General features: G+C 41.7%; 72 protein-coding genes and 1 tRNA gene (1 of these 73 only partly in view). 14 read left to right on the top strand and 59 right to left on the bottom strand.

All coding sequences use genetic code 11. From position 1 onward, the window contains the following. Positions 1-130: the 3' portion of a hypothetical protein gene (locus SB660_RS17935; protein ID WP_012011010.1), read on the top strand. Its footprint begins 59 nt before the window's first position; 130 of the gene's 189 nt are visible here — the last part of the coding sequence; its start codon lies beyond the left edge, outside the window; the stop codon is at positions 128-130. On the opposite strand, the gene SB660_RS17930 is transcribed toward SB660_RS17935, so the two are convergent. Beyond that, positions 90-644: a GNAT family N-acetyltransferase gene (locus SB660_RS17930; RefSeq protein WP_061409263.1), complete on the bottom strand. Its 555-nt coding sequence runs from the start codon at positions 642-644 to the stop codon at positions 90-92. The two genes, SB660_RS17935 and SB660_RS17930, sit on opposite strands and share 41 nt — an antisense overlap. A gap of 169 nt (positions 645-813) precedes the next feature. On the opposite strand from SB660_RS17930, the gene SB660_RS17925 reads away from it, so the two are divergent. From SB660_RS17925 to ftsW, 3 genes are read left to right on the top strand one after another with little or no spacing between them, the layout of a single operon-like run. Next, on the top strand, positions 814-1,449 hold the full coding sequence (locus SB660_RS17925) for a DUF1232 domain-containing protein (RefSeq protein ID WP_180310302.1): 636 nt from the start codon (positions 814-816) through the stop codon (positions 1,447-1,449). 14 nt (positions 1,450-1,463) lie between these two features. After that, positions 1,464-2,618 (top strand): rod shape-determining protein RodA, encoded by a 1,155-nt coding sequence (gene rodA, locus SB660_RS17920; protein ID WP_180310301.1) that lies wholly within the window; start codon positions 1,464-1,466, stop codon positions 2,616-2,618. 2 nt (positions 2,619-2,620) lie between these two features. Further along, on the top strand, positions 2,621-3,757 hold the full coding sequence (gene ftsW / locus SB660_RS17915) for a putative lipid II flippase FtsW (protein WP_410583611.1): 1,137 nt from the start codon (positions 2,621-2,623) through the stop codon (positions 3,755-3,757). 30 nt (positions 3,758-3,787) lie between these two features. Here the strand turns inward: ftsW and floT are convergent, their stop codons facing one another. Both floT and SB660_RS17905 read right to left on the bottom strand, forming a co-directional pair. Continuing rightward, a complete protein-coding gene (gene floT, locus SB660_RS17910) occupies positions 3,788-5,335 on the bottom strand; it encodes a flotillin lipid rafts scaffold protein FloT (RefSeq protein ID WP_003213366.1) in 1,548 nt (515 codons plus the stop codon). 11 nt (positions 5,336-5,346) lie between these two features. After that, positions 5,347-5,877, bottom strand: coding sequence for an NfeD family membrane protein (locus tag SB660_RS17905; RefSeq protein ID WP_034620073.1), 531 nt, complete (start codon positions 5,875-5,877; stop codon positions 5,347-5,349). A gap of 204 nt (positions 5,878-6,081) precedes the next feature. Between SB660_RS17905 and SB660_RS17900 the strand changes: the two genes are divergently transcribed. Further along, on the top strand, positions 6,082-6,561 hold the full coding sequence (locus SB660_RS17900; RefSeq protein WP_180310298.1) for a DinB family protein: 480 nt from the start codon (positions 6,082-6,084) through the stop codon (positions 6,559-6,561). Positions 6,562-6,600: 39 nt separating this feature from the next. Here SB660_RS17900 and gbsB read toward each other — a convergent pair whose 3' ends face one another. After that, the gene (gene gbsB, locus SB660_RS17895; RefSeq protein ID WP_058013861.1) at positions 6,601-7,809 is read right to left on the bottom strand and encodes a choline dehydrogenase; all 1,209 of its coding nucleotides are present in this window, start codon (positions 7,807-7,809) and stop codon (positions 6,601-6,603) included. 27 nt (positions 7,810-7,836) lie between these two features. Then, positions 7,837-9,306, bottom strand: a complete 1,470-nt coding sequence (gene betB / locus SB660_RS17890; protein ID WP_339163629.1) for a betaine-aldehyde dehydrogenase — start codon at positions 9,304-9,306, stop codon at positions 7,837-7,839. Positions 9,307-9,513: 207 nt separating this feature from the next. On the opposite strand from betB, the gene gbsR reads away from it, so the two are divergent. From gbsR to SB660_RS17875, 3 genes are all read left to right on the top strand, one after another. Continuing rightward, on the top strand, positions 9,514-10,071 hold the full coding sequence (gbsR, locus tag SB660_RS17885; protein ID WP_180310296.1) for a transcriptional regulator GbsR: 558 nt from the start codon (positions 9,514-9,516) through the stop codon (positions 10,069-10,071). Between the two features lie 72 nt (positions 10,072-10,143). Beyond that, a tRNA-Ala gene (locus tag SB660_RS17880) sits at positions 10,144-10,216 on the top strand. Positions 10,217-10,360: 144 nt separating this feature from the next. Beyond that, positions 10,361-11,422 (top strand): tyrosine-type recombinase/integrase, encoded by a 1,062-nt coding sequence (locus tag SB660_RS17875; RefSeq protein ID WP_410583605.1) that lies wholly within the window; start codon positions 10,361-10,363, stop codon positions 11,420-11,422. A 139-nt stretch (positions 11,423-11,561) separates the two neighbouring features. On the opposite strand, the gene SB660_RS17870 is transcribed toward SB660_RS17875, so the two are convergent. The 12 genes from SB660_RS17870 to SB660_RS17815 form a co-directional block, all read right to left on the bottom strand. Next, the gene (locus SB660_RS17870) at positions 11,562-12,098 is read right to left on the bottom strand and encodes a hypothetical protein (protein WP_243824443.1); all 537 of its coding nucleotides are present in this window, start codon (positions 12,096-12,098) and stop codon (positions 11,562-11,564) included. A gap of 94 nt (positions 12,099-12,192) precedes the next feature. Then, entirely contained in the window at positions 12,193-14,979 is a 2,787-nt protein-coding gene (locus SB660_RS17865) for a phage tail tape measure protein (protein WP_410583603.1), read from the bottom strand. Next, on the bottom strand, positions 14,976-15,203 hold the full coding sequence (locus SB660_RS17860; RefSeq protein ID WP_410583601.1) for a hypothetical protein: 228 nt from the start codon (positions 15,201-15,203) through the stop codon (positions 14,976-14,978). The genes SB660_RS17865 and SB660_RS17860 overlap by 4 nt, the downstream gene beginning before the upstream one ends. 18 nt (positions 15,204-15,221) lie before the next feature. Then, positions 15,222-15,395 (bottom strand): hypothetical protein, encoded by a 174-nt coding sequence (locus SB660_RS17855; protein WP_410583599.1) that lies wholly within the window; start codon positions 15,393-15,395, stop codon positions 15,222-15,224. Positions 15,396-15,798: 403 nt separating this feature from the next. Then, on the bottom strand, positions 15,799-15,927 hold the full coding sequence (locus tag SB660_RS17850) for a helix-turn-helix domain-containing protein (RefSeq protein WP_410583597.1): 129 nt from the start codon (positions 15,925-15,927) through the stop codon (positions 15,799-15,801). A 99-nt stretch (positions 15,928-16,026) separates the two neighbouring features. Continuing rightward, positions 16,027-16,959, bottom strand: coding sequence for a hypothetical protein (locus SB660_RS17845; RefSeq protein WP_410583595.1), 933 nt, complete (start codon positions 16,957-16,959; stop codon positions 16,027-16,029). Further along, the gene (locus tag SB660_RS17840) at positions 16,949-17,173 is read right to left on the bottom strand and encodes a helix-turn-helix domain-containing protein (RefSeq protein WP_410583593.1); all 225 of its coding nucleotides are present in this window, start codon (positions 17,171-17,173) and stop codon (positions 16,949-16,951) included. The genes SB660_RS17845 and SB660_RS17840 overlap by 11 nt, the downstream gene beginning before the upstream one ends. A 959-nt stretch (positions 17,174-18,132) precedes the next feature. Beyond that, positions 18,133-18,885 (bottom strand): hypothetical protein, encoded by a 753-nt coding sequence (locus SB660_RS17835; RefSeq protein ID WP_410583591.1) that lies wholly within the window; start codon positions 18,883-18,885, stop codon positions 18,133-18,135. Positions 18,886-18,914: 29 nt separating this feature from the next. Beyond that, on the bottom strand, positions 18,915-19,289 hold the full coding sequence (locus SB660_RS17830; RefSeq protein WP_410583589.1) for a sigma-70 family RNA polymerase sigma factor: 375 nt from the start codon (positions 19,287-19,289) through the stop codon (positions 18,915-18,917). Positions 19,290-19,298: 9 nt separating this feature from the next. Further along, on the bottom strand, positions 19,299-19,529 hold the full coding sequence (locus tag SB660_RS17825) for a helix-turn-helix domain-containing protein (protein ID WP_410583587.1): 231 nt from the start codon (positions 19,527-19,529) through the stop codon (positions 19,299-19,301). 218 nt (positions 19,530-19,747) lie between these two features. After that, the gene (locus SB660_RS17820) at positions 19,748-20,284 is read right to left on the bottom strand and encodes a hypothetical protein (protein ID WP_410583585.1); all 537 of its coding nucleotides are present in this window, start codon (positions 20,282-20,284) and stop codon (positions 19,748-19,750) included. After that, complete coding sequence (locus SB660_RS17815) at positions 20,281-20,628, bottom strand: hypothetical protein (protein ID WP_410583583.1); 348 nt, start codon at positions 20,626-20,628, stop codon at positions 20,281-20,283. The genes SB660_RS17820 and SB660_RS17815 overlap by 4 nt, the downstream gene beginning before the upstream one ends. Positions 20,629-20,739: 111 nt before the next feature. Between SB660_RS17815 and SB660_RS17810 the strand changes: the two genes are divergently transcribed. Further along, a complete protein-coding gene (locus tag SB660_RS17810) occupies positions 20,740-20,952 on the top strand; it encodes a helix-turn-helix domain-containing protein (RefSeq protein ID WP_410583581.1) in 213 nt (70 codons plus the stop codon). Positions 20,953-21,454: 502 nt separating this feature from the next. Here SB660_RS17810 and SB660_RS17805 read toward each other — a convergent pair. The 4 genes from SB660_RS17805 to SB660_RS17790 form a co-directional block, all read right to left on the bottom strand. After that, positions 21,455-21,682: a helix-turn-helix domain-containing protein gene (locus SB660_RS17805; protein WP_410583579.1), complete on the bottom strand. Its 228-nt coding sequence runs from the start codon at positions 21,680-21,682 to the stop codon at positions 21,455-21,457. 80 nt (positions 21,683-21,762) lie between these two features. Further along, on the bottom strand, positions 21,763-22,644 hold the full coding sequence (locus SB660_RS17800; RefSeq protein WP_410583577.1) for a hypothetical protein: 882 nt from the start codon (positions 22,642-22,644) through the stop codon (positions 21,763-21,765). A gap of 69 nt (positions 22,645-22,713) precedes the next feature. After that, entirely contained in the window at positions 22,714-22,932 is a 219-nt protein-coding gene (locus tag SB660_RS17795) for a hypothetical protein (protein WP_410583575.1), read from the bottom strand. Between the two features lie 1,389 nt (positions 22,933-24,321). Beyond that, positions 24,322-24,606, bottom strand: coding sequence for a hypothetical protein (locus SB660_RS17790; protein WP_410583573.1), 285 nt, complete (start codon positions 24,604-24,606; stop codon positions 24,322-24,324). Between the two features lie 92 nt (positions 24,607-24,698). On the opposite strand from SB660_RS17790, the gene SB660_RS17785 reads away from it, so the two are divergent. Continuing rightward, positions 24,699-25,058 carry a DUF2513 domain-containing protein gene (locus SB660_RS17785; RefSeq protein WP_410583571.1) on the top strand — a complete coding sequence of 120 codons (360 nt, stop codon included), beginning with the start codon at positions 24,699-24,701 and terminating at the stop codon, positions 25,056-25,058. 358 nt (positions 25,059-25,416) lie between these two features. On the opposite strand, the gene SB660_RS17780 is transcribed toward SB660_RS17785, so the two are convergent. The 19 genes from SB660_RS17780 to SB660_RS17690 form a co-directional block, all read right to left on the bottom strand. Then, complete coding sequence (locus tag SB660_RS17780) at positions 25,417-25,605, bottom strand: hypothetical protein (protein WP_410583570.1); 189 nt, start codon at positions 25,603-25,605, stop codon at positions 25,417-25,419. A 115-nt stretch (positions 25,606-25,720) separates the two neighbouring features. Beyond that, on the bottom strand, positions 25,721-26,524 hold the full coding sequence (locus SB660_RS17775; protein ID WP_180310208.1) for a peptidoglycan recognition protein family protein: 804 nt from the start codon (positions 26,522-26,524) through the stop codon (positions 25,721-25,723). Between the two features lie 19 nt (positions 26,525-26,543). Next, positions 26,544-26,807, bottom strand: a complete 264-nt coding sequence (locus tag SB660_RS17770; protein ID WP_003212734.1) for a phage holin — start codon at positions 26,805-26,807, stop codon at positions 26,544-26,546. Between the two features lie 11 nt (positions 26,808-26,818). Further along, complete coding sequence (locus SB660_RS17765) at positions 26,819-27,031, bottom strand: BhlA/UviB family holin-like peptide (RefSeq protein ID WP_017367922.1); 213 nt, start codon at positions 27,029-27,031, stop codon at positions 26,819-26,821. 36 nt (positions 27,032-27,067) lie between these two features. Next, the gene (locus tag SB660_RS17760; protein ID WP_180310207.1) at positions 27,068-27,211 is read right to left on the bottom strand and encodes an XkdX family protein; all 144 of its coding nucleotides are present in this window, start codon (positions 27,209-27,211) and stop codon (positions 27,068-27,070) included. Further along, positions 27,208-27,528, bottom strand: a complete 321-nt coding sequence (locus tag SB660_RS17755; RefSeq protein WP_180310206.1) for a hypothetical protein — start codon at positions 27,526-27,528, stop codon at positions 27,208-27,210. Before SB660_RS17755 ends, SB660_RS17760 begins: the two co-directional genes overlap by 4 nt. A gap of 13 nt (positions 27,529-27,541) precedes the next feature. Further along, positions 27,542-28,936 carry a hypothetical protein gene (locus SB660_RS17750; RefSeq protein WP_410583566.1) on the bottom strand — a complete coding sequence of 465 codons (1,395 nt, stop codon included), beginning with the start codon at positions 28,934-28,936 and terminating at the stop codon, positions 27,542-27,544. A gap of 51 nt (positions 28,937-28,987) precedes the next feature. Continuing rightward, entirely contained in the window at positions 28,988-29,287 is a 300-nt protein-coding gene (locus SB660_RS17745) for a hypothetical protein (protein ID WP_410583564.1), read from the bottom strand. An 11-nt stretch (positions 29,288-29,298) separates the two neighbouring features. After that, a complete protein-coding gene (locus tag SB660_RS17740; protein WP_410583562.1) occupies positions 29,299-30,441 on the bottom strand; it encodes a hypothetical protein in 1,143 nt (380 codons plus the stop codon). A gap of 14 nt (positions 30,442-30,455) precedes the next feature. Next, positions 30,456-30,839, bottom strand: coding sequence for a phage tail-collar fiber domain-containing protein (locus tag SB660_RS17735; protein ID WP_058013853.1), 384 nt, complete (start codon positions 30,837-30,839; stop codon positions 30,456-30,458). Positions 30,840-30,850: 11 nt separating this feature from the next. Further along, positions 30,851-31,774 (bottom strand): YmfQ family protein, encoded by a 924-nt coding sequence (locus SB660_RS17730; protein WP_410583560.1) that lies wholly within the window; start codon positions 31,772-31,774, stop codon positions 30,851-30,853. Beyond that, positions 31,758-32,807 carry a baseplate J/gp47 family protein gene (locus tag SB660_RS17725; RefSeq protein WP_058013851.1) on the bottom strand — a complete coding sequence of 350 codons (1,050 nt, stop codon included), beginning with the start codon at positions 32,805-32,807 and terminating at the stop codon, positions 31,758-31,760. Before SB660_RS17725 ends, SB660_RS17730 begins: the two co-directional genes overlap by 17 nt. After that, positions 32,800-33,222, bottom strand: coding sequence for a DUF2634 domain-containing protein (locus SB660_RS17720; protein ID WP_012011034.1), 423 nt, complete (start codon positions 33,220-33,222; stop codon positions 32,800-32,802). Before SB660_RS17720 ends, SB660_RS17725 begins: the two co-directional genes overlap by 8 nt. Positions 33,223-33,236: 14 nt before the next feature. Then, the gene (locus SB660_RS17715; RefSeq protein WP_012011035.1) at positions 33,237-33,503 is read right to left on the bottom strand and encodes a DUF2577 family protein; all 267 of its coding nucleotides are present in this window, start codon (positions 33,501-33,503) and stop codon (positions 33,237-33,239) included. Then, on the bottom strand, positions 33,500-34,510 hold the full coding sequence (locus SB660_RS17710; RefSeq protein WP_410583558.1) for an XkdQ/YqbQ family protein: 1,011 nt from the start codon (positions 34,508-34,510) through the stop codon (positions 33,500-33,502). Before SB660_RS17710 ends, SB660_RS17715 begins: the two co-directional genes overlap by 4 nt. Positions 34,511-34,521: 11 nt before the next feature. Beyond that, the gene (locus tag SB660_RS17705; RefSeq protein ID WP_003213616.1) at positions 34,522-35,190 is read right to left on the bottom strand and encodes a LysM peptidoglycan-binding domain-containing protein; all 669 of its coding nucleotides are present in this window, start codon (positions 35,188-35,190) and stop codon (positions 34,522-34,524) included. After that, on the bottom strand, positions 35,183-39,316 hold the full coding sequence (locus tag SB660_RS17700; RefSeq protein WP_410583555.1) for a transglycosylase SLT domain-containing protein: 4,134 nt from the start codon (positions 39,314-39,316) through the stop codon (positions 35,183-35,185). The genes SB660_RS17705 and SB660_RS17700 overlap by 8 nt, the downstream gene beginning before the upstream one ends. Next, complete coding sequence (locus tag SB660_RS17695) at positions 39,317-39,454, bottom strand: hypothetical protein (protein ID WP_088002055.1); 138 nt, start codon at positions 39,452-39,454, stop codon at positions 39,317-39,319. A gap of 41 nt (positions 39,455-39,495) precedes the next feature. Further along, positions 39,496-39,936: a phage tail assembly chaperone gene (locus SB660_RS17690; protein ID WP_012011040.1), complete on the bottom strand. Its 441-nt coding sequence runs from the start codon at positions 39,934-39,936 to the stop codon at positions 39,496-39,498. A gap of 152 nt (positions 39,937-40,088) precedes the next feature. On the opposite strand from SB660_RS17690, the gene SB660_RS17685 reads away from it, so the two are divergent. Beyond that, a complete protein-coding gene (locus tag SB660_RS17685) occupies positions 40,089-40,178 on the top strand; it encodes a putative holin-like toxin (RefSeq protein ID WP_080772987.1) in 90 nt (29 codons plus the stop codon). 285 nt (positions 40,179-40,463) lie between these two features. Here SB660_RS17685 and SB660_RS17680 read toward each other — a convergent pair whose 3' ends face one another. The 18 genes from SB660_RS17680 to SB660_RS17595 form a co-directional block, all read right to left on the bottom strand. Next, a complete protein-coding gene (locus SB660_RS17680; protein WP_058013848.1) occupies positions 40,464-40,907 on the bottom strand; it encodes a phage tail tube protein in 444 nt (147 codons plus the stop codon). A gap of 1 nt (position 40,908) precedes the next feature. Continuing rightward, positions 40,909-42,255 carry a phage tail sheath family protein gene (locus tag SB660_RS17675; protein ID WP_058013847.1) on the bottom strand — a complete coding sequence of 449 codons (1,347 nt, stop codon included), beginning with the start codon at positions 42,253-42,255 and terminating at the stop codon, positions 40,909-40,911. A gap of 3 nt (positions 42,256-42,258) precedes the next feature. Beyond that, positions 42,259-42,471 carry a YqzN/YkzM domain-containing protein gene (locus SB660_RS17670; RefSeq protein ID WP_003212736.1) on the bottom strand — a complete coding sequence of 71 codons (213 nt, stop codon included), beginning with the start codon at positions 42,469-42,471 and terminating at the stop codon, positions 42,259-42,261. After that, positions 42,458-42,913: a hypothetical protein gene (locus SB660_RS17665; protein ID WP_058013845.1), complete on the bottom strand. Its 456-nt coding sequence runs from the start codon at positions 42,911-42,913 to the stop codon at positions 42,458-42,460. Before SB660_RS17665 ends, SB660_RS17670 begins: the two co-directional genes overlap by 14 nt. Positions 42,914-42,917: 4 nt before the next feature. After that, the gene (locus SB660_RS17660) at positions 42,918-43,415 is read right to left on the bottom strand and encodes an HK97 gp10 family phage protein (protein WP_061409434.1); all 498 of its coding nucleotides are present in this window, start codon (positions 43,413-43,415) and stop codon (positions 42,918-42,920) included. Then, a complete protein-coding gene (locus tag SB660_RS17655; protein ID WP_180310199.1) occupies positions 43,412-43,768 on the bottom strand; it encodes a YqbH/XkdH family protein in 357 nt (118 codons plus the stop codon). The genes SB660_RS17660 and SB660_RS17655 overlap by 4 nt, the downstream gene beginning before the upstream one ends. Further along, complete coding sequence (gene yqbG, locus SB660_RS17650; protein WP_061409436.1) at positions 43,765-44,148, bottom strand: protein YqbG; 384 nt, start codon at positions 44,146-44,148, stop codon at positions 43,765-43,767. Before yqbG ends, SB660_RS17655 begins: the two co-directional genes overlap by 4 nt. 13 nt (positions 44,149-44,161) lie before the next feature. Next, the gene (locus tag SB660_RS17645) at positions 44,162-45,085 is read right to left on the bottom strand and encodes a phage major capsid protein (protein WP_061409438.1); all 924 of its coding nucleotides are present in this window, start codon (positions 45,083-45,085) and stop codon (positions 44,162-44,164) included. Between the two features lie 22 nt (positions 45,086-45,107). Next, positions 45,108-46,196: an XkdF-like putative serine protease domain-containing protein gene (locus SB660_RS17640; protein WP_410583550.1), complete on the bottom strand. Its 1,089-nt coding sequence runs from the start codon at positions 46,194-46,196 to the stop codon at positions 45,108-45,110. Positions 46,197-46,234: 38 nt separating this feature from the next. After that, a complete protein-coding gene (locus SB660_RS17635) occupies positions 46,235-47,692 on the bottom strand; it encodes a phage portal protein (protein ID WP_061409440.1) in 1,458 nt (485 codons plus the stop codon). Next, positions 47,689-49,002 carry a PBSX family phage terminase large subunit gene (locus SB660_RS17630; RefSeq protein WP_199800811.1) on the bottom strand — a complete coding sequence of 438 codons (1,314 nt, stop codon included), beginning with the start codon at positions 49,000-49,002 and terminating at the stop codon, positions 47,689-47,691. The genes SB660_RS17635 and SB660_RS17630 overlap by 4 nt, the downstream gene beginning before the upstream one ends. Then, positions 48,999-49,643, bottom strand: a complete 645-nt coding sequence (gene terS / locus SB660_RS17625; protein WP_169055585.1) for a phage terminase small subunit — start codon at positions 49,641-49,643, stop codon at positions 48,999-49,001. Before terS ends, SB660_RS17630 begins: the two co-directional genes overlap by 4 nt. Positions 49,644-49,795: 152 nt before the next feature. Next, positions 49,796-50,314, bottom strand: a complete 519-nt coding sequence (locus tag SB660_RS17620) for a sigma-70 family RNA polymerase sigma factor (protein ID WP_180310196.1) — start codon at positions 50,312-50,314, stop codon at positions 49,796-49,798. 126 nt (positions 50,315-50,440) lie between these two features. Next, positions 50,441-50,647 carry an XtrA/YqaO family protein gene (locus SB660_RS17615; protein ID WP_012011053.1) on the bottom strand — a complete coding sequence of 69 codons (207 nt, stop codon included), beginning with the start codon at positions 50,645-50,647 and terminating at the stop codon, positions 50,441-50,443. Further along, positions 50,644-51,045, bottom strand: coding sequence for a RusA family crossover junction endodeoxyribonuclease (locus SB660_RS17610; RefSeq protein ID WP_410583547.1), 402 nt, complete (start codon positions 51,043-51,045; stop codon positions 50,644-50,646). The genes SB660_RS17615 and SB660_RS17610 overlap by 4 nt, the downstream gene beginning before the upstream one ends. 50 nt (positions 51,046-51,095) lie before the next feature. Then, positions 51,096-51,338, bottom strand: a complete 243-nt coding sequence (locus SB660_RS17605) for a hypothetical protein (RefSeq protein WP_410583545.1) — start codon at positions 51,336-51,338, stop codon at positions 51,096-51,098. Next, a complete protein-coding gene (locus SB660_RS17600; protein ID WP_180310195.1) occupies positions 51,316-51,468 on the bottom strand; it encodes a hypothetical protein in 153 nt (50 codons plus the stop codon). Before SB660_RS17600 ends, SB660_RS17605 begins: the two co-directional genes overlap by 23 nt. Next, positions 51,465-51,728: a helix-turn-helix transcriptional regulator gene (locus tag SB660_RS17595; protein WP_410583542.1), complete on the bottom strand. Its 264-nt coding sequence runs from the start codon at positions 51,726-51,728 to the stop codon at positions 51,465-51,467. The genes SB660_RS17600 and SB660_RS17595 overlap by 4 nt, the downstream gene beginning before the upstream one ends. 159 nt (positions 51,729-51,887) lie before the next feature. On the opposite strand from SB660_RS17595, the gene SB660_RS17590 reads away from it, so the two are divergent. From SB660_RS17590 to bioB, 3 genes are all read left to right on the top strand, one after another. Then, a complete protein-coding gene (locus tag SB660_RS17590; RefSeq protein ID WP_180310194.1) occupies positions 51,888-52,265 on the top strand; it encodes a helix-turn-helix domain-containing protein in 378 nt (125 codons plus the stop codon). A gap of 199 nt (positions 52,266-52,464) precedes the next feature. Next, a complete protein-coding gene (locus SB660_RS17585; RefSeq protein WP_003213146.1) occupies positions 52,465-52,815 on the top strand; it encodes a hypothetical protein in 351 nt (116 codons plus the stop codon). A gap of 162 nt (positions 52,816-52,977) precedes the next feature. Then, on the top strand, positions 52,978-53,973 hold the full coding sequence (gene bioB, locus SB660_RS17580) for a biotin synthase BioB (protein ID WP_058013833.1): 996 nt from the start codon (positions 52,978-52,980) through the stop codon (positions 53,971-53,973). 41 nt (positions 53,974-54,014) lie between these two features. Here bioB and SB660_RS17575 read toward each other — a convergent pair whose 3' ends face one another. Continuing rightward, positions 54,015-54,488 (bottom strand): stress protein, encoded by a 474-nt coding sequence (locus tag SB660_RS17575; RefSeq protein ID WP_339163680.1) that lies wholly within the window; start codon positions 54,486-54,488, stop codon positions 54,015-54,017. Positions 54,489-54,726 lie beyond the last annotated feature (238 nt).

The following is a 54,726-nucleotide window of genomic DNA, read 5'->3' as shown; positions in this document are numbered from 1 at the left end:
CGGTTTCTATGAAGCTTTAAAGATAGCAGGAATAAAAGGAAAAGTAGAAGCTTCTCCTCTTATCTCTTATATGCTGCTAGCTGTGCTATTCACTTTTTTCTCTCATTATTATTGGAAGCTGACGATTTAATTCGGTGTACATGGTCATTTAGTACAGGCAGCTCCCACCCATACCCTATTTCATTATGCTTCTCGCCAGCCAGCTCGAACTGGCTGGTAACGACAAAATGAGGTTGAAGCTTTTGATAAAAATGTTTTGCCGAATTTTGTTCAAACACCCACAGCATTATATTCTGATACCCTTTCTCTATTAAATAACGCACTCCTTCTGAAATTAAAGCAATACCTGCTCCTGATTTCTGTTTCTCTTGCAATAGATAGATCGCATAAAGTTCTCCATCATATGTTGGATAGCGCTCATCACGTTGTTTTCCAAAAGAAGCAAAACCAAATACCCCCTCGTCATCTTCTGCGACAAACGTCCCTTCAAGTGACCTTCTTCTCCAGCTCTCTTCCTTATCTTCTATCTGTAAACCATCCAAATAATCCTGATTAATAATGCCTTGATAAGTCGTCTGCCAGCTCTTCACATGTATTTCAGCGATTTTAGGAATATCTTGTTGTACAGCATGTCTCACCTTCATCCGCGCCACTCCTTCTCACTGTTTTCATTCTATCTTTATTATGATAAATTCCTATTTCCTAAAATTCAATCAATAATTGATATTTGTTGACATTTTGTCAACACGCCTTTATATTGGGTACGACTTCTTCTATAGAAGAGTTGATACATCATACAAAGGATGGCGTAAAATGGATACTAAAACAACTGAGCTTGGGCGTCTCTTAAAGGAAAGATTGCAACAACGATCTCTATCTTTAAGAGAGCTCAGCACATACACAGAAATTGATAAAGCGACACTGTCTCGAATCATGAATGGAAAAAGAAAACCAACTTTGAATCATCTGCAGCGACTTTCAGATTCTCTGAACCTATCATTAGATCAACTATTAGCTGCTGCTGGGTTTCCAATCAAAAACGAAAAGGTACATAGTGATACGTTCATACAAACGGTCGTAGAGATCGAAACAACACTGAAAGATCAGGAGGTCTACGACGGTACATTTAGTCAGACCAAATTGAAACAAAAGCTAAACGAATATGAGACCTATAGCCAAACAAACGAGGGAAAAGAAACGATATCGGCAAAGTTTGAGAAAAAGATGGAGGCGCTAAACGGCGTCGGGCCATTCCTTCAGCATTTGAATGACATGTACAGCTTATTTATGACCAGACGAGGTACTTCTCGAGAATTAATGCTGATGGGGGGCGCACTCCTTTATTTCATTATGCCTGTTGACTTAATACCAGATTATATTTTTCCGATCGGCTACATTGATGATGCTGCGGCTGTGAAAATCGTCATAGAGCAGCTAACAAATAGGTAACAGGAAAAGAAGCTATGAAAAAACAGTACAGCATTGACTTCATCCTTTTACTCACTGTGATTTGTTTATTTGTCATCAGCCTGATAGCTGTATATAGCGGATCGGGCCAGTATGAAACGCAGGACTTGTTTTATTTCGTCAAAAGACAAATCTTCTGGTATATCGTCGGCTTTGGTCTCATGGCAATAGCTGCATACTTTGATTATGAATTGCTTGAGCGGTTATCTTTTCGGTTATTTGCAGGTGGTATTTTCCTCATTATTCTTGTGCACTTTTTTGGAACGAGTCAAAACGGATCGCAAAGGTGGATCAGCTTCGGTTCAATCAAAGTTCAGCCATCAGAGTTCATGAAAATTTTTATGATATTGCTTCTAGCGGCTGTGCTGAACCAATACAAGCACCGGCGCTTTTCGTTTAAAGAAAGCATCATTCCTACAAGTAAAGTCGTTTGCTGGACCGTTGTCCCTTTTTTCCTCATCTTAATTCAGCCTGATTTAGGGACAGCGCTCGTGATATTATCTATCGCCTTTACACTGATGCTTGTGTCAGGGATTTCTAGCAAGATGATGGCCGCATTAACCGCTTCTTTTCTGGCACTTCTTTCATTTTTGGTCTACTTACACAACGAGCACTTTGAGCATTTCACAAAAATCATTAAGCCTCACCAGCTTGATCGCATTTATGGCTGGCTCTCTCCCGATGAATTTGATTCGACATACGGGTATCAGCTGAAACAATCGATGCTCGGCATTGGATCAGGTCAATTATCAGGAAGCGGTTTTACAAAGGGGCATCAAGTACAAGGCGGTAATATCCCCGAAGCGCATACGGATTTTATATTTGCCGTCATTGGTGAGGAGTTTGGTTTTATCGGCGCTTCCCTTTTGATGTGTTTGTACTTAACGATGATTTATCGAATCATTCATGTCGCTATGCACGCGAATACGCTTTATGGCTTGTACATATGTGCAGGAGTCGTTGGGCTGATCGTGTTTCAAGTTTTCCAAAACGTAGGGATGACAGTCGGTTTAATGCCTGTGACGGGACTCGCGCTTCCTTTTATCAGCTATGGAGGCAGTGCGCTATTGACTAACATGATCGCCATTGGCCTCGTGTTTAGTGTCAATATCAGGTCATCATCCTATATGTTTGGAGACAATTGGAATTGAAGATGGTGGCATTTCTTCTATCTCATCTCAAAAGAGTCGACCTCGTTCTTGTTGGAACAATTGTATTCCTCAGTTTATTTGGCTTACTGATGGTGTACAGTGCAAGTTATCCTTTAGGAGAAGTGAAGTATGAGAAGGGCAGCTATTTCTTTATCAAACAATGGCAATGGCTCCTGATTGGGGGATTCTTTTTCTTCATTGCTGCTCTTTTCCCTTATCAGATTTATCGTAAATGGATGAAATGGCTTGTCATGCTGTCATTGCTATGTCTCATCCTAGTCCTGATTCCTGGAATCGGTGTTGTCAAAAACAATTCACAGCGGTGGATTCAGCTGGGTTCTCTTATGCTCCAACCATCTGAAGCTGTGAAACTAGTGATGGTGATTTATTTTGCCTATGTGTACGCGAAAAAACAGGCGTACATTACATCTTTTAAAAAAGGCGTACTGCCGCCACTCATCCTTTTAAGTCTTGTATTTTTATTAATCTTGAAACAGCCTGATTTAGGCACAGCTGTGTCTATTTTGTTGAGCTGCGGCATTATTTTATTGTGCGCTGGGCTGAAAAAGCGCCATCTCATTTTGCTAGGATCGACTGCCGCAGCGGGCATCACTTTTTTTGCAGTGACAGCTCCTTACCGTTTGAAGCGGCTGACTTCTTTTCGTGATCCTTTTCAGTATGAAGATGGGGATGGCTATCAGCTGATTCATTCTTATCTCGCAATGAATTCAGGCGGGCTGACAGGGAATGGCTTAGGCGGGAGCATTCAAAAGCTAGGCTTTCTTCCTGAAGCGCATACGGATTTTATTATGGCCATTATCAGTGAAGAGCTGGGCATTATGGGGATTTTGATTGTGATGGGCGCATATCTTCTCATCATGTATCGCGCATTGCGAATTGTGCAGGCTTTACATGATCCTTTTGGAAAACTGTTAACGATTGGGCTTACGTTTCAAATCATGCTCCAAGCAGTCTTTAATTTAGGCGCTGTCTTTGGTCTTCTTCCGATCACAGGCATTCCGCTTCCCTTCATTAGTTATGGCGGCTCCTCCCTAGTGTTCATGATGATATCTGCTGGTATTCTCGTAAATCTTTCTTCATATGTAAAAAGGCATCCATATCGAGCGTATGCCAAATAGACACCTTCTGATGGAAGGTGTCTATTGATTTTATTCTTCTATTTGAGTATCAGCGATCTCTTTTTTTCTTGGCTGTTTGATTTCATTCGTTAGTTCCTGAATGCTTTGCTTCACATTACCTTTGCCGGAAAAGTTCTCAATAATTTCTTTGACATCAATTCCAGAGGATGCTTTCAGACTTTCTTGCAGACTGGACATGAGGTTTGTAGCATAGCCAGTGACTTTATTGGCACCGCTGCCTTCTCCGTTACCTCCCGTATCCACAACTGTAATTTTATCAATGTTAGAAAGTGGTGCAGATACTTGCTTCGCATATTCAGGAAGCATTTTCACAATCATATCAAGGATTGCTGCCTGACCATATTGTTCGAATGCTTCAGCGATTTTCTCTTTCGCTTCGGCTTCCGCAAGTCCTTTCAGTCTAATGACTTCGGCTTCCGTTTCCCCTTTTGCACGATCAGCTTCCGCTTTAGCAAGCCCGTCAATTCGGACTTTCTCAGCTTCTGCTTTTGCCATTGCTTCAATGCTGTATTTCTTGGCATCTGCTTCTGCGAGGCGTTTCGCTTTTTCCGCCGCAGCTGACTGCTCAACCGCATAACGGTCCGCATCTGCTTTCTTTTTCACTTCAGAATCGTATTGACGCTCACGACGCTGAATCTCTTTTTCTTCTAATTCAATTTGCTTCTGACGTTCAATGATTTTTACTTGCATTTCTTGTTCAGTTACGTGCTGACGATTACGAGCTGTTTCAAGATCGTACGCTTGGTCGGCACTTGCTTTTGCTGTATCTTGTTCACGTCTGAATTCTGCTCTTTTCAGTTCATTGATCTTTTCTGCTTCAGCGATTTCAGTGGCACGCTCAAGCTCAGATTTCTTCGCATCTTTATCTGCTTCTGCACGTTTGATACGTGTTTCTTTATCTGCTTCTGCCGTTGCGATATCTGCATCGCGTTTCACTTGGGCAATTCTAGGTTTACCTAATGATTCTAAATAGCCATTTTTATCACGGACATCTTTGATGGTAAACGATACAATGACAAGACCCATTTTCGCTAGATCTTGAGAAGCGACACGCTGTACTTCTTGAGAAAATTTCTCTCTGTTTTTATAAATCTCTTCAACTGTCATTGACCCTAAAATGGAGCGAAGGTGTCCTTCTAGTACTTCTCTCGCTTCGTTTTCGCGGTCTTCTTTTGTTTTACCTAAAAATTGCTCTGCAGCAGTAGCAATTTCTTCAATCGATCCGCCAATTTTAATGATGGCCGTTCCGTCCGCCATGACTGGTACACCTTGTTCAGTATAGACTTCAGGTGTTGAAACATCTAGCTTGCTAGATAGTAAGCTGAGCGGCTCTGCTTGTTGAAAAACAGGGAGTACAAAGGTACCTCCGCCTCTTACAATCTTAATCTTGTTTCCACCTTCATCCACGTGGACATTTTTACTTCCGAGATAACTTCCTGTGACGATTAATGCTTCATCTGGACCAGCTGTCCGGTATTTCGAAACAAATACACCAATAAGTGCAATTAGAATCACAAGCACAATTCCAATGATAATTAAAATGGTTGTTCCTGGCATAGCATTCCCTCCTAGATTTCTTCATTTGGTATAACTGATAAGACGCCTTTGTTCACTTCGACGACCAGCACCCGGGTTCCATATGGAATCTCCTCTTCGTCGAAACTGACGGCAGGCTTTGAGATTTTCCCGCTATTACTAATTAACAGCACTTCTCCAAACCCGTCTTTTGGAACAGATACAATGATCTCCCCAGTTCTTCCTTTTAAGTCGGCCTCCGTATATGAGAGAGATTCTTCAGCAGAGGAAAGCGGGACTAAGACAAATACATTCAAACAGGTCACAAGAACCACTGCGAGGATGGCAGATAAGACTGCACCAAGTCCACTCCCTACAATTGCTGTCTTTTCAGAGATAAACCCTCCCGCCGAGAAAAAGGTAAGAAATGCGAGGATTAATGTTGGTTGAAGGAATGGAACAGGAATCGCTTCAAACAATCCATCAAATACATCGCCGAAAAAGACGAAAACAAGTGTCAGGATTCCTGATATCATCAATATGTATAAATATAGCGTCTGAAGTGGCAGCCCGAACACATCCATCTTCCTCACCCTTTCTTCATGAAATGAACAGCCTTTGTTTCATTTAGACCATGCTCACCTCCAATGTATTCCTTCTAACAGGTAATACGAACCACTCTTGTAAAGGTTTCAAATTTCCTCACAATTCTTCACAGGAATTCAACGATAGCTAAAGAATGATTGTCATGTACCCGTATGTTAAAATTTGATCTTGAGGTGATGAAAATGAGTTTATTACATGATGCAAGACAAGAATTGTGGCAAGAGCTGCAAGGTTTGAACGAAGAACAATTGAATCAAAAATTATCTGATGATACTTGGAGTATTCAAGAGGTGGCAGATCATTTAAAGAAGATGGACCTAGTGGCAGCAAAACATCTAGCTGCTGAGGGAAAAAAAGCACCGATTAAAGAATACGAGCCAAAGCCGGTGGAAATGGCAGAGGATCGTTCGAAAAAAGCCACTGCGCCTAGTATTGTTGAGCCTGAGCACAAGCATGTGACACCTACACATTTAAAGGATGAGCTCGATACAGCACGTGAGAAGCTCAATCAAATTTTATCAACATTTTCTGAGGATGATTTCAAGCGCGTCATTGCACATCCTGTGTTTGAAGAATTATCCCTTAAGCAATATCTTGATTTTATCGGCGCACATGAAAAACGCCATATTCATCAAATCAAAGAAATTAAAGAACAGCTATAAGACATAAAAAGACTCCCTTTTGGGAGCCTTTTTTCATTGTTACACTGTTTTAGGCGTTAGATCAAAACAGCGCGCATAAATCCAGTTGTACGCTTTTTCGTTTAGATCTCTTGGGTTTCCAATTGTTTGCGGATCTTTCATTGCTTCTTTAGATAAGCGGTCAATCATATCTTTTGATACACCTTGTTCTTCTAATGAAGGAACTTCTAGGTCTTCCACTAAATCATACATCCAGTTCACTGCTGCTTTGGCGGCTTCCTCTGTTGACATTCGGCTAATATCAATTCCAAATGCTTGCGCAATACGAGCAAATTTTTCGGGATACCCCTTCCAGTTATACTCCATCACCGGTCCCATCATTGCTGCAACACACTGGCCGTGCGCTACAGGAATAATGCCTCCTAGTGTTTGACTCATCGCATGTGCAGCACCTGCTGATTCGCTTCCATAAGAAAGCCCGGCAAGCATTGCAGCTTGTGCCATTCCATATCTGGCTTCTAAGTCTTCGCCATCAGCAAAGGCACGGCGAATGTAATGAGCTGCATATTCAATGGCCATGAGCGCGACCGCATCTGTAATGGGCTGAGCAAATTTCATTGTATAGCATTCAATGGCGTGTGCAAGTGCATCAATTCCAGTCATTGCTGTCACATGAGGCGGCATGGATACATGAAGCTCTGGATCAATGACGGTGAGGTGAGCTGCAATGAGCGGGCCACCTGTGTTGAATTTGAATTCTCTTTCTTCATCTGTAATTACTGCCCACTGCGTCACTTCTGAACCTGTACCAGCCGTTGTTGGAATAGTCGTTAAAGGCGGGATTCTCTTTTCAAGCGGTTTTTTCCCCTCTGCCGCTTCGTAATCAAGGACTGAGCCTTCATGCGTCGCTTCTACACCGATCGCCTTCGCTGTATCCATTGAGCTTCCGCCACCTACTGCGACTAATCCATTACAGCCTTCTTTTTCATATAACGAAGAGCCTTCATTCACTAAACGGACTGGCGGGTTTGGCTCTACTTTATCAAATAGCACCACATCGATTTGTGCTTCTTTTAATGAAGCAATCACTGGCTCTACCACACCCGCTTGGTAAATACCTGGGTCTGTTACAAGCAATACCTTTGAAACACCGTATGCTTTTACTTCTTCCCCAACATGTTTCACTGCACCGATGCCATGTTTAATGACAGTCGGAATTTCAAACGTATGGAATTTTTGCATGCTTTCAATTTTCATATTTAATGTCATAAAGAATCTCCTCCAAATGTGTGATTTTTATTGAAACCAGCGAATTGCTTCAGGTTTTGTATTACGATATACATGCTTCAGCTCCGTATATTCCTCGAGCCCGGTGCGTCCTAATTCACGTCCTAGACCTGATTGCTTATATCCACCCCAAGGAGCTTGAGCGAAATAAGGATGGAAATCATTGATCCAAACTGTGCCTAATCTTAATTGACGCGCGACTCTTTCGGCCTTGCTGATATCAGTAGACCACACGGCTCCTGCTAAACCATAAATCGTATCGTTTGCCAGTTCAATCACTTCTTCCTCTGTACGGAAGGATTCAACTGTCAATACTGGGCCAAAGACTTCTTCCTGAACAATCCGCATCTCTGACGTGCAGCCTGAGAAAATCGTTGGCAAGTAGAAGAACCCATTTGAAAGCTCTTCTGCGTCAGGTCTTTTTCCGCCTGTTTCTAATTTGGCGCCTTCATCTAACCCAATGCTGACGTATTTTTCTACTTTTTCTCGATGCTCAGCTGAGATGAGCGGTCCGCTCTGGGTTTCTTCATCAAAGCCGTTGCCTAGCTTGATTTTTTTCGTACGCTTCACCAGTTCTTCTAAAAATTCATCATGAATGGATTCTTCCACTAGCAAACGTGAACCCGCTGAACACACTTGCCCCGCATGGAAAAACACAGCATTCATTGCCTGGTCAACCGCTACGTCTAAATCAGCATCTTGAAACACAATATTCGGATTTTTCCCGCCGAGCTCAAGGGCGATTTTCTTCACATTCCCACTGGCTCCCTGCATGATTTTCTTACCTGTTTCAATACCGCCTGTAAATGAAATCAAATCGACATGATCATTTACAGCAAGCTCATCACCAACCGTTGCACCTGGTCCAAGGACTAGGTTCGCAACCCCTGCTGGAATGCCTGCTTCTTCCATGAGTTTGAATACTTTGATCGTAGTAAGTGGTGTGATTTCACTTGGTTTTAATACGATTGTGTTCCCCGCTGCAAGAGCAGGTGCGATTTTCCAGCTTGCTTGAAGCAATGGATAGTTCCATGGAGTAATTTGCCCGCATACACCGACAGGCTCTCTGACCAATTCGCTTTTAGAGTTCTGAATTGGCGATGCAATGATTTCCCCGCCATCTTTGTCGGCAAGCCCTGCATAATATTGGAACACGTTCGCAATATCGTCCATATCAGCTTTGCTTTCCTCTACTGTTTTACCAGTATCAAGCGATTCTAATTTGGCTAGTTCATCAAGATCACGCCTAATCAATTCAGCAATCTTAAACACCATATTTCCTCTTTCAAGTCCAGGCAAGTTTGCCCAATCACCTTGATCGAAGGCTTTTCTCGCTGCTTTAATGGCTAGCTGCGCGTCATTTCTTGATCCTTCACTAACTGTCGCGATCACTTCTTGATTAAATGGATTAATGATATCCCGCGTGTCGCCACTTTTGGCGCCAACCCATTGTCCATCTATAAATAGTGTTTGACTCATAGAAGGAACCTCCTCTGATTCTCTTTGGTAAGTTTGTTAAATAAAAATTTAACGTTTTGAACATAATTAACGTATCATGTTCAAATTTTTCTGTCAAAGGGAGATATGCTTCATTTTCTTTTGACATTTTGCATTCTTTCGTTAACATATAGTCCATAAAGATTTTTTTGAACGTATTGAATTCTCTTAATAGAAAGCAGGGACAAGATGAAAAAGCAGGAACAGCCGCAAGCAGAAGAGCGTATTTTAGCTGCTAAAGATCTAGTCATTGATTCCATAGCTGAAACGATGGATCTCTATGGAATTACACGAAGTGCTGGTATTCTTTATGGGACCATGTACTTAAATGAAGAAATGACGCTGGATGAGATGCGTGAAGAGCTGCAAATGAGCAAACCAAGTATGAGTACGGGTGTGAAAAAACTGCAAGACATGAATATTGTCAAAAAGACCTTTCACCGAGGACGAAGAAAACATAGCTTTGTTGCTGAAAAGGACTTTTTTAAGTTTTTCATGAACTTCTTTCCGCAAAAATGGGAACGAGAGGTCGAGGTCAATTTAGCGGCAATTGAAGAAGCACAAGCGCGGCTTCAAGAGGTGGCTCGTGATGATCAGCTGGAGGAACATATAAGAGAGGAAGCGCAGCAGCTCATTGAACAGCTTGAAAGTTCAAAAGCCTACTATGACTGGCTGAGACGCTTAGCAGACTCTGTTCATTCAGGGGAAATCTTTGACTATATCCCGATTGATCAGAAAGATAAATAGACGATGTGTGTGCGTTTTAAAGCTTGAATTTTACAGGAGGATTGATTATAATAAATTATGTCGTAACACATCGGGGCATTAGCTCAGCTGGGAGAGCGCTACGCTGGCAGCGTAGAGGTCAGCGGTTCGATCCCGCTATGCTCCATACTCCGGTAAAATGGCGGTATATCAACGTTTGCTTAACGGTGACTTAAGCGATGACTTATCGTAGCGTACCGCTCCTATAACGCGCAGTGAAGCGCACCGGTAAATCGATCGTCTTCTATACGAAATAGGAGGCGATTTTTTAATGCATTCAGAACGACGGAAAGGTAAACGCGTTAAGGCGGAAAGGACGATTACTAAAACATCACGCAGCAAAACGTATTCAATCTCGGTTATTTGCGAAAAAATATGCGAGGCTAAGCGAGCAGAAAATAGAGCACCGGAAACTATCGACCGCTACCGGAGGGCGTGCCGTTACCTATTAGAATACGCACGTATGATCGGACTAGACGATGACATACGTGATATAGACGTTGACTTTGCACGCGGCTTTGTTGCGTATTTGCTGCACGAACGGGTTAAATTCGACGGCCACAAGTTTAAAAAAGACGAACACAAAACGCCCGGCATGTCGCCGAAATCCGTAAACGATTATATAAAAACGCTGCGGACGCTCTTTCGGTTTGCTCAACGCGAAGGATCGGTACTATTAAATCCGTTTGATGATACGAAGCTAGTTAACGATCCGGAAGAAATGGTAAACATACTATCTCCGGATGAACTACGAATGCTTCTAAGCGCGCCGGATCAACGAACATTCGTCGGCTTCCGCGACTATGTAATCATGACGTTTCTAATCGATTCAATGGCGCGAATCGGTGAAATCTTATCATTAACGAAAGAAAACGTAGATTATGCGTCAGGTACTGTTTACTTCAGCGCATGGGACGTTAAAACGCGTCAAGGTAGATTCGTTCCTCTCGAAAGAAAAACGATGAACTTAATAAAAGAACTTCTTATAGAAAACGAAGACTTCGAAAGTCCATTCGTATTTTTAAGTAACTACGGCGAGCAATTACAGTCGAACCAATTTCGGAAACAGTTAAATAGATACGCAGACCGAGTCGGTATTACTAAGCACGTACACCCGCATTTATTCAGACATACTGGCGCGACAATGTATTTAGAAAACGGCGGTGATATACGTCACTTGCAAGCGACGCTTGGGCATCGTGATATGCGGATGGTTCAACGCTACACTCACTTATCAAAAAATTCTCTAAAGGAACAGCATCGTATACATTCTCCACTTCTCCAAATTACGGAGAAATTAAATAAGGAACGGAAGACTTTTCGGAAACGATAGGACGGCTTAGTTGCCGTCTTTTTTTTGCGATTACTTATTCCGCTTCAATAAACGCATCGAACGCTGCTAATTTACCACGCATTTTACGTCTTTACGGCATAAAAAGAACCCCGCCCTTTATTGGGCAAGGCTTTTTCGTTTACTGATTCAGTGTATATTTTCTAGTGAACGTAGTAGCATCTGAAACATTATTTCCAGCGTTTTTAAAAATACGCCATGAAAATTCAATGCCGTTTACCTCGTTTGGCATTGAATACGACAAAGGCCAAACATAAAAGAAATCTAGCCGATCTCCTTTTTGATTTAGTTCATTCTTTCCTTCTTCTTTTACTGGGATGACTTCTTCTGCGCCTAATTCTTCGCCAGTATTAAGCTTTATAGTCTCCACAGCCGGATATGCTTCAAATGAAGATTGGCCCGTATTTAGCATAGATCCTTTTATTGCAATGTGGGAACTTGACGGAGAGATTAACACACGTTCTACTTCTATAGAAAGCCCCTCATAGTTTCCGTTATCATTCATTTCGTATACATCTGTCCATACAGCGCTATCTTCTTTTAATTGTTCATATGTATCTTTTGGAATAGTTGTAGTTATAGATGGTTTATCTGCGCTCTTTGAACAACCTAAAAGCACAATCAATATTATCATAAAACTAATAAACAACGTGGACATTCGCAATAAAATCATCCCTTTTCTTACAATAATACTAATTTTAACCTAATGGGTGAATGACCGCTACAACTTTGTGTGTAGCGGTCGTATTTCCCTAATAACTGCTTCGATCTATTTCATCCATCTGCCGTCTGCTTACGTGCGGCTCGACGATTCGCCCGACGACTTCGCCTTCCATGACCACCGATAGTCCTTTAAGAGACTCGATAGCAGTTGCGAGGCTGGATAGGTGCGCCTGTATCTGCGGACTATTGCCGCCTGCTGTCGCAACCCGAGCCGTATGACCCGCGTCTAGCATCCGGAATAAGTTTGCCTGCTGTGCTTCCGTCAAGACCATCTCGTTTCTTAGCGCGCGAATATCAACCTCGTGACTCATCGGACGGTCAATAAACTTCGATGCCATTCCGCCTGAGTGTAGCTTGCCGGCTGGTTTGCCGACGATTCCTCCGACGTGGTAAGTACCTTCGTTTCCGCGCCCACGGCTGACGGCTCGTTCCGTTTTACGTGTGACGTCCGTTGTGAATACCGTGATGTATTTACTCAGGTCTTTGCCTAATGCGTTATTCATTTTCTCCGCTTGGCTAGTGATATCGATAACTTTATTCTTCGTCTGCTCTAACTGCGATAGTTCTTTTTCGATGGCTGCGAGTGATTCTCGGTATTCAGTCGTCTTTTTATCCGCTTCAGTGGTGTTATTTACGAGATTAGCGCGCGCATCTTTCAATTTCATAATTTCACGATCGATTACCGCAACGCCTTGACCCTTCTTCGCGTTGAGACCAACTTGCCTAAGCTCCATTTCAATCAGTTTTTGTTTTACCTGATCTAATTTCCCAAGTTCCTTTTGAGTTTCTCCTAGGCTTTTGTTCTTCGCCTGTATCTGCTTCAATATCTCGGCGTATTGGTCTTGTTTCTTTTTAAGATTGAACTTTTCAAGATCCACTTCATGCTGAGCCATCGAGATTTTTCCGGCGTTACCCTCTTTCTCTGCGCTCTGAAGTTCCAGTTCTTTTTGAAGAATGAGGCTTTTTTGTTTAGATAAGCCGTCTTCTAAGTCGTTTCTCTCTCGTTTGAGCTTATTAATGTCTGAGGTTAACTGCTTCACCTTCGCTAAGTTTTGATCCTCGTTTCGTTCAGCAGTCGTTAGTTGCCCATCTAACTCCAAGCGTAGATCTTCGTATTTCTCCTTACTCAACCGTTTCATCGCCTCGGTATTCTTAGCGATCGCATTACCTTGCGCCGAGAAAGCCGCTTCAGTTTCCGGAGACTTCTTGATGATCTGATCGTTCAACTGTAGGAACCGGTCGAACTCCTCATTCGTAAGCCCCGAACTTTTACGAAGGCCGTCTTGTTCTGCGTTTAGCTTTTTAATCGCCGCCGAATCTTTTTCGTTAGCCAGCGCGTCCTTGTTATCTAAATAACGCAGAAGCTCATCGTTCGTAAGCTTCATTTTCGCCTGCAAGCCGTCGTATTCTTTAATCGTCTTGTTGATTCCGTCGACTTCTTTCTGCTTTGCGTTTGCCGCGTCAAGACTGACCGTATTCATCGCTTTATATCCCGCACTAACCCCGACTAACAAGCCGCCAAGTACCGAAAGGCCCGTAATGATCCAGCCCGCCGGACCCATTGCCGCAAATAAGCCGCGCAATGCAAACCCTAGTTTTATCGCAGAAGAAGCCGTTAGAGCGATCGCCGCCGACGTTCCCGCCATCGCAAATCCCGTAGCTATTACGCCCGGATTAATTTGACTAATTACGCCGACTAGCTTCGTACCGTGATCGACAACTGACCGTATGTGCGGCAAGAATTCGTTACCGAGCTTAACGCCTACGTCTTCGAGCGCCGACGTAAATTTATCGAATGATCCGTACAGGTTATCCATCTGCTCGTCGGCAACTTTTTGCGCCGTGCCGCCGGATTCTTCGAGTGCCTTCGTATATTTGCGAATCTCATCCGATCCGACCGCAAGCAACGAAACGAATCCCGATGCCGCCTCCGTACCAACAAGACTCGCGATAGCCGCCGTCTTTTCCGCCTGACCTAGATCTCCAAACTTCGAATTTAAGTGATCGATAATGTCCGGCAACGACTTCATCTTACCGTCAGCCGTTTCGACTTCGATTCCGTATCTCTGCATTACTTTGGCTGCGCGTCCTACCGGATTGGCAAGTCGCAACATTCCCGCTCGTAGTGCCGTACCGGCCATCGATCCTTGAATACCAGCGTCGGACATTTTCGCAACGGCTGCCGCTGTTTCCTCGAAGCTAAAGCCTAACGCAGTAGATACCGGTGCTACGTATTTCATCGCGTCGCCTAATTGCAAAAGATCCGTGTTGGCCGTGTTCATCGTTTTAACTAATACGTCAACCGCGTATGTTGAATCAGACGACGCGATCCCGAAGCCCGTCATGATATTCGATACAATGTCGGCGGATACGCCCATGTCGACGTTGGCCGCTGCCGCCATGTTAAGTACAGCCGGTAGTGATCCGATCTGATCCTTTACGCTGAAGCCCGCCATCGCTAAGTATCGCAGGCCGTCCGCCGCTTCAGTTGCCGTAAATTTTGTCGTTTCGCCGAGTTTTAGCGCGACGTTCTGAAGGTCTTGGAAGTCCTGTCCGGTGGCTCCTGAAATCGACTTAACCTTCGCCATCGCTTGCTCGAAGTCGCCTGCGGTTTTGACCGATACGCCAATACCCGCGACGACTGCGCCTCCTACCGCTAAGGCTGCCGTTTGTACGAGGCCCATTTGTTTACTAAGCGACTGCGCCGAATTGCCCATCTGCTGCATTTGGTTCTCCGCCTGTGAGACACTCGAAGAAAACTGAGAGGAATCGAGTTCAAGGCGTGCGACGATTTCGCCTACTGATACCGCACTCATGATTCATCGCCTCTAGCTTTAATTGCCCCTTCGAATAGTATTTCTAGGCCCTTTTGATCGAACTTATTTAATTCGTCTAAAGCGTCATTTATTGCGATAGCCTGCTCCTCACTGAGATCGAAGTTTCCTTTGATTGCTTCATTATAAACCCATAAAAAAACACCGACCGCTCTGCCGGTTGCTTCGGCTTCTTGGTCGGTGACGATTAGTTTTGATTCACTCATTTAATTCGCACCCTCTCTTTATAGAAATAAAAAAGGACGCCCGAAGGCGCCGCGGTCAGCGTCTAGGTTAATATGCGCAGCACCGTCTTTAAAAAGATCGGTTAGTCTGCCGTTTGCAGTTTCGCGAACATAATAAGACTCTGCGGCGCCATAATCGCCGTAAAATTCGGTTACTTTTGAAACGCAGTACATCCGATCACCCCTTCGCATATATCAATTCTCCGCTTACATCTGCACAACGACATGTCATGACGGCGCGGGAAATCCGCATGTCTTTTGATCCTTCTGTTTCTCGAAGCATAATTTCGCCTGTCTCGGAATCTACGAATAACACCTCGTCACTTTTAACGAAAACTATTACGATGATCGCCCCCTTAAAAATCAAACGAAATTAGCGATTTGAGCACCCTTGAACCTATTGATTGTCGACATTATTTAGATGGCTAATTTTGCGTAGTTTTTAGGGCTAAATCGTCGGTTTTGATTTCTGCAACATCTTCTTTTCTTTCAGTTCTGTCATAAAACTCTAGTAAAGACTTTATAGTCGTTTCTGTCAGTTTTAAATCGTTTAAAATACATTCCGAAAAACCTTCGCTTAACTCTTTTGTTCACCCGACTCGATTCTCGAAACTGTGGCCAGTGATGTGCGGGTAATTTTCGCGACGTCCTCCTGTGTTAAACGATAGAGCTTGCGGATTTTAAAGAGTGATTTTCTATCAAGCATATGTGTCTCCTCCGTTATCGAAAATTTTTTTACATTAATAATAAGCACGACAAATAGACATCTTTGCACTTTGACGATGCTTGGATGCCTGCCTTATATTTAATTGAATAAGGCTTTAATCGCGGCCAGTGAATCCCCTTTTCCCGCATATATAACACACGGATTAACAACGGTTCTTCGTTTCCTTCTGTCTCCACTAATTTCAAAGAACCCAAAGACCGGTTTACCTTCATATTTAATTTTGTTCAAAGTAGCTTTAAATTGGCCTTGATCCTTGTATCCAAGAAGCGCAGCTAACTTATCTAATGGAATAGGTTTTACTAAGTCTTCATTTGATTCGCTTGGATTGAATGAAACGATATTGAATTTGAAGTTTACAAACGGTAAAACGGCATAAATGATCGCAAGTTGCTTTACTGAGCGACCGTTGTACGCCTTGCAAAGATTCCTAACTGTAGCACGGAACATTCTTGTATGTTGCATTTCTTTCGTAAGTTGCCTGACATCGGAATGCGCCCCGCGATAGAAAACGCAAGGATTCATATAAATAACGTCATTTTCTTCACGAATAATGCGCTCTTCCTCTAACTTTTTATAGAAGTCTCTGAATTTACCGGCGCTCATTCCTACTAGATTATTTAATCCGCTTTTATTAATTGGCTTACCATTATCATATTTTAGCTGGCCGTCGCCCCATCCGGTGTATGTACCGATTAGCATTAAGCGTGCTAGGTCGGATTGGTTGAGTTTGGGGAAACTTTCTTCCATAGTAAATGTGTCTTTGTAAAAAGCGGTAACAAAACCACCGTTTTCAGATTCATGCGCAGTCAGATCGTCTTTGATTTTTAGGTTACGAATCTGATTACCGGATGTTTTCGTAACTACTTCTACCAGGTGGGAGACGTCCTTGCCGTGTTTATTGAAGATTTGGCCGTCTTTTATCGTGGCTTCTTCTTTAATGCCGAAAATATCCTTTTTGACGCCTGCCGGTAGGCTCATCCATTGGCGCTGCTCTACAACTCTATTCGTCAAATACGATCGCCTCCCTTAATTTTCGTAGTTCTTGAAGTTTCTTTTCGTCTAAATTAAACGCAATCATGAATCGATTCGCCATTCGTTCGGTGAACCTTCTTTCTTGGCGCTCAATTAAGGCGATCATCTGAGTAGAACACCCTAGTTTGTCGGCTAGTTCAGCCTGAGTCATCTTTCTTGTGACTCTGAATGTACGTAACAATTCCGGTGACATTGCATAGCCCTCCCCTTTTTCTTTTTGTTATTATGTATAAACTTCTATGCAAATAAAAAAAGAACCCATTTTCGGGTTAGCCTTCCTATAACGTAGTACAGCATATTCAATCGTCATGCAAGCATCTTCATTATATAGGACACATATTTGTAGTAAACGTAGGGAAAAACTGCGCAATTCTTAACGATTAATAATCGTCGCGGTGTCCGACCTTCTACTACGTAGAGCCAACTACGCGTACGAAAGTCACCATACGAAGCACTTGGTTTTTCGGGTCATTTTTCCGGCTAATACTTGGTTTTTCGGGTCGCCTCCAAAAGTGGAGGAACACTTAGAGCTGCGCGGTTTTACGGCATTTTATAAAGTGCTGGTATATCTTAGTCAGAAGTCTAAATTTACATTACCGACGCAACAAGTAACACTAACATAAATCAAAGCAATTCGTTCGCTTACGCTTACTCTTGCAAATATCCTTTATCGCGATAGATATATCTTTTAAATTAGGTATTTGCGCGAAGGGTTTTAACTGAGCGCTAGTCTTTTATCGCATAAGTAATTTCGCCTTCTCGTACTTATCGAGGAATGCGATTAATACGTCTTCTCCTACGTCACCCTACCGTTAGTATGTTACGTTCATTTACGTCCTCATAAGACATAGATAACTACGCGTATGTATTATGGGTATACGTTCACTTACGTCCTCATTATATAGGACACATATTCGTAGTAAACGTAGGGTATATCTACGGAAGAAGTCCGCTATATCTCGTATATATACGTCCTTCTACTACGTATAGCCAACTGCGGACGTATAATGTGTATAGTTACTACTACTTTCTATAAAGTAAGACAGCATATACAGTAATTTCGTGTATACCGCCCCTACATAATATAGGATACATTTCGGGTATTTTTGTGTATATTGATTTAAGAAGGCGGCAGTTAAGCCGCCAAGTTGATCAAAGCCAGTGGGTATTTCTTGGGTGTTCTGAGAGCGCATCCGCCGTGTGAGGGTTCAGATCATTAATAGCATTGATGAGCCGCGCCAAATCGACTCCACAGGCGGCTAGTGTAATCGACGCGAGCTCGGTTAATCTTTGATCGGTTTCCGGGTCATATCCAAATGGCGTGGTCACATGCACCCACTCCCCGTATGTCTCTAAAAAGTGTACGAAATTACCCCTATGAGTCGAAAAAGCGTGTTCATCATTAGCTACTTGGTGCTTAATTTTCGGAAAAACACCTAAGCCAATCGCTCCAATCGGTCTTAAAACGTCATCCAAGATTTCGCTTAATTCCGAGACAATATAGGCGTCAGAAAGTTCCAGCGCGAGCTGAACGAGCGTATCGTACAATTCTCCCAACGCGACCGACCGATCACTCTCGAACTCATTTATATATTGCGTCAACTTCTTCATCTCTTCTACATCCGGCAGGCTGAAGCTATTATCGTCAAGAATAACCTCTATCATGTCGACGACTGCGCCCAAATTAATATCGTGTTCGAATGCGTTAAAAATAAAGTCTCCAATGTAGTCGCTATATCGTCCGTTTAGAAGGATCGCTTCAAGTTCGAATCGTCTGCCGTGAGAGAGATCGATAGACGCCCCGCCCCCAAAAGCATTTTCTAACGCCTTTCCCGTTTTATATTCGTTTTTCATAAAATCTAAATTCGCCTCGATAAGTTTGCGTTCAATATTAGTAAATGTCATAAGTAATTCCTCCAGTAATTTATATTTTTTTAGATTGAGTATCCGCCAATTCGATCTAATTTCGACCAACGAGCGTACACCTTCGTTATCTTCTTTTCAGCCGCAAGCAAGTGTCGAGAGACTACGGACCTCTCGATCCCCAACTGCGCCCCAATCTCCCGTTGTTTGTACCCATATACGTAATGAAGTTGAAGCACATCCCGCTGTTTGTCGGTAAGCTTTGCAAGTCTTATCGCCTCCTTTAAGTCGATGATCAGATCGGACGCGGCTTCATCACCGGTATACCTACGAGTCTCCAAGCGTAAGAAGTCGTCCAAGATGCTCCGAACGCCTTCTAAATCGTCTAATTTATACGCAAACTCATACTTCAAATGCTGATCAGGTTTATTTGACGCCGCTCCCACTGCATCGCCTCATTTCGCTAATAATTTCGCCTTCTCGTACTTATCAAGAAACGCGATTAATGTTTCGTCAAAGTTTACGTTAGATATGACTGCGTGCTGCGTTTTCTTAGTAATACGCCTGTCTCCGCATTCAATAGCCGCGACGGACGACTTACTGATACCGAGAAACGCCCCGTATTCTGCTTGCGTCATGCCCTTCGCCATTCTTATAAGTCCGAATATTTCTGATGAGATAACCACCGAAATGACCTCCTTTTTTCTTTTAGTTGCCGAAAGTCCACAACAAGTCCGTACGGAATCTCGGCAACTTTTTTCCCTTTCATAAGTACAGTCGCATGTGACCGACTGAAATCGGGACATTGTCTTTTAAAAAACACGCAATTAAGTCGGTTAGAACTTTCGAGGGTACTAAGACCTGACCGCTCCCAAAACGTCTAATTTCGTGCAATTTCACAGCTTTAAAGATACGGAACGAAGGCGCGTTCCAAATCGATAAGTTCGCGATGTAACTCACTTCTTTCTTTATGACGCTTGCTATTCTCGAAGCAAAGGTCGGACAACTTCTTCGCGTATTCAACCAAAACCGCGGAATCCTTTTCTCCGATCTGCGCACGTTTAGTCATAGCGATTTCGAGACTCGTTTGCGCAAAAGTCACTTCGACGTCCGTCCACTGACTGTAAAGACGCTCGTATTCCACTTTGAGGCCGCGAAGAATAGTCGATCTCACTAATTCGCACGCGCTGTGGTTGCTCCCAGGTAGTTTTCCGATCTCGTAAACGCCGATGATTGCGCCATTTGTTGCGATGATAAGACGCGTATTAGTCGGGTAGTGGTCGTAAACTGCTTCAGATCGGTTCGTCGAATCAAACGTGTGTACTTTGACGGCTTGGTGCGCGCGCCCGATAATTTCGTTAGCTGCGTTCTCTTTCGATAATCCAAAAATTCTTACTGCCTCTGCGATTGTTTTTTTAGTTACATGAAAAAATTTTTTCATTTTTCCAACCTTTTGTTTTCCTTATCCATATTTACTTTCAATATTTCCTGTAACAATTCAATAACAGTCATTTTCATGATTTTTTCGATATCAATAGGCAAATCCTCCGGAACATTAATCCCAGCTATTTCATTACTCTTGGAACCAATTTCAATAGCTCCATTTTTACGAACATAGGGTTTAATTAATTCAATAAAGCCACCACCAGCACTGAAAACAATACCGTTTGCTAAATCTACAACCTCAACTTCTTCAACAAATATTTCCGGATCATACTGATCTGGATGAATAACAAAATCAATTATTTTCTTTTCATATTTATTTTCTTCAAATTTTAACTGCATTGATAACTCCCCTTTTCACAATTGTTACGCTAATGCGTACCACTAATACCTGAATTATATGGTACGCTTATACGTACAGTCAAGAGATTATTTTATTTAAGGAGATTAATTATGAAAATCGTTAAAGTTAAAATTGAGGAGATTTTAGAAAAGGAAAAGTTATCTCTTAGAGCATTTGCAGATAAATGTGGAATTAGACACGCAGCGTTAAGCGAACTAATGAATGGAAAGAGGCAAAATATTAATTTTGGCCATATTGAAAAAATCGCGAATACGTTTGGTATAGAAGATATAAACAAAATTATTACTTTAGAAGACAAATAGAAAAAATACTCTTAAGAATGAGCGTTGATGATAGAAAGCAAAATAGATCTATGAACTGTTTGAAATAGAAGTATTTAAAATATTGTAACCGTGACTATCCTTTCCGTATGTATTTAAGTCCAGCGCCCTCGGCTTCGCCTCGCCCGCAAATATACATTCATTATACATATTGCGTATATGTGAGACGAAGCGTAGCGGAGGATCACTAGGATTTAGATTTAGAAGATAAGAAGTAATTTCCGTACTTAAAACGCTGTATCCCACGTGGCTCTAAGCGCCAACCCCGTTTTCGCTTGTACGAATAAAGTCGTACTTTTGGCGATTTTGTACGAATGAAGTCGTATTGATTATCAGTTAAAACGACTTAATTGAGAATGAACGTAAGTCGGGACGTAGTAACAACGAATCATCTCCGTATATCCATTCATATATACGCATAACTATACGTTCAGTGTGGCGAAAACAGAACACGAAAAAGAGACGCTCGCCATGAACGTCCCTACTATTCGTCGCTACCGTCCTCTATTTCGAATAAATCCTCGTACTTCCATCCGCCCGCTTTCATTAGCGCAACGACTTGCCAATCTTCGTGCCGCCCATTCGAATCTAACCGCGAGATAGACCCCTGCGGAACGCCCGACGCTTCCGACAGTCTTGTTTGCGTCCAGCCGTCCGCCTTCATTAGTTCCTTCAGACGCGGCCGTACGTTTATGCTCTCTAAACTGCACATTTAAGCCGATGCTTGGTGTAAAGAATTATCGGAAGCAGTTTACAGGAAACAAAAAAAGCACCCCTCGGATGCTAACTTTATTAGTTTAAATCTTCCATTACTCTGAACCTTCTTACTTCGTCCCTTCTCGCATAAATTTCTCTATAAATAGCATGTACAGCAGCTATTGGATCAGAATCTTTATTTATTCCCCTAACCCTAAACCTTTTTAAATCAGTTCTCGCCATAGTATCTGAAGAACCTTCTTCATCCCAATAGTTTAACTCTAATATTTCTTTTCTAGCTAGGTTTAATAAGCTTCTGGCAATAGGAGAATCTCTTAAGTCACCTTCTCCTGTTTTTCCTGGTGCTTTTAGGATCACCTCATAAGTATCACTGGCGTCTGATTCGAAACCTTGAATCCAGTAATTATTTAAATCATTATCATCAAAAATTTGGGTTCCATTAATTATTCTACGTCCATTTTGAAACAACTTCACTCTTAAAAGAGTTACTCTATTATTCTCAAAAACCCTCACAAAATCTTCATCATCTACAGTCCTTTGAATATTTTGAATATTATATACCGATCCATAAATATTTTGAAATGCTTCTTCTAAAATCATTCCAACTCTCGACATCGTTTGATCTTTATTGAGGTTTGTCGGAGGATAGTTTCTGTGTTGGACAAGCATTCTTTTTTCTTGTAAATCGAGAGCAAAGAAAGTGTTAAGGTAAGGAGCGACATCAGGCGCAAAGCTGTTTTTATCTTCATCAACAGAATTGACATTAGGCGCATGTTCCTCACTGAAGCAGAATGTAATGATATTCTCAGTAACATCAATCTCATTAGTTATACAGTATTCAAAACCATACTCACCGGGAAGTTTCGCTACACCCCTTAAGTATTCAAACAATTCATTTGTTCTTAATGTTAGATCATTTGCACTAATTAGTTGGTATACCCTGAAATCCATATGCATAAGAAGACCTACCTTTTCGTTTAATAAAAGATAGGTTTATAATATCACATTTTTTGAATAATTTTCAAATTATATGTTGTAAATTTCCACATCGTCAATATCTATCCATGTTTCAAAACCCATATCGTCTGATAGCCTTATTTCAGTACCGTGTTTACCTTCTTTAATTTCTTTAACAAAACCAATTAATCCAAATATTTCTTCATCGCTATTAGATACAACCTCAACTTTATCATTTAAAGTCAAAATATATCCTCCTTTTAAAGCTGTTTTTTTTATCATACTCATCTTACAACCACATCCTTATCTATTCAACAGTTTATTTTGTATTATTATGTAATATGAATAAAATTATTCTAAATTTATCTGTAGAAATTTCCCGAATAATTTTCAAGGGGCTAAGATATATTATTTACCTAATCCCTAGATCGCTAGAGCAAGAGAAATATATTAATTTGTGGTGAATAAGGAAAATTAATCCCCCCCTTCCATTTTACACTGCGGTTTTAAGTGATTTTCAAATACGTTTCTCGTTTTAAACTACGAATAATTAGTTTCCATCTTCGTCAGGAAATAACGAAATCTCTCCCGGTTAGACATCCTGGAAGCGCGCAACAAGACGCCAAGGTCCGTAATCGATGAACCGTCTTAGTGGAATTTCGGGTATATCGAGTTTCAAATCGAACATTCCGAACTAGTGCGGCAATGCATCGCCTAGATATTCTCGTAGCTTTGCACTCGTACCTTTCGTAAGATAAGCGTTGGTTGCAATTTGAATGCATCCATCAATATTTATCGCCATATGAGTGCCTCCTCTCCGTTTAATTAGCGTATTAACCCTCTAACCCTTCCGATCATTATCGGATGATTAACGTACGTCTACGTAGGGCCAGACGATCAACACCCCGAGTTTAAAAAATTGTGCGCAAGGTTAAAGCGTCAGATCGGGCGGTTTTGTTTGGGGCGCTTGGGGGCGGCGCCACTTTCAATCGTTTGATCGCATAAATGAATAAAATATACATAAAAACGCATAACGAACGTAACAGAATCACCTTTTGTTACATTCGCTAACGTACGAAAGTAATGATATTACAACGTTTTTCACGTTCTTATCTTCACAATGAACACTACTGTTTTTATGCAACGTATAAACCGCGCCACGCCGGTATGCTCCCTGATGCCCTATGCCGGCCCGACTGTATAAGATCATGCATAAACGAATTGCGTTTCGTATGTTACAAGTCGATACGTAACACGTATCATTAAGGCGTCTTACCTCAGTAACCTATCGACAAATAAACGCTGATAGGACGCGGCTTGACGCCTCTTTGTGCCGTAGCATACCGACCATTACACGTAGGCCCTAAAATCCGTAATACAGTAACATGGCGCAACCCCCTGAGTTTTAGGCGGCATTGCCCACGGGAGGCACTTGCTTGGTGTTTTATATCTCGATAGCCTCGTCTCGTAAGCTGTGTCGATTTCATCCGCAGTTATGCCGACATACTTTAACGTCTGAGCCTCTGAACTAAAGTCGTATACTCTCCACTTATTCTTGTACATTTCGAATATAGCTGTACCCCGAATGTTTTACGTAGTGTGTAAGTACTTACTGCGATATTTATAACTTTATTTACGTCTCGCCAGGCGTTTCTATGCCAATATATCCCAGAATAGTCAGTCGGTGTCGGTGTCCGTGCCCTCGCCGCCATCTGATGTGCTGTTGCCGAAATACTTTGCGCCTTCTTCGGCTACGATTTCGGACTGCTTGTTTACGCTATAGCGCGTTCTGACTGCGGATAGTGCGACCGATTGGGCGTCGGTTGCTTCGTAGTCATCTAAATGGTTACCGTCACAACGACCAAGAAAAACATCGTAGATTCCGTGATCGAGAGATCGATAGAATTTATCGCTTAATTGCGTATGTGCGAGTAGCTGTACGTTCATTTTGGTTTCCGTCATTTATTCGTCACCTTAAAATTAGTAAATTTTTCCCTTTATTCTAAACAATGTGCGATAATTAAAAACAAACACACTAAAGGAGTAAATATTCTATGAAATTACATCCGGATTTAGTAAGAAAAATGCTGTTGGAAATTGAAGACTTGCCATACCAAGAAGATTACACTCTATCCGCCATGTATTTGCTAGCTATAAAAAATGGGTACGACGACAAGGCGGGGGTATACACTGCTCGAAAATTATCTGAGTCTGGCCTCGTAAAGGGGGGATTTCCAGACTATTTAGTAATTGAAGAACTAACATTCGAAGGTCACATGTTCTTAGATAGCATAAGAGATGAATCGATATGGGCACAAACTAAAACATTAACTTCCAAATTCGCAGGTGTTTCGCTCGATATATTGAAAGATGTTTCTACCCATCTTATTAAAGATTACTTAAAACTTAACTAGCACCGCTGCTTCCGAAGCCGCCCGAACCTCGTTCCGTTTCTTCCAACGCATCCACCACCATATAGGTCGCTTGATAATAACGTCCCCCCATCCGCCTATTAAGACGAGGGTTCAGAGTAGCGCCGTATTTAGTTGCGGTGTAGCGTTCCTATGCGGTATAATGCGCTTAGAGACGATTGACTTATCGGAGACTTACCGTTGATATAGTTGACTTTGCGGATGACTTAACGGAGAAAAACAACGCAGAAATACCGTCGTGAAAGCTGGCAGCGTAGAGGTCAGCGGTTCGATCCCGCTATGCTCCATACGAAAAACCATTCTTGAGAAATCAAGGATGGTTTTTTTATGTATATATTTCTTACAGCTCTGTTTGTTCTTTGTTTTTTCTTAAGCCTAATAACTTTATTATGCGGTACGTAATCACAGAGACATAAGCTGTGATGAGAATCATTGTGTAAGGCACAGGAAAATCGCTCGTCATTCCGTGATAAATGAAATAGATGAACAGCACTGACAGCATGATTACTTGAAACAGTTCCTTTTTCACTTTACTCTCCCCTCATGATCGTGATTTGGTCGATTATTTCACAAATGATGTCATTTTTTGTTAGCTATCAGCAAGGGGAAAATCTATTCACCTGCTGATAGCCCTTTTTGAATGATCACTTTTTCAGCAACTGTTCCATTTTGCTCTTCGTCTTCGGACCGTAAATCCCGTCTGCCGCTAGACTATTCATGAGCTGGAACCGCTTGACCGCATTCGCTGTTTTTGGTCCATAATAGCCATCAACACCGTTGTTTTTTGCCCCTTTGTCTGGGTAAAAATAGAGGGAAGATAAGGCTTTTTGCACAGCTGTGACTTGTGCTCCTTTTGTTAGGGGCTTGGTTATTTTTAAGATGCCAGATGGCAGATTTGACGATTTCTGTTTGGAAACTGGTGCTTTGTGACTCAAGCTCTCTGTTCGAACTGGCTTTCTTGTCCTTTTGCTGCCGGTATGGGCTGTGGCGATTCCAGCTTTAAATTGATCCCACCTTCCGAGCAATTTCCTTGGACATTCTTTCCCGCTCCAATGTTTATGAGGCACTACATTTGATAAAGGAATCCGCAAATCGTCCATTAGCTTTCGAATGAGCCATTGGGCGTTTTCGACTGCTTGTTCAAAGTTGCCGTCTGTATTTTCGCAAATTTCAATTCCGATTGATCTCATATTGCCATTGCCTCTTCCATCTCCTGCATGCCAGCCATTCTCGGTTAACGGTAAATGCTGATAAATGACCTGATCGTCGACAGTGTAATGCCAGCTGACCCCAGTACTTGAACGCGCAACAAACGCAGCGTGACTCCCCGCATTTGCACCTTTTGCCGTGTTAGAGGTATTATGCACCGTAATATAGAGCGGCTTCATCGTATTTCCTGGCCTGTTGCGGTTGTGTTTTGGAATATAGGCTTGAATGATATTGACCATATTGTTTCTCCTTCAACGATTATTTGGTTAGCCCTCTTTGTTTCAGTGTATCTTTTTGTAATTGACCTTTGTAGGTCACATAATTGTTTTTAAACCAAGCGATAATGGCTGTCACCATCGTAAAAATGGTGGAACCTGCTACATATAGTGCCTCACCAGCGGTTTGTACTTGCTCCTCACTAATCGGCAGCACCGTCTGTCCAAACATGACAAGCGTTTGATTGATGAGTGCAATAAAAAGAAGCACTGTTCGAATGACAGTGCCTTTGTCGAATGTTTTCATGATATTTCCTCCTATTTTAAATTCCGTTCAATTTTGTCGAGTTTGTCAATGACGACGTCATACTTTTCACTAAACTTTGCTAACACATCATTTTGCGCCTCGATTTGTTCGTTGAGCTTGTTTTCTCGTTCTTTTGTTGTGTTGAGAACATAAAACAGAATCCAGCAAAAGAGAACAGCAAATGGGCCCTGTGTCATTAAGTTTTGAACGACATCTACTTCCATTGGAATCACCTTCTTTCCGGCAAAAAAATAAAGCCATTAGGCTTCGTATATTTCTCCAGTTATATTTTGATAGTCGTCTGCCGAGATCCAGCCAATGCTTACATAAAATGCAATGTCCTCTGGTCCGTAACATTGCCAGTCCCAGAATTGTTTGATATCTGCTACAGTTGGAAACATCATTCTGAATTTCCCCCTTTCTGCATAGCCAATAGCTGCGTTAATTGTTTTGATAACAAAGCATTTTGCTTCTTTAAAAGTTCTATATCACTTGGCGGGAGAGGGGCTGGCTTTAGGCTATTTATATACTCCTGTGTCGCAGATTCATACCATTGTTGTTTTTCCACATCAAATGCAGCTTTATAAAAAGAAGGATTATTGGGTGGTGCAATTGTTGTGCATTGATCTGGAATGACATAATTGCCTTCATCATCCCTTTCGAACACTTCGATAGGTCTGACCAATTCATTTTGATGATTGTATTCATAGGCTTGTATCATTTTTATCACTTCCTTAATTTAATGGGACGACTGTGTCTAAATAGTAGCCTGTTACTGCACTGTTATTCACTGCATGTAAACCGGTTAGTTTTAACTCTCCTGTCTTATATATATATAATTTACTATGACCCGTTGTACCTGATACTGGAACTGATACAACCATTCCTTTATCTGGTAAATTCAGTAAGCCCGTGATAGGAATCTTTCCACAGATCACTTCTCTATTTGCTATTAGGTGACCTCTCAACAATAATAAATTTCCCCATTTAGCATATTGAACTGGTCTGTCTCCAATAGAGGAACCATTGTCTAATGTAACATTTAGCCACTGAACATTTTCAAAATCAGCATCAGTGACTATTCTTTTCCACCCTTTAAAGACACCATCAGTATGAACAGTACCAAACCAATGAGTGTTGTCATAACTTCTAATGACATGAATGCTCTTTCTACCATTTACAGTTTCTAGGATATCGATATTAAACCAAGAAGAATCATTATCGACAGGCATATTTAAAACATTAGACCCTACAGCAAAGTAAAATCCTGATGGTAACGTTAAAATATCAGTTCCTATTGACATTGAAAGTCTTAGTCCCTTTGAATTTAATAGATTATGGTCATTAAGGCGTTTCCAACCGCTCCATTCTTGTTGTGTACCTGTTACATCAGTTGTTGAACGGTTAATATAGACATCTCCTGTATTGTTTGCACCAATGACCCATCCATAGGTATTTTCACTAAAGACAGACAAAGCCCTCATGGAACTTCTTGTCGGAAGATCTGGATGTGCTTCATGAATGTACCATGAGTGAACCCCCGGCAATTTTATCAGCTTATCTAAAATACTAGGATCATCTGCATTAATTCTTTCATATGCTTTTCCATCGTCAGCTGTGATTTTAGACAATTGTCCTGCATCCCATTTGTTTTTTTCATTTTGTGTTGGCATTTGCACCCAGTTGATCGCAATATCTTTTACATAATAAGAAAAACAAAATGTATTTCCTAATGTGTCAATTGCAATTCCTACACCAATATTGTTTTGTCCGACAAGCTGGAAGCCCCTTAATGCAGCTTTACCTATAGCAGGAGAATCGACTACTCCAACACCACCTGGGGCATAGAATGAGCAGGCACCTAGACCTTTAATTTCCTCATAAATACTGCCACCTGGAGGAATACTGACCAAATGCGATCCATTATCATTTGTCAGTTTATATAGCTGAGATTCATTCCACTTCTTCTTTTCTGAATCAGATACGTGAGGAATTGTATCTTCTGCATGATGGTGAATTTGAGCTAACAATTCAGTATCATTTTCAATCAAGATCTGCATCATCTGATTAAATAAATCTGCATGCGCTTTGTCATTGATCTCAAAAGAACGCGGTGTTTTTAAAACCATAATTCTCCCCCTTATATATGAATGATTAGAACCAAAAAACTCAGTAAATTTTTAAAGTGTTTTTAACCCTTTTATATCACGTAATATCTGTGCCATTTGTTTAGTTAAAAAGGCATTTTGCTCCTTTAATATTTCTAGATCATTCGGTTTTGGTTTTGTTTTTAAGCTGTTGATATACTCCTGTGTAGCGGTTTCCTCCCATTTGTGTTTTACAGGGTCAAATTTGGCAATATACGATTCCATAGGAGGGGGTACATCGGTAAAACCTTCAGGCATTTTCTCATGTTCATTCATGAGTTTTTCTTCACCAGGCATATAAATGAATTGATCATTATATTTATAAATCCACATTTTAGTTCCTCCTATAATGTACTAAATTTGATTAAAAACGTAATGAATTCTGTAGGGTTGACTGAGTTAGAGGACAATTGTACACATACCCTTCCGTCATTCGAAATAAATGTCCGGTGATATTGTGGCACCCCAGATGTACCAAGACTAGAAGCAACGCCCACATAATAAACAGAATGTTTCGGACGGTATCCCTCTGGAAGGACAAAAACAGGAATTTCACCTAATGCTCCATCTCTTACAGCGCCATTTATCTCCACTTCTCCTAAAGCATTTTTACCGAAACGAATGGGTAGCGCGCTTGAACTATATTGTTTCCAACCGTTTAAAAGTCTAGGTGTGGTCCATGTCATTTGTTTATCGGCCTCACTAAGATTACGCCTCCATCCTTGCCAGCCTAAATTTAGATCGAGATAATTCGTAAACATGTTATTCTTATTATCTACTGCAATTACCCAGCCATAGGTTCCTTTGTTATTACTATCAGATGAAGTAAAATGATAAAAACCTCTTGCAGATGATTCAGAGGGATTATCTTGTACCCCAGCGATTGAATAGAATGTGCCAAATGTTTTCCCTGTTTCGGATATTTTATCTAGAAGACTTTCAGCAGCTTCTACAGATACTCGAACTCCCCCAGTATCGTTTGTAATTTTAATCAACTGACTGTCATTCCATTTATTTAAATCTTCTATACTCGGAAGAGGTGTCCAAGTAATAGTCGTATGACCAAAATTGTAGTAAAAGCTGTATGCTTTTCCTGATATATCTACCGCAAAGCCTGCCCCAATATTATCTTGACCTACTATTTGCATGCCTCTGAGTGATATATTTGACGATGATGGAGAATCTTCGACTCCAGGCGCTGCGTAAAAGGTACATGTACCTTTATCCTTAATTGCATCAAATATTTTTGAATCAGCTGAGACATTGATAAGCTGCATACCGTTATCGGCAGTTATTTTATACATCTGCGAATCATTCCATTTTTCCTTTTCTTCTTCAGATGCATGTGAGTTCATATCTTGTGTATGGTTGGTAAGCTGTTCTAACAGACCATTGTCGTTTTTAAGCAAGGTTTGAACCATTTGATTAAATAAATCAGCATGAGCTTTATCAGTCGTTTCAAATGTTTTCGGCTTATTTATATCCATTTAAAAATTCCCCCTTAATAAATATCATCAATCTCAAAAACAAATTCGATGTCGCCGTCTTTTTGTTTGTCTGTCATGGTGCGGATGGCGGTGAATTTGCCGGCTTCGTCGACAAGTGCTAGTTCGTTGATGACTTCACCTGCAAGTTCTCCTTCGGCGATCGTGCAGGTGTAGCGGATTTTTGCTGGTTCCATGAAGGTAAACGAATCAATCTCTTTTTGGACGAGTTCTTTTTTGAGTTTTTGTTCAGTGCCGTCTAGTGAAATCGGTTTGCCATCCTTCGTTCCGCCATTTCCAAATGCCATTTTAACGACTTTTGTGAGTTTTGTTCCTTCTGCTCTTGACTTTGCCATTTGTTGACGTGCATATAATGTTGTTACGGTTAATTGATCAGCCATTGTGATCCTCCTTATAGCTCTATTTTTTGAGAAGTAGCTGCTAGCATTTTTGATCCGTCCAGCGGAACAAATCCATCGAGAATCCAGTAATGATCCTTAATCAGTAAGCTGCCGCCCTGTTCAGTTTGGACATGTACTGGCAGACGGAACGTCATCTTCTTCTTGGTTTGTTGCTGGAGCTGATTTTTTGTGCGTACAGTCAATGCCGCTCCTTGCTTCGTTTCATTTACTGCTCCAGTCATGACATAATTCATTCGGTATGTGTTCTCTGACTTATGCTGAAGGGGCATTCTCAACTTCAACGAATGCCGGAAACGAGCCGGAACCTCTGTTGTCCCTCGTGTTCCGCTCAGATAAAACGTACCATTTAATACAAATTCACCATTGAGTAAAATCGGGATATGATCGAAAAAACCCACTCTGCTTCGCAGTGTGAGCCTCCCGTGATGATCATTTTTTTCATGTACATCAGTATGATGAAATGCAGTGAATGTATAAGCCAAATGAGCTGGCTTTAACGTTTCAAGTATTTCTACAATATATCTAGTGTTTTGCAGATCATCTAGGTTCACACGTAAGGCGAAATGATAGCGATCGGTGGTCAGACGGATGATGGCACTTGGATTTTTGAGAAAGCGATTCACCGATTTCTCTAAAGAAAGATACGTGATCGGTGGAATGTTTGACATCATATTGAGTAAGCGTGCTCTGCGAAGTTCAATGGAATCATCTGATTCTCGCTGCACCTTCAGCAGTCTTTCCCATCTATTCAATCCCCATGTCGCTGTCAAAGGGAAGAACTGATCCGTTAAATCGAAAATGGATTCATCCAATTGCTCAAACTCTGGCGCTTCTGTTTTGAGCAGGTGATCGACTTCATAAATCTCTGTAAAATATGGCGGCAAGTAGTCTTTCATTTCATCCTGTTTGCTCAATAACCTTCACCTGCCTCAGACGCGGTATCTCAATGTCCTGTAACACTAAGTTTTTTGACTCTCCATTCAATAACACGTTTGCATAATCTGATACACTTTCTGAATGGTACAGAATGTCATTTAATGCGGACATTCGAATGGTACTCTTTTCAAATGCGATTGATTTCAACAGCGCTTTGACCTTTTCTTCTATTTCTTTCTGCGCTCCTTCAAGGGTCCAGTCCATTTGAAGTTCGACGGATACTTCTATGTCAATATCCAGCCATTTCGCGCTTTCGACGGTCGCTTTTGAACCGATAGGCGCTTGTCCTTCTCCTTCGCCTGGTACTGGGTCGATGTATTCCTGTACTCTTTTAACAAGAAGATCTGATGCAACATCTAGATTGCCGTCTGTGATGACAATTTTAACTGTTCCTTCTCCATTCCAAAGTGGGAATACTTTCGCCCTGCCAACTCCTGTCACTTCCTCAGCCCATTTTTTATAATGCGCCTTGTTGGCACTGACAGCCTCCCGCCTAGCACGTATTAAGTAACGATCGTATAACGAAGCGTCATCTTCTTCCTCTTGTCCGGGTATCACCAAATCTTTCATGATAATTGATTCTAACCCAGGGATTGTATCAAGTGAAAGCAGCGGCTGATCTGTCAATTGACCATTGCCGATCTTGCCAGGTGTCTCGCATTCTAGCGTGCCATCAATCGAATATTGGAAATAGACGTCTTCAATAAAAAAACGTGAGCCAGCTGGAATGTTGATATCGTTAGGCTGAATAGCTACGGACCAAACCGCTTTAGTCGCTGGTTTTCTTTCAATTCCTACTTCAGCGGCCCGCCGATCTAGAAACTCTCCTTGTGCTGTATCTGCAAAGACCAGCTCGAATACTTGATCAAGCCAAATATAGGACTGGGCCAATTCAGCGGCAGCAGGTGCCAAGGCATTCCAGATGACACTGTTTTCTCTTTTATCTATGTCATCCGGCAGTCTGTCTAGCATTCTTTCCATTAATGCTTCGTACGTTTGTTCCTCAAACATCGCTCTCCATCACCTCCTCTATTTCTAATGTGCCTTCATCTGTGACAATAGCTAGCTTGACATGAAACGAGTCATTTTCCTTTGTGACCTCTATCTCTTCAATATGATCAATCCGTTCGTCGACAATTAATGCTTCCTCTAGCAGCCTCGGAATCTCCATTTCTTTGTATTCATCCGTGGCTTCTGTATCCGTTAAAAGCTCCTGAATTTCAGTGCCAATGTCGTGGCTGTAGATAGGATGTGCATACCGCTCTGTCCTAAGTGTCATATAAACGAATTGACGAATTGCTTCAATCCCTGAAATGGTTTCACCTGTCAATCTGCCAGTTTCGACATCTATTCGATATGTCGTCGAGGTTTCCACCTCTTCGTCTTCTTCTGTTTCCTCAATTTCTTCCTCTGGTGAAAGTGCCACGTTCATCACCTCCCTTACAATTTGTCGATGATGTAGAAGGATTGCCCTCCTGCCATTGCCAGCACCATAATGCTGTCACCCCTTTTCAGTTCATCTTCCTCACCCTTATTTAGGCGCTTTGGCCAAATCAGTAATTCTTCCGGAATGATCAGTTTATGGTTGTCATTTAACCGGATGCTTACAGGAGAAACTGCCGTGACTTCTCCAACCACCAGATCAATTGGAGAGGCAGCGTCTACAGCATTCACTGCTAATCGTTTAATCGCTTCACTTAACCTCACGCTTGATCACCCTTTGGAATGGAATTTTTCTCAACGACATCAATTGTCATGGTGTGTTTCACTCCACTAAATTCATGTTTGTCTTGATCGATCCAGTACGTTTTTTTCACGTCGATTTCAGGGATTTTCAAATAGATTGGAAGACCGCTTTGCAGTTCAGGAATGCCTAGCGCTTGGATGCTTTTGACTTCTTGTTTCACACCTTTTTTCTCTGCCAGCCGTACTTTGGCTCTTTTTTGCAGCTGCGGCTGGTTAATTTGCCCTGTAACCGTCTCAACATGCTGTAAAATGCCGTATTTACTCTGACCTGCTTTATCCTGTTCGACCACTACAATCTCTGATTTGCTGCCTTTTTTCTTATTTTTCCCCTGTTCATCTGCAGACGTGCGCAGCTTGACACGAGTGGCTGTTTCTTCAATCGAGGTGCTGTACTGATAGCCAATGAGATTGACACCTGATTCAATGACCCATACGTCCTCTGGATCTGGCCAAGCCCTCAGCCCCATCTTTCCTTTAGCAGAATAGATTTGATAGTTTCTGCCCGTTTGCCGCTTTGTTTCTTTTAATGCTTTCAGAATCATGTCATATAGGCTCGTATCATTTTTAAACACTAGTGATTTGATGACATGACCTGTATTGGCGATAGAGGTCATTGGAATTTGAAAGTCAGCCCCAATCCGTCTCAAGATTTGATCTGCTCTTTGTTTTGAAAAAACATAGACATCTTGGTTTTTCACCAAATATTGAAGCATGTCGTATGCCGTAAAGGTCAGTTTCCCTTCAACAGGCGTCCGAGAAAACACAATGCCTCTGAACAGCTCTTTCCCTTTCCATTTAAAAAGAACCGTGTCCCCTTCTGAGACACGGTAATATGTTTGACTGCCTTGCTTAGTGATAATATTTGCTTGGATAGAGCGAGGGGCTTGATACCTTTGCCCCTGAAGTGTCACACTCTCTGTGACAAGCTCATACATGGTGCCGCTTCTGATGGCAAAAAGCTCGATCAATGCCAGCCCCCCTATTGTGGTATTTTTAACCTTTGTCCAGGGAAAATCCAATGCCCCGGCTGCTTAATATTTCGTTTGCTTCGTTTAATCATCGCTAATTTGTTGGCATTCCAAATACGCCGCCATTTTGTACTGTCGCCATAAAACCTGCCTGATATGGCCCATAGCGTATCCCCTTTTTTGACGGTGTACATTTTTGGTGGTGTTTTTGAAGGCCGTTTCTTTTTCGTTTGTTTTGCTTTTTTCTTTCGTTTGATTTTCCTAGGCGATGCGGTTTTGTATTCCTTTAACTCGATCGTAAATTCACGATCGCCAATATCATATGATCCTTCTTTATGGGTGAAGCTTTCAATGCTGCACGTCATATTGATTTTTGTCCCCGTTACAATCAGCCGCACAGACTTCTTTGAACGCATCATTCGTTCTATTTTCGCTATCGCATTCTCTGGTGATGGAATGCTTTTATATTCAGCAATTGGCGAATATTTCTTAGGAAATAATGAAGTGAATGATACTTGCTTTGCCGATGGGACATCAATAAAGGTTAGTTCTCCAAAAGAGGCAACCTTTACCGTTTCATTTTGTACGTTATTTGTGATTTCAAGTTCGGATGGAAGGACAGGGAATCGCAACTTGTCCTTTCCTTGGGAAATCCACAATTGATACACTGATTTACCCATCAATCACGACCCCCTTCGTTCCTGTATGAAGCTCTACTTCCAGTTCATCTACGAGCATTTGTCTAATTTTTTCGACAAGCGATTGCTGATCTTGTCCATTATGGAAATGCTGGTCTCCATTGAATTGAATCGTGATTTGTTTATTACCTGGCGATGCAGTACGACTAGAAGACTGAGCTGAGGTGACTTGCTGCATCTGTGATTCCGGTAAAGGAGCAGATGCATTTGCTGGATCATATACTTGCATCCCAAGTGCCTTGGCTGCCTGCGTTAATAAATACCTTCCGCGAATGCCTCTTTCTTCAGGTATGATCCATTCGCGTTTGTTTCCTTCACCGACTCTAGCAACCTGCTCCTGAGTAATCAGTCCGCCATTTGCGTAGCCCTTATAAGGCCCGCCTCTTCTCATACTTCGTAATCCCGGTGTATTGAAGACTGTTCCATATCTGCCCTTAATGTAGTTAATGGCTGCTACGGCATTATGAATTGGGTTCCAAATGTCATTCATGCCTTTGCCTTTATTGGAGTTAAACGTTGGTCCAATGGTTTGCATTAAGCCTTTAGAAGGCGTTCCCTTCTTGGCGTTTGAATCCCATAAGTTGATTGCTCTCGGATTTCCATTCGATTCATGCTGCGCAATGGTCATCAGACCTGGAAGCCAGTTCATCGATGTGCCAGTTGCCATGAGAGCTGCCATGAGCCATTGCTGAACACTAAGACCTGAAGCCCCCATACCGCTGAAAGCGCCAATTAATGAACCAGCCTGATTTTCAGCAAACTTTTTCACATCCACTGAGTCGAGTCCTTTGACGACACCGATTGATGCGAATTTCCCAAGACTCATCATGACGCGTGAAGGGGAATGAATGTCTAATTCCTCTCTAAACGCCTGCTCTACTTTCTTCGCCATTTCTTTGGCAGCTTGTGTGACTTCACTAGCTTTTGAACGCATGCCGTTGTTAAAGGCATCCATCATTCCTGAGCCCCAGCCCGGTGATTCTTGTTTTGCTTGTAGAAATGGTTGTTTGATGTGCTGATCTACGTATTGGCTAGTACCAACTGATGTGGCATTTTGACCTGTGGCAAAACCACTAACCGTTCCAGAACCCCAAGTTGGTGATGCTGTCATCACTTGTTGGTATGGTGCTTTTACACGACTTTGCAAAAAGCTGTCTGTTCCTGTTGGTGTCACCTGCTGACCATTCGCAAAAGCAGCAACTGTTTGCTGACCATACTTACCTGAGTCTGAAGTCAATTGACCAAAAGGCTGCTGAATATTCTTTTGTTTCCATTGATCAAGTGTAATCACTTTTTGATTTAATCCTTGTTCAAAATCCTTATTAAATTGCTCGCCTATGCTGGAGGCTTGAATGTTACCAGTCATCGAGACCGATCCGTCTATTGAACCGACAGAAGATGATGAAGCTACTGCTGTAGGCGCTGGAGAGCTTGATACTTGATTTCCAGCTGCTCCGCTTGGCATAACAGACATTCCAAGATGAGAAGCAGCCTGAGCAAGCAGCATCTTCCCGCGTCCTCGGTTATTTTGAGTTGGAATGACAAATTCGTTACCTGCTTCACCGACCCATGATAGGGTTGGCTGGGTGATATAGCCGCCTGTGGCATTGTTATCGGGTTTTTTCTTCCCAACAATCCAATTGATGACTACATCTACAATACCGCCTGCTTTGTCAAAAATCTTTTTAACCCAACCAAACGCTGCAGAAAACCCATCACCAATAGCTTCTGCTACTTTTACAATCGGCTTTTGAATGTTGTCCTCAAACCATTTGGATAATCCACCCCATATATCTGTCACCAATTTATACGCTTCTTCAAACTTTTTACCGAAACTGTCTTTAATGGTTCCTACCGTATCTACAAGTGGATTCCACACATTTTCCATAAACCATGTCGATACAGCTCCAAAGATTAATTGTATCTTTTTCCATGCATTTGATAATGCTGTCCAAATCCCTGTAGCGACTGTAACAACTGCACTGCTCAGTGGTGTCCAAACGTTTTCAATAAACCAACCCGCCACTGCACTGAACGTTTCTTGAATCCATGTCCATGCATTGACTAGGCTTGACCAGATGGTCGTTGCTACCGTAACGACTGTGTCGCTGAGCGGTGTCCAAACGTTTTCGATAAACCAGCCTGCTACTGCACTAAATGTTTCTTGAATCCATGTCCATGCATTGACTAGACTTGTCCATATGGTCGTTGCTACCGTAACGACTGTGTCGCTAAGAGGTGTCCATACATTTTCAATAAACCAGCCCGCTACTGCACTGAAGGTTTCTTGGGTCCATGTCCATGCATTGACTAAACTTGACCAAATGGATGACGCTACTGTGACAACCGTACTGCTTAATGGTGTCCATACATTTTCTGTGAACCAAGCCGCGACTGTTGACCAAACTTCGACAATTTGATTTTTGATTTCAATGGCTTTTTGGCCAATCTTTTCAAATCCGCCGCCATCAAACCATTTTCCAATTGTTTCACCGATAGATTCTCCGCCCATACTTCCAGCGATGCCGCCTACTAGACCGCCGATGGCTGTACCTATCCCTGGGACTACGCTTCCAATAGCTGCACCTGCTGCAGCACCTGCCATTCCGCCGGCGATGCCGCCTCCAGTCGTACCAATCTTTTCACCAGCATTATCTTTGTTCATACCGATTAGATTTGTTGCACTAAGTGCACTTCCTAGAATAGGTACTTTCTTTAATAACTTGCCGCTTCCTTTCCCTATACTTTTCATCGCTTTCCCTAATCCACTTAACCCCTTGCTACCTTTCACTAAACCCGTCAGTCCACCAGCTGAAGCTGCGATACCCGCACCTTTCTTTAGTCCATTAGGGATTTTTCCAAATAATTTACCTGCATTAGTTTTCAATTTCCCTAATCTACTTTGAGGTCTTCTATTCAATTCGGCTCTTGATGCAGCATTGGGATTACTTGTCTGTCTTGGTGAGCGACCATTTCGATTTTTAGTTTTCGTAGAACCTCCCCTGCTTAAACCTCTTGCACAACAGGGGCAACAACTATTGCGAAACAAGCCTTTTCCACCTCGTGACTGAGGTTTCGTTTTGGGAGCTGGATTTGAAGGTGTTGATGTTGGTGCTGTTGTTGGTGCTGTTGTTGGTGCTGTTGTTGGTGCTGTTGTTGGTGCCTGAGTGGTACTTTCACTTGATTGATCACTTGCACCTAAGAACCGATCTAATACATTAGTCACCAATTGATCTAGTTTTTTTTCAGGATTAAATTTAATTTTCTCTTTAATTCTTCCGATCACATCTTGCTTGTACTCTTCTATTTTATTTTCAACCCAAGGAAGTGCCTTTTCATCCCAAAACTTTCTAGGACTCAATTTTTCCTTCACTTTATCTGCAACGTCACCTGCATATTTTTGAATTTCACTTAATCCCTTATTGGCAAGGTTCTGGATCCAGCTCTGTTTAGGATCTTCCGTTTTCACTGACGGACTAACAGCCTCAGGTTCTTTTTTTATGTTTTGTTCTTTCACAACTGACTCTGCTTGATCTCGTTTTTTCAACTTACTCTTTGCATTGTCTTGAACAGACACTCTGATTTCGTGTTTAGACATCGTCAAACTTTTGAGTGTCTTTTTGATTCGTTGAATTGCAGCGGTGGCTTGGTCAACCATGTTTAATCTCATATAGTACGTTCTGTTCATGAGCTGATAGATAGATTTTTTCACCTCTGACATTTTACCTGACAATTGATCGTTTAGCTTAAACGTCAGCATAATGGGGTTTGTTCCCGCTTGCTTTAAACGATTTATACTGGATTTCATGACATCTAGCCCCTTCGCTTGAATGGATATGACCAAGTGATTTGGGAGCATATTTAACTGATTGTTTAACGCTTTAAGATCACGAAAGATTCCTTGATCCAGTCTCATGGAAATCACTGACATTTTCCGAAGCGATAAACTGAAGTTTTTTAATTTCTTGTCATCTATATCCAGGTTTATTTTCACCGGTTTTCTAAATGGTTTGAGCTGCTTCTCAAATGTTTGAAATCGCTTTTGTATTCGCAGCAGCTTCTTCGATACTTTGTCTTCTAATTCAAATCGTGCAGTGAGTTTCGCCAATTATTTCCCTCCTTTCTTTGCTTCTTTTTCTAGCATGTCTAGCTTGTAGCTGATGAGTCCGAATAGGAGTGCTTTGAACGGTCTTGGTGATTCGTATAAATCTAGGAGTTCAGATGGGGAGTAGTGAAGCTCGTGCATGGCGTAATATAAAAACACGGCTTCTTTATCCCCATCTTTTATTAGTTTTTTGCTGCTTCTTCTAAATCTTCAATTTCGTCTTCAAATCCGTTGATTTCAATGGCCTTGTTTAACCAGTTTGCGTATTCACCGCCGACAGATAATACACGTTTTGCGACTTCAACTGGATCTTGTGTGCTGTAGGCTTCTCTTAGTTCCTTCGAGCGGAAATCTGGATAAATAGTCGATTCAATGGCAATACGTGCGTAGAAGCGCTGGCTGTCTAAGTCTTTCACACGGCCTCTTCCTTTGACATTTTTGAAGGTCGTGTTTTCTTTTTCCAGTTCATCAATGCGTTCAGTTGTAATGGCTTTAAAGACAAAAGGAATGACATTCCCTTTTTTATCAACAAAACGCTTAGAGATTGGCACTTTGACCTCTTCCGCTTCTACTGTTTGTCCTGGCATAAAAAATGAAAGATCAAATGTTTGTTTTTCGCTCATGTTTAAAAACTCCCTTTGTTATGTTTTTTTAAATGCAAAAAAGCACATCCATTTTTGAATGTGCTTTCCAATCTTTTCATGTATAATTTAAATTGTACAATTGAACGGCTAGCTCAAGGGTGTCTGGCTCATCCCCCGATAGGAAGGGGGTGATGCTCATGTCAACATTTCAAGCACTAATGTTAATGCTTGCTTTCGGGTCATTTATTATAACCCTGTTGACGTATATAGACAAAAAATAGACTCCCCCTTGAGCTTTGGTAGGTAAAAGGGAAGTCTATCCTAAAGTATCCTATTCGATTAGCCAGCCCCTTGAGGGCCAAATTGTACATTGCCGGGATGTTGACGCATCCTGGCTTCTTTTTATTTTATGCAAAGTACTTTGCATGTAAACATATTTCTAAGAAACTTTTTGGGGTTACACAGTAACTCTTTTGTAGCTACCCTGTAACTATGAAAAATTATACCATATCGTTGAATAAAATAAAAACAACATATATTTTCGTCACTTGCCTGCCTTTTGTTCATTAAAAGGAATTCTTCAGCTTTTCAGGAAGATCAAAGTCCTCGAACGTAAACGGCACTTCTTCTTCAAGTGCTTCTGAATCGACATCCAGTCCAGCAATTTTAGCTGAATCGAAGTTGACATCAAATAATGTTACACGCTCAGTACCTCGGCCTGATGATTTATCGTCAATCACCGCTTGAAGAGTGAAATAAGGATCTTCCCCTTTTCTCACATAGTTGAGCATTAATTGAACGAAACGAGATGTAACTTTATAGAATGTGGCCGTTCCTGTTCCATTTGCTCCTGTTGTTTTATGACCAGTCATTCGGCGGCCCATCACGTTGACTTCTGATTTGTTTTTCTCCACGTTTGCTTCAAACGTTTTGATAAAGGCAAGCTCCTCACCTTCTAAGAAAAGACGACCCTCTTTACCTGAAATTGTATTTTGCGCTTTAAAAGCCATCTTACTTCACCTCCACATTGAAATAGAATTTTTCTGCTGCATCTACTGGTTGAACAGCTAGATCGATGATAAAACCATCACGATCTTCATTGAGACCGATGACAATATCTGTTTCTGAGTTAAAGCCTGTAATGCCGCTGCCATCTTGAAGCTGTGTGAGATACTGTGTAATCAGTGTTTTCACAAGCTGTACTCCATCATCAGATGCTGGAATGTCATTGCCATTGGCTTTGCGTAATTTAATCAGATTTTTTAATTCAAACGTTAAATCATTGTTGATGGCATCAAGCACACGAATGATTTTATTTTTCGCCATTTGCTGATTCTTTTCAGCTGTGAAGCTTGTTAAAGAGTTAATATCTTTTTCAACACTCACCGTGCGGTCTCTCGCATCAAAGGTGAAGAGGAACTCCCCTTGGGATAATCGGTATTCTACTTGATCATTATCAAGGCGTTCTAATGTATCTACTGCTCCTTCGTATTCAACAAAGGTGAGTGACTGATTGAAGTTTGCACCTGCACTTGCTCCTGCAACCCAAGCTGTTGTTTGAGCAGGTGTTAGTTCTGTTCCATCTTCCAGCACAACACCACTTGTCACATTGATAATGCCTTCTTGGTCAGCTGCATAGTTTGCCACAACGCCTTGCACCTTACGTCCTTGCTTATCACGTAGACGCTCGATAAATGAAGCGAAGGTTGCTTTTAATTGCTCACTATTATCGACTGGGAGCGCAATGACATCAAAGTATTCTGTTTCTGCTGCTTCTAGGAAAGCTGTATAATCTGCGACACTTGCCACACCGTTTTTTCCGCCGCTTAGTGCCACACCAGCTGTGATAACTGCTTCACCTTCACCAGAAAATTGAACATATTTGTTTTTCACAAGATCTTTGACATCCGTCACAATCTGCTTATCCACAATATCTGTTCCAAGATAAGTAATGACGTCACGTTTTGTGCTGTCGAGTACATTTTCTGCCACTTGGATGGTGATCTCATTTCCCTTTAGACCGCCATAATTGGCTGTGACCACAAAGTTTTCTGAGATTTCAGCTTTGGCTGGCTCCCCTTCGTTTAGACGGTAAAGCAAGACCGTTTGCGCTTTTTTCTTTGCTTCACGGAAAAGAAGAAGCGACTTGTCATCAATATTGAGTCCAACCTTTTTATTTAAGTCTTCCATATTGGAAACGGAAATAAAGTTTTTTGGTTCTCCCCAGCTCATCACAAGAGGAAGTGCCACCGTACCTCGATCGCCTAAAGTAATTCGCTGCTCTGCTGTTGTTTTAAAATTAAAGTAAATGCCAGGACGCTTTTTCTCTGTACCTGGTGTAAATGTGCCTCCGTTCATCCTTTAAACCTCCTTGGACAAAAAAGCATCAATGTGCTTTTTCGCTTCTGTTTTTGTAATTGGTTGATGTTTGATATAAAAAAGAGCACCTTCAAGGATTTCTGGTTTAACCCCAAAAAGATCCTTACTGTGCTCCTTTAAGGCTTCAAATGAAAAGCCAAATTCTTTTTCTTCGCCAGCTGTTTGGGCAGGCTCTGCTTTTTTAGTCTTGCTCACGTTTGATCACCCCATCTGAAAAATTGATGTCTTCAAGGCTCGGTTGTTTGTCTCGGTTGTACCAATAACTGCTATCCCACGTCAGGACAATCGCTGCTACGCCTTGATCTAACATTCTGGTTTCCACTCTTTTTATGCGGACATAATCATCAAGCACCTCTCCATCTTCACTCATCATCTGAATCATTTGACGATCAGCAAGCAATGCATCAACAATGATTTCTGCCGCGTCATGCGCTTTTTCTGAATTTATATGAAACACTTTCACTTGCAGCGAATAAGATTTCATAAACGTAGATACCGTATCTGGACCGCTGATCACTGTTACGGGCGGCACATAAACAGATGGTACTTGAAAATGCTCTGGCAAAAGTCGATCATACATTGTTACAGGAAAGTGTGTGTAAATATAATGCATGATTGCCCCGACTTCTTGATTCATTTCATCACCTCCCAAAATGTCGATCGAACCAGCTTTGAAGCTTTCGATCCAGCGACTGCTCAAACATTTGCTCATAGAGCATGACAGCATGATCCCAGTAGCCATTTCCATCTATCCATTGAGAAGCAAGCATCATTCCTGTCTTTGCATTCGGATCATATTCAAAGCGGCTGCCAGCCCACCTGCCAGGCACCCATCTTCGCTCTCCACTTGAAGAAGTAGCATGTCCATCATTGACATAAGAGGCATACTCAAGCTGGGTTCCCACTTCAAGTGTGAGACCACCTTTTGACATGAGAAAGTGATTCTCCTTGTCTCCTTGCGTAAAGGAGCTTAGAAGCCGGCCTGTATCGACAGCATTCTCCTTGATTAGCTCATCCTGAATGATGTCCAAAAGCTCTATGCCCATGTCCTCTAGCCAAGCTTGATATTCTGCTTTTAAGCCGCCGGCACACGCTGTTTCCAGCTGTGAAAGCAGCCGGTCAAGTCCATCAATTTTCATAGATTTTCCTTCCTGACTGCCATCACTTCAATGTGATGATTTTTCACTATTTTGGGCTGCTGCAATTTAAGTGAGACGCCGTTCCACGCCATTTTGTCATGCAGGCGAATATCACTCGCTAAAGGAAAATGGACAAGATAGGACTGATAAATCACTGTATTCGGCTCTTCTTGCACAAGTGACTGATTCTTTTCTATGACATAACAAGCCAGATCTGTCAGGCTAGGCGCATCAGGATAGGAAAGAGTCATTTGTAAGTCATCAGCTGGAATCCCGAATTTTCCTCGGGAAGCCTCCTGATGTTCAAGGTGAAAAAGATCACAGCGGTCTGTTAAGAGAGATTGATAACTCATAATGATCTCACCTTTAATTTGGTACTGCCACGAGTTAATGATGGTTCAATGTAATCGACAAGCAGGGCATATACGTAAGGTTTGCCTTTCACTTGATCAGCTGCCTTCGCATATGAATAATCACCCATTTTCTCTGACGTAAAGCCTTTCATCATAGATTCATCATCATTCAGCATGGCAAAATATTGGGCCATTTTTAATAAAGCGATTCTTGCGTTTTCAGGGAGGGGCTGATATTTCCCGCTTGAGAAATCATGACCTACGATCTGAAATACCGCAGCTTCTGCTTCGATAATATCTGCTGTCAGTCTTTCTACAGATCGATTTTTCACACGCTCAAATACAGAATAGGCTTGCAGTTCTTCAGGAGAAATAATCATGGCCTGCCGTCACCTACTCTTTCACTTTCATTACTTTTGCTACAGCATCCTCTTCCTCAAATTTGCTGTCTAGCTTCGCTGTCAGAACAATAATAAATTTCCGGCTGCGAATATCTTTTTCTACTTCAATTCGAATATGACGAGAAAAACCTACGATAATATTTTTAGGGTGCGTCAGCAAAATATCTGATACGTCTGTTCCCGCTTCGTCATATGGCTGCATATTGGCAAGGCCTTTGACCGGCACACCGAATGCAGAAGAAAGTCCGCCTTGAATCACCGCATCTCCGAGAGTTGTCTGACGGTTTGCTACTTGATCCTTCCACTCCACCTCTAAACTTGGGGATGTGTAGAAACGGAAATCCTGAGGTACACGTAAATATTTTGACGGCATCGCTTTATAGGCTTGTTTCAACATTTGGCGGCTAATTTCCGCTCCATTTGCATCCACAATATGAGATACTGCTTGTTTTCTCACACCATCCATTTGGGCTAAAAACGGGTCTGTTGAAGTCGTATCCCCATTGACGATGAGTTCTTCAATATCAACTGCTGCTCGTTCAGCCAGCATTTGCATAATTGTCTGCTGAATTCCGTCTTTTTCAATATTGTTTTCAATGCTGTCGTAGGTCATATGAATTTCTGCAATGACCTCTTTTGCATTGAGCTGGACAGTGCTTGTCGCTGGGACAACACGGTCTTTCGCATCAAGCGCTTGGCCTTCTTCTGCTGGACGCAAAATACGCTGGCCAAAACCGATTTTTTCGATTTTTTGTGAATCACTTTCCATCGGAATGATGCGTGCATCATTTAAAACGGTTGGTGTGTTTTGCATCATTCTAATGAATGTGTTGGATTGGGTTGCGTTCATGAGACCGCCGGTTTTTAAGCTGGCAAGTGTCATTTCAGCCTTGCGAATCAACTCTTGATTTCTCACACTGTTTCCTCCTTATTTCGGCTTATAGTAAGCCATCCCATATGGGTTTTGTCGTGTTGTTTTGTGTATCGTGGATTGTTTGTTTTGATATGCCCCTTGCCTTTTCGAGCATGTGAATCCGCTCTGAAATAGGCAAAAGCTGCTGCTCAAGCACTTCCTGCATCGCTGCTTTTTCTCTGCTGGCTGATTTCTCTAAGGAAGAGAGCTGATGACGAATCGGTGCAACGACTTGTTCGAGCACTTTTTGGACAGGTTCTTCCCCTGTTTGTTCTGTTTCCTGTTGTTCAGCCTGCTGTAAGACGTTTTCAATGGCCTTTTTTGCTTTTTCAAGCTCTCGCACTTGATCCGTCGTCAAAGCGGCCTCTTCTTTTTGTACGTCTTCTGGCCTTTCACCAATCGTTTGAAGTACATCCTCTGTCTTCAGGATGTCCTGCACGATTGGAATAAGCTGTTCTAAGGCCGCTCTTACATCCGCCTCATCACCATCACTTGACTGTAAGGTTTCCTGCAGATGGTCTAAAACGTTCCAAAATGGTTGTGACATGTTTGCACCTTCCTCTTTTAAAAAGAAATTTTTCAGCAAAGAAAAAAGCCCTCTCTCATTTGTGTCTTGAGATAGAAGCTGATCTTGTTCTCCTATGGCGACGATGTCCGCCGTTCCAGCCATTGAATAGCCTGTAATGTGGCCTTTTTGAATTTGATCCCAAATCTCTTGGGAAGCCTTTGTCACAAGCACCCAAGATCCTTTGCGAATCAGCTCCCCGCCCACTTCAACATCAGCCGGAGCAATATATGATTCAACCACTTCGCCAACACCATCCTGAAAATCATGCTGCTTGTCAATATAACGTGCATCCTTCATAAAGCCGTGTGCTGCTCTTTCAATTTCCTTGGCTGTCATAAAGTCTTGATGTGCATCAGGCGTATTCGGCTCATACACGACACCATACACGAGGCGATGAGCATCTTCTGCCTTTGTCAGGACACTGACCTCCTTTTGAAAGTCAGGCCGCTTTTTCTTTGCTTTCATCAAAAAGAATTTCTTCTTGTTCGCTGCTTTGTCCACGTAGGAAACATGCGTAATTTTAGCGTTTTTTAGTTCTCTTGGCATATGTTCACCCCCTTTCAAAAAAGCGCATCCGCTTCTGTTTATTTCGTCAGCTGGTCCGGCTCTGGTTGAGGCTTTTCTTCAGCTGATTTCATGCGGCTTTCTAAAGGTCGATGATACAGTTCCTCAGGCCATTCCTCTAGCGTTTTCCCAAGAATTCTTCCTGCTAGATCGCGCAAATCGTTAGGTGACACTGCCCCCGCCTGAATAAATGGCGTCAGTACCTTCGCAATCTCTAATGGGTCTCTAAAATCAGGACCATTTAATAGAAAACGGACATGCCACATATCAAGATCCGGCAGGAAGAGAGTATTGAGTTTTCCTGTGATGAGATGCCGTTCTGGCTGAAATACCTGCTCTTCTGTTGTTTTACGCGCTGTATCTGCCGTCGCTTTGTTATAGTCTTGAGACTCACCTGTGTAAATTGGCGGCAGACGAAACGCAGAACGGATTTTGTTTCTTGTTTTTTCATCGTATTCTAAAAAGAGCGCATCTTCTTGCAGGATCTCGGCTAGAGATTTGAAGTTTACTTTGACATTTGAGACATCTTCTTCTCCCGTTAACCCTTTTTCTGTCGGCAGACCTTCAACTTCAAGCAATAGAAATTTATGCGCGTGATCAGATCCTTCAATATCATCCATATAGTCTTGAAGCTGCTGATAAGAGGATTCTGACAACATGCCATTTTCGACAATGATGGCACCTGGTACATGCCGCCCTTGTTTAAAATAAAGATAGTTCAGTTCCTCTGCCTTGCGTGCTCCGTACATATTGACGATGTTGCCAATCCAGCGGGGAATCCCATACGTTCCACTGCCAATTTTGAAATGAATCACTTCTGTTGCGCGAAGCGGCTCTGGTGTGGTGTCATCGTACTTGCCTGTTTCACAGTTCAAAATGCGCGGATCACCATACTCCTTAAAGAAGACTTTCTTTTCGTTGATCACCTGCACATATTTGCGGAATCTTTTCTTTCGATTCATTGTCTTTAATTCGCCATTTTCTGTGTAGCTGAATTCGACATCGACTGGCTCACTAAGCTTGCAAATGCGGATATGAAGCGCATCTAAATACTCGATTCCTGCCGGCTTTCCCTGTCCATCTCTCAGCACCTCTAAAAAACCATTGCCCGTTTTCTCTCGGTCTTCCAGGACATAGCCAAGAATCACATCAGCGGACTCATCATAGTTCATGTACTTCGTAAACTCTTCAAGTCTTGTCCATTCCTTTTCTGCGGCTTTCTTTTTTGCCGGTTTTACACCTTCTGCATTAAAGTCAAAGGCGTATTCCACCCCAAATCCAAAGCCTAAAATATTCGTTTTGTACGCATCAATACATTGCTGAAGAATGGTTGAATATTCTGCCATGCTTTTTAATTCATTGATGTTGTATGGCGGGGGAACAATGTCATCTTTTTCATAGGAAAATTCATCTGCATACATTTGTTTTGTATGATCAGACATGTTTGCCTTCATAATCGTTGCTTTCAATTGTTTCATTGTATGGACCTCCTCTCTCTGTTTGGACGGACACGCTCTGAGGCGGTCTGTTTCAAATCCGTCACTTCATAATCATCCAGCGCATACCAGATCGCTGATAATGTGTGCGGATCGATTTGAAATGCATCTTCCTCTAAACGTCCATCCTTATCTGCCTTATAGGTCAGTGATTGAAGTTCATAGATTGTGTACGGACAAGCATCAGAGCAAATGATTTTCTTAAACCGTTTGATCTTTTTCGTATACTGCAAACGCGAGCCTTGGAACTTATGTGCTGCCACCATTTGAAATCCACGCTGCCGAAAATAGTGAATGGTTTTAGGCTCGGCTGCATCGGCTTTGATGAGTTCCTTTGATTCAATGAACTCTTTTAGGTCAACAGCTGTTTCATCATCTGTTTTCCCGCGGTCGTAATATTCCCAGTAAATATATAAGTACTTTTTTTCATGGTCGACGGCTAATCGGATGAGCGCATTGTATGATTCAACAAATCCAAAATCCATGCCTGCTCGTTTTAGCGGCCGGTCCATCTGCTGAATCGCTTCTAATACATCAGCATGATTTCTTACCTCAAATTGAGGAAAAACCTTTGTTCCATTGATGCCAAAATAGCCCTTCCTCGCAATTCGATAAAGGTCTGGGTCGTATTCTTTCAGCTCATCAAGCTGCTTCACATAGCTTTTAGGGAGAAATAGGTTATCTTCCGCTGTGGAGTGATGATAGTACGTATCCTTGATCACAACGGTGCGTTTTTTGTATAAGGTTTCGTCATCTAGGACAAATCGCTTCAGCTGTTCATCTCGAAAAAAATGTCTGTACGTCCAATTATCTTGACCAACAGGATTGGTCGATAACATCATATAAAGCGGTAAAGACGGGTGCCTCAGCCTTCCAAGCAGCTCTTTAAAGCCTTCATAAGAAACCTCTGAACACTCCTCAATCCAAATAATCGAGATGTTGTTAATCGATTTTAATTTCTCAGGCTTGTCCAGCCCTTTGAATAAGATGCTGCTGCCATTTCGAAACGTCAAGGCAAGCGGCGAACTGCGGCACTTCACCACATGATCGATGCCAAGATCGCTGACGATCTCTTGTAATAGAGAAAAGGTTGATTCGCGGTGCGTATCATAGACTTCTCGAATGACAAGTGCTGTCCGTTTTTCTTCCAGCAGCTTTAAAATGAGTTTTAATGCAATGTGATAGCTTTTAGAGGAGCCGTAACCGCCTACTAAAAATTGAAACTTCTGATTCCAATCGAATAGAAAATGTTCAAAGTGAGGATTGACTTCTTTTTCAATCAATGGCGTCATGAGTTATCCTCTTTTCGCTTGATCATGATGTGAAGATCTTCCTCTTTTTCTTCGCGCACTGCTTTTTTTGTTTTTTCGATGGTCAGTTCAATTTGCTTTAGTCTTAATCTTCGTTCATCCTTCGCATGTGCAAGCTCTTCAAACTGTTTAATGAGACGCCTGAGCTCTCCCATTGCACGAGATTGGGCATTTAAAAAGGTAGCATGCCGATCCCATGAAAATTGAAACGAATATTCTTCTGTGCTGATTTCTTGTTCTGACTGAATGCCTTCTACTGTTTCTTCTAATGAAGAAGGCATGTATGCCGCCTTTTTCAGCTCTTTGATCATGTCATCTTGATCTGACACATACATGATTCGCTGCGCCCGAATAATGGCAGCATATTGAATTTGAATTTGATCCCAGATTAAATCAAGGGATGTACGCCCGCCCATTTTCTCCATGATTTCAATTGTTTCATCTGAAAGAAACTGATTGAAGATCGAGTGTGCCTGCTTTGACGAACCTTTTTGCCTTTGCCATCCGTATCGTCTTTTCCATGATTTCACGGTATGGATTGAGACATTGTAATGATCAGCAATTTGCTGGTACGTCATCCCTTTCATATAATCTTGCTTGGCTCCTATCCGTTTATCTTTCATTTACATTCACCTGCCGCCTCCTTTTAATTCGAACGATTTCCTGTGAAGGAATCATTTGTGTAGGGCTAGCAAACATCCGTTTGGTCTTTCTAACTATAGGTGGCAACTGTAAGACAAGTGCTGCTCCATTTATTTTGCAAAAGAAAAAACGCCTATTCAGCTGCTTCGAATAGGCGTTCTTGTACTTTTTTGGACATCTTTGTCCGAGCTCTCTCCATATGTTTTTGGACAGTTCCTTTTTTCACATCCAGCATGATCGCAATCTCGTTAAACGATAATCCTTGCGTTGTGTGCATGAAGAATACGTCCTTTTCTCGGTCCGTTAAAACGGACAAGGCTTCATCAATTCGTTTCTTGTCCCGCTCACTGAATTCTCTTTCATTTTCTTGGATAAGTGTATATTCATGTGATAAAGCCTCTAACACTTCTGGATTTGCCAGGATGGTGCGCTGATAGACTGAACGTCTGTCTAATCCTCTGCGTGCGCCTGGCTGCCTGCCAATTTGAAGCCATTCCACCACGTATTCGAGATCGCTGACCATACTAGCGATAATTTTTTTATCATGCTTCTCTTGATCTGACAGCTGTTTGTCTTCTTTTTCTCTAAATGGTTCATATCTTTTTCTAGCATCCTTTAAAGCTCGTTTGTATTCGATGAGTAAATCTTGCATGCTGGCTCTCTCCCTTTTTTAAGAAAATAAAAAACGGACACCAATCAGTCCCCTTTTCATAGGGTCTTGATCAGTGTCCGCAGGCTTTCCGTCTTGGACGTATGATGTTGTGATCTATCCAGTAATCTAGCTGATTTTAAAACCAATCTCGTGATCTACTCTTGCAAAATGACCTTTTGCCGTTTGTATAATGGTTTTTCCATGTTCAGGTACATCTATCTGATAAGCCGTTCCTACATTCCCATCTAACACGATGACTTGGATTTTTCCTGTTTCCATCTCACCGACAAATGTCTGGTTTTCTTGAATGAATAATTGTTTTGGCTCGTTCATATGCTTGTCTCCTTAATTGGTGAGGACTTCGTGCCATCACCTATCGTATTTAAAATGATTTCAATTCTTGGACGCATACTATAAAACTGGGAAACTCTTAAATCAACGATCTGTAGAGGGGCCCTATCCGCAATAGAATGAAGTGCTTCTTGAATATGGTGCAGCCGCGGCTGAAAGATGCTGACGTTCACTGGGCGTATCAAACCTTTTTCTGCGTATGTACGCTTGATTTGACAGTCAGCTATGTCAAGCGGCATATCGTCAAATAAACGAATCTCGAGTGATAGTGCGTCTTTTATTTTCTGCGGGCATTGCGCTTTTGCAGCTGCTCGTATTCTTTTTATCAATGTATCTTTTGTGAACAAGAACTCTGTCTCAATGATGAAATGGATGACCATGTTATGATCTCCCGTCATCCTTTTCCCACTGACGAATGTCTTGTTCGTTTTTACTCGCTTTTAGCAAGCATTTGAGGATTTCCATGATTTCCTTCCATCGTTTCATGTCGTCTTGATTCCTCCTTTTTTGCTTCAGCGAGCTTTTCCGCCAAGAGGGTCATGTATGTTTGCTTGTCTTCTGATGTGGAAAAAACAAACACCGGTTTCTGGTGATGAAAGGTCATCCAGCCGCCGGCTTGGACTAAACAAAGCTGCGCTTCCTTTCTGGCATCAAACGTCATCTGATGTTTCATCTGCTTCAAATCCCTCCAGACTCTCCTCAATCTCTGCTTGATACCCATAACATGTCATGTCATATGACCAGAAGCTTTTTGGATATCCAAAGTCATTTATCTGCGCTACCATTGGATGTTCAATATTCATTTTGTTCGTCTCCCCTTTTCAAATAAATGCTCTTCTTTTAAATAATTACTCATTTTGTGTAACTTTTGATCAAAAAAAAGCTCTTGAACACCCCTATTTAGCAAATCCGCAATATGCTTTGCTATTTCTAAGCTGGGCTTCGTTCTGCCCATTTCTATATTTGCATAGCCGCTCGTGTACTTATACCCTAACTTTTTCGCCATATAGGTTTGTGTTTTCCCTTGTAAAATGCGTTCTTCTCGTAAATTTTCAAGTTTCATCTTTCCACCTCTTACTCAATATGTGTAAGTTATATTCATTATGATAATATACACAAAACGAGTAAGTCAATCATTTTTTTATTCTTTTTGTGTAATTATTTATCTTTTCCGTGTAATTCATGATAAAATTTACTCATAACATGAAAAAAGGTGTTTCCAATGGATAATTTGACTGGAAAGATTTTAACTGAATTAAGAGAGAAGCATGGATGGAGCAAGTCAATGGTTGCTAAAAAACTCGGATTAAAGGCGATGTCCACTTATGCAAATTGGGAATATGGCTTGAGAAAGCCCGACGGTGAAATGATTGTGAAAATCGCCGAATTATATGGGGTCTCAACGGATTATCTTCTCACAGGTAAGGACAAAGGCGGAACTGATGCCGATCTTGCAGACGATCCAGATTTGCAAATTGCGTTTAAGGCTGCCTCCGATTTTTCCGAAGAAGCACGAAGACAAACCATCGATTTTATTCACTACATTAAAGAAAAAGAGAAACAAAAGGGCCGTCAGCCAAAACAGCGAGACGACGATTGAACATCTCTTTTCATAAAGCTTTACATTGCTGGGATGCACCCAGCTTTTTTTATGCCTATTTTTCCCCCTAAAAAAGAGAGACCTCATGAATAATATGTGACAATTTTCACTATAAATACTCTTTTTTTCATATATTTTAATTGACATATAATACTATTATTATTAATATATGTATATACCAAAAAAAGGAGTGTTACCGATGAAAAAATTAATGAAAGCTTGTACATTGTCTTTAGCTGCTCTAGGTGCTCTTACGTTCTTCCAAACTGAAGGTGCTCATGCAGCTGCCCAGCCAAAAGAACCAGTCATAGCAAAAGCTCCTATTATGAATAAAGTGATTACAGTGAACCGCACGCTTACTGTAGGTTCGTCAATCGCCGTCTCTCTTCCAGCCAGCCAAATTTCTGTGTCTGGCGCAACATATGCCATTCAATTAGATCAAACAGCTCCGAACTTCACTTGGATTCGTGCGGTACAACGCGGATCTGTCACAGTTTCTTACTATAATTCACTAGGCGAGCTTGTGATTAACTATATTACTGTTCGATAAGCTATAAAGCTTTACATATAAAAAGGCGATGATTTCATGATCATCGCCTTTTTGTATGTCTTCAAGTATTTTTGCAGACTTCATTTATCCAATGCTTGCCAATGACTATCTATTATGTTAACTTTTAATAAAAATGAGTTAACATAATGAGAGGAGCTTATGATGGGAAAACACATATCTTTGTCTTGGGAAGCGATAGCAGAGAAAGCGCTGAAAAATGAACGGATCACGCTGCAAGAAGGTCTAGATATTCTTGAAACTGACGATAGAGAATTATTATCTATCATGCATGCAGCCTACCAAGTACGATTTCATTTTTTTCAAAATAAGGTGAAATTAAATATGATTTTTAATGCAAAAAGTGGTTATTGCCCTGAAAACTGCGGTTATTGTTCACAGTCGATCATTTCAAAAGCACCGGTTGAACGATATACAATGCTTGATCAAAAAACGATTGTGGCTGGCGCGCGTGAGGCGCTCAAGAGAAAAGCGGGGACTTATTGTATTGTCGCGAGCGGGAGAGCACCTTCTCACAGAGAATTAGATGAGGTGACCGCAGCAGTAAAAGAGATCACTGAGACCATGCCTTTGAAGGTGTGTGCATGTCTTGGGTTATTAAATGAAGAAAAAGCAAAGCGGCTGAAGGAAGCAGGGGTTCATCGGTACAATCACAATATCAATACACATCAAGATCATCATGCTCACATTACGACAACTCATACATATCATGACCGTTTGTCGACCCTTGAGGAGGTCAAACAGTCGGGCATGTCTCCTTGCTCAGGGGTTATCATTGGAATGGGTGAAACCAACCAGCAAATTGTTGAAATGGCTTTTGCGCTCAGAGCCATTGATGCGGATTCCATTCCAGTCAACTTTCTTCATGCAATCGAAGGAACACCACTTGAGCATCAAGAACGAACACATCCGATCAAAGCATTGAAAGTGTTGGCACTCATGAGGTTTGTCAATCCAACCAAGGAAATTCGAGTATCTGGAGGCAGAGAGTTCAATTTACGGACGCTTCAGCCGCTTGCCCTTTATGCCGCAAATTCCATTTTCGTAGGCGATTATTTAACAACAAAAGGTCAGCAGGTTCAAACGGATCATCACATCATTGAAGATTTAGGTTTTGACATAGAAGAATGTGCGTTATAAAAAAAGTCTGCCGGTGAATCGGCAGACTTTTGACAATAAGATTAGAATCTTTTATGGAAATCAACAGTGCCGCTTCCTTCCTCACGGTCAAAGCTGCCAACAAATGTCCAGTTAATATAGCCGCCGTCACCATTATTGACGAACGTCCCATCTTCAAATACCCAAATACCAAACGTAATCCCATCATATTCAACACTATCATAGTAAACCACATTGTTCAGTCCGCTAAAGTCATGATCTTGGCTTAAGTTTTGGACAACGACGTTATAGTTTTGACCTGCTTCATAGAAGGCGCTGTACGCCGCATTTTTTACGAATCCATCACGATTTTGAGATGATTTTACTGCTTGTTCAATTTTATCGGCAATGGCTACTGGATCAATCGAGACACTTCCATCAACACCTGTTGTCGTTGCAGCTTCAGCCGTTTGACCAAAAGTCGTAAGAGATAGAGGGGCAGCAACCATTGACGTAGCGATCACAGAACTAACAAAAAATTTTCTTGTTTTTCTCATTACTTCTAACTCCTCCTTTAATTGGTATGTTTATGTACTACCCCTTCTCCTGTCTCTTAAACACTAATTTATGAAAAAACTTCTTTTTCTACCAATTAAGATGTTGATTTTACTGTTTAAAAGAGTTAAAACAACAAAAAACTACTCTTTAATAAGAGTAGTTCAGCTTGTAGACAAAGTCTACAAGCTTTTTTGTATAATAAGGGTAATAACACAAGTCTGTGGGGGATGAACATGT

The sequence above is a fragment of the Bacillus sp. SIMBA_005 genome, assembly GCF_046535585.1.
Taxonomy (GTDB): Bacteria; Bacillota; Bacilli; order Bacillales; family Bacillaceae; genus Bacillus; species Bacillus pumilus.
This window is presented reverse-complemented; position numbering and strand designations above follow the sequence as displayed.

Excerpts from the sequence above, each read along its gene's own strand:
- SB660_RS17930 (WP_061409263.1), bottom strand. The coding sequence starts at position 644 with ATGAAGGTGAGACATGCTGTACAACAAGATATTCCTAAAATCGCTGAA.
- SB660_RS17925 (WP_180310302.1), top strand. The coding sequence starts at position 814 with ATGGATACTAAAACAACTGAGCTTGGGCGTCTCTTAAAGGAAAGATTG.
- rodA (WP_180310301.1), top strand. The coding sequence starts at position 1,464 with ATGAAAAAACAGTACAGCATTGACTTCATCCTTTTACTCACTGTGATT.
- ftsW (WP_410583611.1), top strand. The coding sequence starts at position 2,621 with ATGGTGGCATTTCTTCTATCTCATCTCAAAAGAGTCGACCTCGTTCTT.
- floT (WP_003213366.1), bottom strand. The coding sequence starts at position 5,335 with ATGCCAGGAACAACCATTTTAATTATCATTGGAATTGTGCTTGTGATT.
- SB660_RS17905 (WP_034620073.1), bottom strand. The coding sequence starts at position 5,877 with ATGGATGTGTTCGGGCTGCCACTTCAGACGCTATATTTATACATATTG.
- SB660_RS17900 (WP_180310298.1), top strand. The coding sequence starts at position 6,082 with ATGAGTTTATTACATGATGCAAGACAAGAATTGTGGCAAGAGCTGCAA.
- gbsB (WP_058013861.1), bottom strand. The coding sequence starts at position 7,809 with ATGACATTAAATATGAAAATTGAAAGCATGCAAAAATTCCATACGTTT.
- betB (WP_339163629.1), bottom strand. The coding sequence starts at position 9,306 with ATGAGTCAAACACTATTTATAGATGGACAATGGGTTGGCGCCAAAAGT.
- gbsR (WP_180310296.1), top strand. The coding sequence starts at position 9,514 with ATGAAAAAGCAGGAACAGCCGCAAGCAGAAGAGCGTATTTTAGCTGCT.
- SB660_RS17875 (WP_410583605.1), top strand. The coding sequence starts at position 10,361 with ATGCATTCAGAACGACGGAAAGGTAAACGCGTTAAGGCGGAAAGGACG.
- SB660_RS17870 (WP_243824443.1), bottom strand. The coding sequence starts at position 12,098 with ATGTCCACGTTGTTTATTAGTTTTATGATAATATTGATTGTGCTTTTA.
- SB660_RS17865 (WP_410583603.1), bottom strand. The coding sequence starts at position 14,979 with ATGAGTGCGGTATCAGTAGGCGAAATCGTCGCACGCCTTGAACTCGAT.
- SB660_RS17860 (WP_410583601.1), bottom strand. The coding sequence starts at position 15,203 with ATGAGTGAATCAAAACTAATCGTCACCGACCAAGAAGCCGAAGCAACC.
- SB660_RS17855 (WP_410583599.1), bottom strand. The coding sequence starts at position 15,395 with ATGTACTGCGTTTCAAAAGTAACCGAATTTTACGGCGATTATGGCGCC.
- SB660_RS17850 (WP_410583597.1), bottom strand. The coding sequence starts at position 15,927 with ATGCTTGATAGAAAATCACTCTTTAAAATCCGCAAGCTCTATCGTTTA.
- SB660_RS17840 (WP_410583593.1), bottom strand. The coding sequence starts at position 17,173 with ATGTCACCGGAATTGTTACGTACATTCAGAGTCACAAGAAAGATGACT.
- SB660_RS17835 (WP_410583591.1), bottom strand. The coding sequence starts at position 18,885 with ATGACATTTACTAATATTGAACGCAAACTTATCGAGGCGAATTTAGAT.
- SB660_RS17820 (WP_410583585.1), bottom strand. The coding sequence starts at position 20,284 with ATGAAAAAATTTTTTCATGTAACTAAAAAAACAATCGCAGAGGCAGTA.
- SB660_RS17815 (WP_410583583.1), bottom strand. The coding sequence starts at position 20,628 with ATGCAGTTAAAATTTGAAGAAAATAAATATGAAAAGAAAATAATTGAT.
- SB660_RS17810 (WP_410583581.1), top strand. The coding sequence starts at position 20,740 with ATGAAAATCGTTAAAGTTAAAATTGAGGAGATTTTAGAAAAGGAAAAG.
- SB660_RS17805 (WP_410583579.1), bottom strand. The coding sequence starts at position 21,682 with ATGTGCAGTTTAGAGAGCATAAACGTACGGCCGCGTCTGAAGGAACTA.
- SB660_RS17800 (WP_410583577.1), bottom strand. The coding sequence starts at position 22,644 with ATGCATATGGATTTCAGGGTATACCAACTAATTAGTGCAAATGATCTA.
- SB660_RS17795 (WP_410583575.1), bottom strand. The coding sequence starts at position 22,932 with ATGAGTATGATAAAAAAAACAGCTTTAAAAGGAGGATATATTTTGACT.
- SB660_RS17790 (WP_410583573.1), bottom strand. The coding sequence starts at position 24,606 with ATGACGGAAACCAAAATGAACGTACAGCTACTCGCACATACGCAATTA.
- SB660_RS17785 (WP_410583571.1), top strand. The coding sequence starts at position 24,699 with ATGAAATTACATCCGGATTTAGTAAGAAAAATGCTGTTGGAAATTGAA.
- SB660_RS17775 (WP_180310208.1), bottom strand. The coding sequence starts at position 26,524 with ATGGTCAATATCATTCAAGCCTATATTCCAAAACACAACCGCAACAGG.
- SB660_RS17770 (WP_003212734.1), bottom strand. The coding sequence starts at position 26,807 with ATGAAAACATTCGACAAAGGCACTGTCATTCGAACAGTGCTTCTTTTT.
- SB660_RS17765 (WP_017367922.1), bottom strand. The coding sequence starts at position 27,031 with ATGGAAGTAGATGTCGTTCAAAACTTAATGACACAGGGCCCATTTGCT.
- SB660_RS17760 (WP_180310207.1), bottom strand. The coding sequence starts at position 27,211 with ATGATGTTTCCAACTGTAGCAGATATCAAACAATTCTGGGACTGGCAA.
- SB660_RS17755 (WP_180310206.1), bottom strand. The coding sequence starts at position 27,528 with ATGATACAAGCCTATGAATACAATCATCAAAATGAATTGGTCAGACCT.
- SB660_RS17750 (WP_410583566.1), bottom strand. The coding sequence starts at position 28,936 with ATGGTTTTAAAAACACCGCGTTCTTTTGAGATCAATGACAAAGCGCAT.
- SB660_RS17745 (WP_410583564.1), bottom strand. The coding sequence starts at position 29,287 with ATGTGGATTTATAAATATAATGATCAATTCATTTATATGCCTGGTGAA.
- SB660_RS17740 (WP_410583562.1), bottom strand. The coding sequence starts at position 30,441 with ATGGATATAAATAAGCCGAAAACATTTGAAACGACTGATAAAGCTCAT.
- SB660_RS17735 (WP_058013853.1), bottom strand. The coding sequence starts at position 30,839 with ATGGCTGATCAATTAACCGTAACAACATTATATGCACGTCAACAAATG.
- SB660_RS17725 (WP_058013851.1), bottom strand. The coding sequence starts at position 32,807 with ATGTTTGAGGAACAAACGTACGAAGCATTAATGGAAAGAATGCTAGAC.
- SB660_RS17705 (WP_003213616.1), bottom strand. The coding sequence starts at position 35,190 with ATGGGTAAATCAGTGTATCAATTGTGGATTTCCCAAGGAAAGGACAAG.
- SB660_RS17695 (WP_088002055.1), bottom strand. The coding sequence starts at position 39,454 with ATGCACGAGCTTCACTACTCCCCATCTGAACTCCTAGATTTATACGAA.
- SB660_RS17690 (WP_012011040.1), bottom strand. The coding sequence starts at position 39,936 with ATGAGCGAAAAACAAACATTTGATCTTTCATTTTTTATGCCAGGACAA.
- SB660_RS17685 (WP_080772987.1), top strand. The coding sequence starts at position 40,089 with ATGCTCATGTCAACATTTCAAGCACTAATGTTAATGCTTGCTTTCGGG.
- SB660_RS17680 (WP_058013848.1), bottom strand. The coding sequence starts at position 40,907 with ATGGCTTTTAAAGCGCAAAATACAATTTCAGGTAAAGAGGGTCGTCTT.
- SB660_RS17675 (WP_058013847.1), bottom strand. The coding sequence starts at position 42,255 with ATGAACGGAGGCACATTTACACCAGGTACAGAGAAAAAGCGTCCTGGC.
- SB660_RS17665 (WP_058013845.1), bottom strand. The coding sequence starts at position 42,913 with ATGAATCAAGAAGTCGGGGCAATCATGCATTATATTTACACACACTTT.
- SB660_RS17660 (WP_061409434.1), bottom strand. The coding sequence starts at position 43,415 with ATGAAAATTGATGGACTTGACCGGCTGCTTTCACAGCTGGAAACAGCG.
- SB660_RS17655 (WP_180310199.1), bottom strand. The coding sequence starts at position 43,768 with ATGAGTTATCAATCTCTCTTAACAGACCGCTGTGATCTTTTTCACCTT.
- yqbG (WP_061409436.1), bottom strand. The coding sequence starts at position 44,148 with ATGATTATTTCTCCTGAAGAACTGCAAGCCTATTCTGTATTTGAGCGT.
- SB660_RS17640 (WP_410583550.1), bottom strand. The coding sequence starts at position 46,196 with ATGCCAAGAGAACTAAAAAACGCTAAAATTACGCATGTTTCCTACGTG.
- SB660_RS17635 (WP_061409440.1), bottom strand. The coding sequence starts at position 47,692 with ATGAAACAATTGAAAGCAACGATTATGAAGGCAAACATGTCTGATCAT.
- SB660_RS17630 (WP_199800811.1), bottom strand. The coding sequence starts at position 49,002 with ATGACGCCATTGATTGAAAAAGAAGTCAATCCTCACTTTGAACATTTT.
- terS (WP_169055585.1), bottom strand. The coding sequence starts at position 49,643 with ATGAAAGATAAACGGATAGGAGCCAAGCAAGATTATATGAAAGGGATG.
- SB660_RS17620 (WP_180310196.1), bottom strand. The coding sequence starts at position 50,314 with ATGCAAGATTTACTCATCGAATACAAACGAGCTTTAAAGGATGCTAGA.
- SB660_RS17615 (WP_012011053.1), bottom strand. The coding sequence starts at position 50,647 with ATGAACGAGCCAAAACAATTATTCATTCAAGAAAACCAGACATTTGTC.
- SB660_RS17610 (WP_410583547.1), bottom strand. The coding sequence starts at position 51,045 with ATGGTCATCCATTTCATCATTGAGACAGAGTTCTTGTTCACAAAAGAT.
- SB660_RS17605 (WP_410583545.1), bottom strand. The coding sequence starts at position 51,338 with ATGAAACATCAGATGACGTTTGATGCCAGAAAGGAAGCGCAGCTTTGT.
- SB660_RS17600 (WP_180310195.1), bottom strand. The coding sequence starts at position 51,468 with ATGAATATTGAACATCCAATGGTAGCGCAGATAAATGACTTTGGATAT.
- SB660_RS17595 (WP_410583542.1), bottom strand. The coding sequence starts at position 51,728 with ATGAAACTTGAAAATTTACGAGAAGAACGCATTTTACAAGGGAAAACA.
- SB660_RS17590 (WP_180310194.1), top strand. The coding sequence starts at position 51,888 with ATGGATAATTTGACTGGAAAGATTTTAACTGAATTAAGAGAGAAGCAT.
- SB660_RS17585 (WP_003213146.1), top strand. The coding sequence starts at position 52,465 with ATGAAAAAATTAATGAAAGCTTGTACATTGTCTTTAGCTGCTCTAGGT.
- bioB (WP_058013833.1), top strand. The coding sequence starts at position 52,978 with ATGGGAAAACACATATCTTTGTCTTGGGAAGCGATAGCAGAGAAAGCG.
- SB660_RS17575 (WP_339163680.1), bottom strand. The coding sequence starts at position 54,488 with ATGAGAAAAACAAGAAAATTTTTTGTTAGTTCTGTGATCGCTACGTCA.